The 57671-nt window shown below is 64.0% G+C and carries 51 protein-coding genes and 1 pseudogene (1 of these 52 running past the window's edge); 17 read left to right on the forward strand and 35 right to left on the reverse strand.

From position 1 onward, the window contains the following. A pseudogene (locus tag QCE83_RS06740) lies at positions 1 to 443 on the forward strand (tannase/feruloyl esterase family alpha/beta hydrolase); the annotation flags it as partial. A gap of 22 nt (positions 444 to 465) precedes the next feature. On the opposite strand, the gene QCE83_RS06745 reads toward QCE83_RS06740, so the two are convergent. Beyond that, complete coding sequence (locus QCE83_RS06745) at positions 466 to 864, reverse strand: DUF2917 domain-containing protein (protein ID WP_309808286.1); 399 nt, start codon at positions 862 to 864, stop codon at positions 466 to 468. Between the two features lie 312 nt (positions 865 to 1176). Beyond that, positions 1177 to 3174: a hypothetical protein gene (locus QCE83_RS06750; protein ID WP_309808287.1), complete on the reverse strand. Its 1998-nt coding sequence runs from the start codon at positions 3172 to 3174 to the stop codon at positions 1177 to 1179. 491 nt (positions 3175 to 3665) lie between these two features. Here QCE83_RS06750 and QCE83_RS06755 point away from each other — a divergent pair, with 491 nt between their 5' ends. The 6 genes from QCE83_RS06755 to QCE83_RS06780 all read left to right on the forward strand — a co-directional run bounded on the left by QCE83_RS06755 (position 3666) and on the right by QCE83_RS06780 (position 9036). After that, on the forward strand, positions 3666 to 4019 hold the full coding sequence (locus QCE83_RS06755) for a YciI family protein (RefSeq protein ID WP_309808288.1): 354 nt from the start codon (positions 3666 to 3668) through the stop codon (positions 4017 to 4019). A gap of 117 nt (positions 4020 to 4136) precedes the next feature. Further along, positions 4137 to 4535 (forward strand): VOC family protein, encoded by a 399-nt coding sequence (locus tag QCE83_RS06760; protein WP_309808289.1) that lies wholly within the window; start codon positions 4137 to 4139, stop codon positions 4533 to 4535. Next, positions 4532 to 5830, forward strand: coding sequence for an RNA polymerase sigma factor (locus QCE83_RS06765; protein ID WP_309808291.1), 1299 nt, complete (start codon positions 4532 to 4534; stop codon positions 5828 to 5830). The genes QCE83_RS06760 and QCE83_RS06765 overlap by 4 nt, the downstream gene beginning before the upstream one ends. Positions 5831 to 6335: 505 nt before the next feature. Then, entirely contained in the window at positions 6336 to 7196 is an 861-nt protein-coding gene (locus QCE83_RS06770) for an ABC transporter permease (protein WP_309808292.1), read from the forward strand. Between the two features lie 25 nt (positions 7197 to 7221). Next, entirely contained in the window at positions 7222 to 8241 is a 1020-nt protein-coding gene (locus QCE83_RS06775) for an ABC transporter substrate-binding protein (protein WP_309808293.1), read from the forward strand. Between the two features lie 57 nt (positions 8242 to 8298). Then, complete coding sequence (locus QCE83_RS06780) at positions 8299 to 9036, forward strand: ABC transporter ATP-binding protein (protein ID WP_309808294.1); 738 nt, start codon at positions 8299 to 8301, stop codon at positions 9034 to 9036. Between the two features lie 453 nt (positions 9037 to 9489). Here QCE83_RS06780 and QCE83_RS06785 read toward each other — a convergent pair whose 3' ends face one another. Together QCE83_RS06785 and QCE83_RS06790 are read right to left on the reverse strand one after the other, a co-directional pair. Next, positions 9490 to 10740 (reverse strand): EAL domain-containing protein, encoded by a 1251-nt coding sequence (locus tag QCE83_RS06785; RefSeq protein ID WP_309808295.1) that lies wholly within the window; start codon positions 10738 to 10740, stop codon positions 9490 to 9492. Continuing rightward, positions 10737 to 13463: an ATP-binding protein gene (locus QCE83_RS06790; protein WP_309808296.1), complete on the reverse strand. Its 2727-nt coding sequence runs from the start codon at positions 13461 to 13463 to the stop codon at positions 10737 to 10739. Before QCE83_RS06790 ends, QCE83_RS06785 begins: the two co-directional genes overlap by 4 nt. A gap of 199 nt (positions 13464 to 13662) precedes the next feature. Between QCE83_RS06790 and QCE83_RS06795 the strand changes: the two genes are divergently transcribed. The 4 genes from QCE83_RS06795 to QCE83_RS06810 all read left to right on the forward strand — a co-directional run bounded on the left by QCE83_RS06795 (position 13663) and on the right by QCE83_RS06810 (position 17235). Beyond that, entirely contained in the window at positions 13663 to 14811 is a 1149-nt protein-coding gene (locus QCE83_RS06795) for a helix-turn-helix transcriptional regulator (protein ID WP_309808298.1), read from the forward strand. 232 nt (positions 14812 to 15043) lie between these two features. Continuing rightward, positions 15044 to 15556 (forward strand): AmiS/UreI family transporter, encoded by a 513-nt coding sequence (locus tag QCE83_RS06800; RefSeq protein WP_309808299.1) that lies wholly within the window; start codon positions 15044 to 15046, stop codon positions 15554 to 15556. A 70-nt stretch (positions 15557 to 15626) separates the two neighbouring features. Then, positions 15627 to 16859, forward strand: coding sequence for a formamidase (fmdA, locus tag QCE83_RS06805; RefSeq protein ID WP_309808300.1), 1233 nt, complete (start codon positions 15627 to 15629; stop codon positions 16857 to 16859). Positions 16860 to 16920: 61 nt separating this feature from the next. Next, positions 16921 to 17235: a zinc ribbon domain-containing protein gene (locus tag QCE83_RS06810; RefSeq protein ID WP_309808302.1), complete on the forward strand. Its 315-nt coding sequence runs from the start codon at positions 16921 to 16923 to the stop codon at positions 17233 to 17235. A 44-nt stretch (positions 17236 to 17279) separates the two neighbouring features. Here the strand turns inward: QCE83_RS06810 and QCE83_RS06815 are convergent, their stop codons facing one another. Beyond that, a complete protein-coding gene (locus QCE83_RS06815; protein WP_309808303.1) occupies positions 17280 to 17603 on the reverse strand; it encodes an AMP-binding enzyme in 324 nt (107 codons plus the stop codon). Between the two features lie 50 nt (positions 17604 to 17653). On the opposite strand from QCE83_RS06815, the gene QCE83_RS06820 reads away from it, so the two are divergent. Then, positions 17654 to 18019, forward strand: a complete 366-nt coding sequence (locus QCE83_RS06820) for an SDR family oxidoreductase (RefSeq protein WP_309808304.1) — start codon at positions 17654 to 17656, stop codon at positions 18017 to 18019. Between the two features lie 88 nt (positions 18020 to 18107). On the opposite strand, the gene QCE83_RS06825 is transcribed toward QCE83_RS06820, so the two are convergent. Both QCE83_RS06825 and QCE83_RS06830 read right to left on the reverse strand, forming a co-directional pair. Beyond that, a complete protein-coding gene (locus tag QCE83_RS06825; protein WP_309808305.1) occupies positions 18108 to 19097 on the reverse strand; it encodes a D-2-hydroxyacid dehydrogenase family protein in 990 nt (329 codons plus the stop codon). 50 nt (positions 19098 to 19147) lie between these two features. Then, entirely contained in the window at positions 19148 to 20509 is a 1362-nt protein-coding gene (locus tag QCE83_RS06830; protein ID WP_404984738.1) for an MFS transporter, read from the reverse strand. Positions 20510 to 20841: 332 nt separating this feature from the next. Here QCE83_RS06830 and QCE83_RS06835 point away from each other — a divergent pair, with 332 nt between their 5' ends. Next, entirely contained in the window at positions 20842 to 21606 is a 765-nt protein-coding gene (locus QCE83_RS06835) for an alpha/beta hydrolase (protein WP_309808307.1), read from the forward strand. Positions 21607 to 21656: 50 nt separating this feature from the next. Here the strand turns inward: QCE83_RS06835 and QCE83_RS06840 are convergent, their stop codons facing one another. The 6 genes from QCE83_RS06840 to QCE83_RS06865 are packed head-to-tail and all read right to left on the reverse strand — an operon-like array spanning position 21657 to position 29821. After that, the gene (locus tag QCE83_RS06840; protein WP_309808308.1) at positions 21657 to 22592 is read right to left on the reverse strand and encodes a hydroxymethylglutaryl-CoA lyase; all 936 of its coding nucleotides are present in this window, start codon (positions 22590 to 22592) and stop codon (positions 21657 to 21659) included. A 12-nt stretch (positions 22593 to 22604) separates the two neighbouring features. Further along, positions 22605 to 23966 carry an MFS transporter gene (locus tag QCE83_RS06845; RefSeq protein ID WP_309808309.1) on the reverse strand — a complete coding sequence of 454 codons (1362 nt, stop codon included), beginning with the start codon at positions 23964 to 23966 and terminating at the stop codon, positions 22605 to 22607. Between the two features lie 55 nt (positions 23967 to 24021). Further along, positions 24022 to 24834 carry an enoyl-CoA hydratase-related protein gene (locus tag QCE83_RS06850; RefSeq protein ID WP_309808310.1) on the reverse strand — a complete coding sequence of 271 codons (813 nt, stop codon included), beginning with the start codon at positions 24832 to 24834 and terminating at the stop codon, positions 24022 to 24024. Next, complete coding sequence (locus QCE83_RS06855) at positions 24831 to 25982, reverse strand: CoA transferase (protein ID WP_309808311.1); 1152 nt, start codon at positions 25980 to 25982, stop codon at positions 24831 to 24833. Before QCE83_RS06855 ends, QCE83_RS06850 begins: the two co-directional genes overlap by 4 nt. A gap of 11 nt (positions 25983 to 25993) precedes the next feature. Then, positions 25994 to 27727 carry a hydantoinase B/oxoprolinase family protein gene (locus tag QCE83_RS06860; protein ID WP_309808312.1) on the reverse strand — a complete coding sequence of 578 codons (1734 nt, stop codon included), beginning with the start codon at positions 27725 to 27727 and terminating at the stop codon, positions 25994 to 25996. 3 nt (positions 27728 to 27730) lie between these two features. Continuing rightward, the gene (locus QCE83_RS06865; RefSeq protein ID WP_309808313.1) at positions 27731 to 29821 is read right to left on the reverse strand and encodes a hydantoinase/oxoprolinase family protein; all 2091 of its coding nucleotides are present in this window, start codon (positions 29819 to 29821) and stop codon (positions 27731 to 27733) included. Positions 29822 to 30009: 188 nt separating this feature from the next. Between QCE83_RS06865 and QCE83_RS06870 the strand changes: the two genes are divergently transcribed. Together QCE83_RS06870 and QCE83_RS06875 are read left to right on the forward strand one after the other, a co-directional pair. After that, a complete protein-coding gene (locus tag QCE83_RS06870) occupies positions 30010 to 30939 on the forward strand; it encodes a LysR family transcriptional regulator (RefSeq protein WP_309808314.1) in 930 nt (309 codons plus the stop codon). 171 nt (positions 30940 to 31110) lie between these two features. After that, positions 31111 to 32022 carry a LysR family transcriptional regulator gene (locus QCE83_RS06875; RefSeq protein ID WP_309811520.1) on the forward strand — a complete coding sequence of 304 codons (912 nt, stop codon included), beginning with the start codon at positions 31111 to 31113 and terminating at the stop codon, positions 32020 to 32022. Here the strand turns inward: QCE83_RS06875 and QCE83_RS06880 are convergent. The 13 genes from QCE83_RS06880 to QCE83_RS06940 all read right to left on the reverse strand — a co-directional run bounded on the left by QCE83_RS06880 (position 32013) and on the right by QCE83_RS06940 (position 45610). Further along, the gene (locus QCE83_RS06880) at positions 32013 to 32936 is read right to left on the reverse strand and encodes an SMP-30/gluconolactonase/LRE family protein (RefSeq protein ID WP_309808315.1); all 924 of its coding nucleotides are present in this window, start codon (positions 32934 to 32936) and stop codon (positions 32013 to 32015) included. The genes QCE83_RS06875 and QCE83_RS06880 overlap by 10 nt on opposite strands. Positions 32937 to 32951: 15 nt before the next feature. Next, positions 32952 to 33944, reverse strand: coding sequence for an ABC transporter substrate-binding protein (locus QCE83_RS06885; protein WP_309808316.1), 993 nt, complete (start codon positions 33942 to 33944; stop codon positions 32952 to 32954). An 83-nt stretch (positions 33945 to 34027) separates the two neighbouring features. Next, positions 34028 to 34870 (reverse strand): fumarylacetoacetate hydrolase family protein, encoded by an 843-nt coding sequence (locus QCE83_RS06890; RefSeq protein ID WP_309808317.1) that lies wholly within the window; start codon positions 34868 to 34870, stop codon positions 34028 to 34030. Positions 34871 to 34885: 15 nt separating this feature from the next. Further along, positions 34886 to 35641: an SDR family NAD(P)-dependent oxidoreductase gene (locus tag QCE83_RS06895; protein WP_309808318.1), complete on the reverse strand. Its 756-nt coding sequence runs from the start codon at positions 35639 to 35641 to the stop codon at positions 34886 to 34888. 48 nt (positions 35642 to 35689) lie between these two features. Further along, complete coding sequence (locus QCE83_RS06900) at positions 35690 to 36496, reverse strand: ABC transporter permease (RefSeq protein ID WP_309808319.1); 807 nt, start codon at positions 36494 to 36496, stop codon at positions 35690 to 35692. After that, positions 36477 to 37331 carry an ABC transporter ATP-binding protein gene (locus QCE83_RS06905; RefSeq protein WP_309808320.1) on the reverse strand — a complete coding sequence of 285 codons (855 nt, stop codon included), beginning with the start codon at positions 37329 to 37331 and terminating at the stop codon, positions 36477 to 36479. The genes QCE83_RS06900 and QCE83_RS06905 overlap by 20 nt, the downstream gene beginning before the upstream one ends. After that, complete coding sequence (locus QCE83_RS06910) at positions 37328 to 38353, reverse strand: ABC transporter substrate-binding protein (RefSeq protein WP_309808321.1); 1026 nt, start codon at positions 38351 to 38353, stop codon at positions 37328 to 37330. Before QCE83_RS06910 ends, QCE83_RS06905 begins: the two co-directional genes overlap by 4 nt. A gap of 102 nt (positions 38354 to 38455) precedes the next feature. Further along, positions 38456 to 39535 carry a 3-isopropylmalate dehydrogenase gene (gene leuB / locus QCE83_RS06915; RefSeq protein ID WP_309808323.1) on the reverse strand — a complete coding sequence of 360 codons (1080 nt, stop codon included), beginning with the start codon at positions 39533 to 39535 and terminating at the stop codon, positions 38456 to 38458. A 37-nt stretch (positions 39536 to 39572) separates the two neighbouring features. After that, positions 39573 to 40169 (reverse strand): 3-isopropylmalate dehydratase small subunit, encoded by a 597-nt coding sequence (gene leuD, locus QCE83_RS06920; protein WP_309808324.1) that lies wholly within the window; start codon positions 40167 to 40169, stop codon positions 39573 to 39575. Positions 40170 to 40171: 2 nt separating this feature from the next. Next, positions 40172 to 41602, reverse strand: coding sequence for a 3-isopropylmalate dehydratase large subunit (leuC, locus tag QCE83_RS06925; protein WP_309808325.1), 1431 nt, complete (start codon positions 41600 to 41602; stop codon positions 40172 to 40174). Positions 41603 to 41925: 323 nt separating this feature from the next. Next, positions 41926 to 43437: an aldehyde dehydrogenase gene (locus tag QCE83_RS06930; protein WP_309808326.1), complete on the reverse strand. Its 1512-nt coding sequence runs from the start codon at positions 43435 to 43437 to the stop codon at positions 41926 to 41928. A gap of 19 nt (positions 43438 to 43456) precedes the next feature. After that, positions 43457 to 44845, reverse strand: coding sequence for an MFS transporter (locus QCE83_RS06935; protein ID WP_309808327.1), 1389 nt, complete (start codon positions 44843 to 44845; stop codon positions 43457 to 43459). 33 nt (positions 44846 to 44878) lie between these two features. Beyond that, on the reverse strand, positions 44879 to 45610 hold the full coding sequence (locus tag QCE83_RS06940) for an enoyl-CoA hydratase/isomerase family protein (RefSeq protein WP_309808328.1): 732 nt from the start codon (positions 45608 to 45610) through the stop codon (positions 44879 to 44881). 57 nt (positions 45611 to 45667) lie between these two features. On the opposite strand from QCE83_RS06940, the gene QCE83_RS06945 reads away from it, so the two are divergent. Further along, positions 45668 to 46456 carry a GntR family transcriptional regulator gene (locus QCE83_RS06945; protein ID WP_404984741.1) on the forward strand — a complete coding sequence of 263 codons (789 nt, stop codon included), beginning with the start codon at positions 45668 to 45670 and terminating at the stop codon, positions 46454 to 46456. A gap of 5 nt (positions 46457 to 46461) precedes the next feature. On the opposite strand, the gene QCE83_RS06950 is transcribed toward QCE83_RS06945, so the two are convergent. From QCE83_RS06950 to QCE83_RS06965, 4 genes are read right to left on the reverse strand one after another with little or no spacing between them, the layout of a single operon-like run. After that, on the reverse strand, positions 46462 to 47775 hold the full coding sequence (locus QCE83_RS06950; protein WP_309808330.1) for an MFS transporter: 1314 nt from the start codon (positions 47773 to 47775) through the stop codon (positions 46462 to 46464). Next, entirely contained in the window at positions 47772 to 48290 is a 519-nt protein-coding gene (locus QCE83_RS06955) for a GAF domain-containing protein (protein ID WP_309808331.1), read from the reverse strand. Before QCE83_RS06955 ends, QCE83_RS06950 begins: the two co-directional genes overlap by 4 nt. 27 nt (positions 48291 to 48317) lie before the next feature. Further along, entirely contained in the window at positions 48318 to 49715 is a 1398-nt protein-coding gene (locus QCE83_RS06960; protein ID WP_309808332.1) for an MFS transporter, read from the reverse strand. Between the two features lie 21 nt (positions 49716 to 49736). Then, a complete protein-coding gene (locus QCE83_RS06965; protein WP_309808333.1) occupies positions 49737 to 51521 on the reverse strand; it encodes a gamma-glutamyltransferase family protein in 1785 nt (594 codons plus the stop codon). Between the two features lie 163 nt (positions 51522 to 51684). Here QCE83_RS06965 and QCE83_RS06970 point away from each other — a divergent pair, with 163 nt between their 5' ends. Next, the gene (locus tag QCE83_RS06970) at positions 51685 to 52332 is read left to right on the forward strand and encodes an FCD domain-containing protein (protein WP_309808334.1); all 648 of its coding nucleotides are present in this window, start codon (positions 51685 to 51687) and stop codon (positions 52330 to 52332) included. 63 nt (positions 52333 to 52395) lie between these two features. On the opposite strand, the gene QCE83_RS06975 is transcribed toward QCE83_RS06970, so the two are convergent. The 5 genes from QCE83_RS06975 to QCE83_RS06995 all read right to left on the reverse strand — a co-directional run. Next, on the reverse strand, positions 52396 to 52833 hold the full coding sequence (locus tag QCE83_RS06975) for an ATP-binding protein (protein ID WP_309808335.1): 438 nt from the start codon (positions 52831 to 52833) through the stop codon (positions 52396 to 52398). A 239-nt stretch (positions 52834 to 53072) separates the two neighbouring features. Continuing rightward, positions 53073 to 54281, reverse strand: a complete 1209-nt coding sequence (zigA, locus tag QCE83_RS06980; RefSeq protein ID WP_309808337.1) for a zinc metallochaperone GTPase ZigA — start codon at positions 54279 to 54281, stop codon at positions 53073 to 53075. 43 nt (positions 54282 to 54324) lie between these two features. Then, positions 54325 to 56409, reverse strand: coding sequence for a TonB-dependent receptor (locus tag QCE83_RS06985; protein ID WP_309808338.1), 2085 nt, complete (start codon positions 56407 to 56409; stop codon positions 54325 to 54327). Positions 56410 to 56629: 220 nt separating this feature from the next. Continuing rightward, on the reverse strand, positions 56630 to 57646 hold the full coding sequence (locus QCE83_RS06990; protein WP_309808340.1) for an amidohydrolase family protein: 1017 nt from the start codon (positions 57644 to 57646) through the stop codon (positions 56630 to 56632). A gap of 14 nt (positions 57647 to 57660) precedes the next feature. Next, positions 57661 to 57671, reverse strand: partial view of an MFS transporter gene (locus QCE83_RS06995; RefSeq protein WP_309808341.1) — the 3' end only. The gene runs 1297 nt beyond the window's last position; only the last 11 of its 1308 coding nucleotides appear in the window; the start codon falls outside the window, past its right edge — the gene reads right to left on this strand; it ends in the stop codon at positions 57661 to 57663.

The raw sequence follows: 57671 nt of genomic DNA on the forward strand, positions 1-57671 counted from the left end.
CCCTATAACCGCACCCGGTTACCCCTTTCTTCTCCCGGGGGGCGTCTTTCAACCGGTTTTTCCCCGTTTTCTCCGCCCACGGCGGCAAGCTGATCGCGATGCACGGCCTCTCCGACGAAGTCATCAGCCCGAACCAGACCATCGCGTTCTATCGCGACCTGATCGAGCATTACGGCCGCGATACCGTCGAATCCTTCATGCGGCTCTACATGGTCCCGGGCTTTCAGCACGGCAACGGCGTGTTCATTCCGGCATGGGACGAACTCGGCGCGCTGGACGAATGGGTGAGCAACGGCGTCGCGCCGGAGACGCTCTTCGGCAGCGACATCGCGCCGGCCACCAACGGCCGGACGCGCCCGATATGCCGTTATCCGAACTATCCGCGCTACATGGGGAAGGGCAGCATCAACAGCGCGGCGAACTTCCGTTGCGTCGAACCCTGAACAGTTCAGACGAGCACGCGCCTTATAGCGCGTTCAGCGGGCGTGTCCCGATGCGCGGCCAGATTTTCGCGAGCCAGCGCGCGGCGCGTCCGTGCATGAGGCCACGATACGAAGTCAACGATACCTCGACCGCGTGTGCGCTTTCCGTCGATAGCCAGACACGCTCGCCGCGCGACAGACGCACGACGTCGCCGGACTTGAGCCAGTAATCGTAGGGATCCTGATGACGTGTGAGCCACACCGATGCAGCGGCGACGCGCAGTTCGGCATCGCGCGACAGACGCCATGACACCGTCCGGTGCGGATGAACCTCGATGAAGACCACGATGCGCGTCCCGGACGATCCGGCCGCGCCGATGCGGCCCGACGCGACACCGTGGCCGACGCCCTGACATGCGAAATCTTGCGACAACTCTTCCATGCTGCTCTCCAGTAAGTGAGCCGGAGACGGAAGCCTTGCACGCAAAAACAAGAAGGCCCCGTCTTGCGGCGGGGCCTTCGGAACTCATTGCTGCCTTGTGTTTGCTCTTTCGTTAGCGCACACGCTGTTCCGTAGACCCGCCACGAATGGCGTTCATACGGTTTTTAATCGCAGCGGTGAGGAGCGTGAGGGCGGCGTGCATGTGTTGGAGTATCGTGTGGCGCAAGCTGACTTGTCAACCGTCGCGATGACAGCCCCAACAAAAAACCCGGAGCAGGGCAGGCCTGCGCCGGGTTCGAGACACCGCATCACTTACATGCCGGTGTAGCCCTGCGGCCGCGTGCTGTTGCTCTTCGCGACATCCGCATTGGTCGAGACGACATATTGCGGCGACTCGGTCAGCGTCAGCGTGACTGCACCGTTCGAATACGGCACGCTCGATACGTTGCCCATCGCGTCGATCAGCTGCACCGTGCCGCTGGAGCCGGCGGCATCGACATTGAGCTTGTAGCTCGTGCTGTACGTGCTGCTGAAGCTGCCGTTGGACGCCGGCCATACCGAGTTGTTATGCGTCCACAACGCGGTGATGACGCGGCCGTTGTTCAGCTGCTGGAACGAGTACGCATACACGCCGGACGGCAGGCTGTTCACCGGACCGAGCGTCGTGGTGCCGTCGAGCACGCGGGTCATCGTGGCGACTTCCATCGCGGCCGGCTTCGGGCTGATGTTGGTCGTGCCGAACTCGGCCTGCGGATGATCGAGGTCGAAGAACGTGCCGTAGCCCGCCTCGCCCGGGAAGTCCGGGCCGAAGAACACGTAGGTCTGGTCCGCGCCTTCGCCCAGCAGGATCAGGTGCGTGCGTGCAACCACGGCGCCCTGCGCGAACAGGATGTTCGGCGTCGGGTAGTTCGGGCCGTAGCTCGAACCCACGTCATAGCTGATGCCCGTTTCCGTGACGAACAGCTTCATGTTCGGCTTGTAGTCCTTCGCCATCTCCGCGCGCAGGTTACGCATTTCGTTGAGCAGCGAGTTGGCGGCGTCGGCGGGATTCGGATCCGTGTGATGACGCTCCGGCGGATGCGAGGGCGACGTGCCCGCATCGTAGTAACCGTGCGTGGCGATGCCGTCGAGATACTGCGCGAGACCGAGCGGCGCAAGGCGCTTCAGGCGGTCGGTCGTCAGCGACGGGAACGGCTCGGCCGGGCCCATCACGACCGCGTGCGGATCGCCGGCATGCAGCCCTTCGTACGTGCGCTGATACAGCGCGACGAAGTTCTTGTCGGTGTCCTTCCACTGGATGTACGGCTCCCACGTGACCTGGTAGTAGTTCGCCGACATCGTCGGGTAGTACTTCGCGCGGATCGCTTCGGTTTCCTGGCCGACGCGCGTCATGTAGTCACGGTAGTAGCCGAGATCGTTCGGGATATAGCCGTAGTCCGGATTCAGGCCGTGCATGCTGGCCCAGCCCGGCAGGCCGTCAAGACGCACGAGGCGCATGACCTTGCCCGACGTGTAGAACGGGTCGAGGTTGTTGGCGGTCGGCTTGAACGTGTAGCGGCCATTCGGCTCCATCACGTTCATCTGGCGGTCGTCGATGGTCGAGGTGATGCCGAGCGCCGACAGCATCGTGCCGTTGTCGTTGAAGCCCTGCATGCCGAAGCGATGCTGCTCCTGCTTCGCATACGTGACTGCGGGAATCACGCTCGAAACGTCCGGAATCACGCCGAAGGTCGCGATGCCGTTCGGCCGCGTGCCCGAGGTCTGCACCTGGCCGCCGCCGTTGGCGAGCGTCGCCGACACGGCGAAGTAACCGGCGAGGTTCGAGCTGCAGGTGAGGGTGGTCGTCGTGGCCGCGGCGGGCGCGGCGAAGCTGCCGCTCGCGACCGTCTTGCCGAGCGCGTCGGCGATGGTCCACTTGAGCGTATCGGCCGAGCCGGGACGCGTGGTGATCGCCACCTTGAACGTGGAATTGATCGCGAACATGCGCGAGCCGTCCGAGCCCGGTGTGTCGACAGTGATCTGGCCGCTGCCGCCCGATGCCGACGACACCGCAGGAGTTGCACACGTGAGGCGCAGATTGGCGGCCGCGTTGGCGACGGCTTGCGCGGTCACGGCGGCATCGCTCGCGACCGCGGCGTTCGCCGCTGCCGTACCCGGGGCGCCGGACGCCGCGCTGCCGGATGCACCAGCGCTTGCTGCGCCGGACGTGCCGGCTGCGCTGGTCGAAGCAGGCGAGTTGCCGTCACCGCCGCCGCCGCAGGCAGCGAGCGCCAGCGCGAGCGTCGAAAGCAGGAAAGGATTCTTGATCATCGTGTCATACGCACAGGAACCGGACGCGCAGCAGTGCGCTCCCGGCGATGCCAGCGGCATCGGGAGTTGTTGACGGAAAGGCAGGGAGAGGCACGAAGCCATCCGGCCAGGGCGGAGTCGCGCGCCGCGTTAATCGGTTCGAACGCCGACGTCCGGAAACAGGGACGCAAACGTCCGCTTCGCATGCCTGACGACAGCGAAGAAGGATGCGGACGGAAACACCGGGAATGCGCCGGGCGCTGCCAGGCGTACAGCAAGTTCGCTAGCAGAAATGTGCATAGAACACAGTGCGCGCGCGGACATTGGTAAGACATGCTTCGGATCGAATCCTACTAGGAAAGGCTCGTTACAGTGAGTAATAGCGAGTAATGACTTGTAACGTATGATCATTGGTTTAATCATCACAAGAAACGCCCGGCCCCGTCTGTCTTGCCGATGCGCGCCGGACGGTTTAAGTTGGACCCCGCTAAAAAAATTTTCAGGAGGACGTCGTGGCGTATCTGTTACTCATCGTCGAACCCGTCGAACAGCGCAGCAAGCGCACCGAGGAAGAGGGGCGGGAGGCCTATCGGCAAATGGTCGAGTTCGCCGACGGCCTCAAGGCGCGCGGCGTATTGCGGGCGGTGGAATCACTGACTTCGCACAAAGAAGCGACGCGCGTGTCGACGGCGCACGGCGATACGCGGGTGGTCGACGGGCCGTTCGCGGAAGCGAAGGAAATGATCGGCGGCTTCTTTCTGCTCGATTGCGAAACTCAGGCGGAGGCCGTCGCCATTGCCGCCGAATGTCCTGCCGCGGCGTGGTGCACGGTCGAAGTTCGTCAGACCGGGCCCTGCTACTTTTGACCGGGTGTTTTTCCCGCATTCGGTCAATTTTCTCGATAACACTCATGTCGATTCTGCCGCGCGTGGTTCGTCGTGGTGATTGAACGGCCGCGCGCTTTCAACCTGGAGACACACACGATGCACAAGCAGATTTTCGTGAACCTGCCGGTCCGCGATCTCAAACGATCGATGACGTTTTTCAAGGCGCTCGGCATGAGCTTCGACGCGGCCTTCACCAACGACGATGCCGCGTGTCTCGTGATCGGCGAAAACATCTACGCGATGCTGCTCGTGGAAAGTTTCTTCAAGACGTTCACGGAGAAGCCCATCGTCGATGCGAGCACGAGTACCGAAGTGCTGGTGTGTCTCTCATGCGAGAGCCGGGCCGAGGTGGACGAACTGGTGGCGAAGGCGCTTGCCGCGGGCGGCCGGGCGCCGCGCGAGCCGCAGGATCACGGCTTCATGTATGGCCACGGCTTCGAGGATCTCGACGGACACATCTGGGAGCTCGTGCACATGAACCCGGAAGCCGCGTGAGCGGGCCGGACAAGCGGGGCGCCGTCGCGGACGATGCGGCCCGGCGCGCCATCGATGCGGTGTGGCGCATCGAGTCGGCGAAGGTGATTGCGAGCGTGGCGCGCGTGGTGCGCGACGTCGCGCTCGCCGAGGAGCTGGCGCAGGATGCGTTCGTCGCGGCGCTGGAGCACTGGAGCGAGACGGGCGTGCCGGAGAAACCGGGGGCATGGCTCATGACGACAGCAAAGAACAAGGCGCTCGACCGGTTGCGGCAGCATGCGCTGCACGCACGCAAGCACGAGGAATACGGACACGATCTCGAGGCACACGAGGGCTACGTCACGCCCGATTTCGTCGATGCGCTCGCCGCCGCGCAAGAAGACGACATCGGCGACGATCTGCTGCGGCTCATTTTCACGGCATGTCATCCGGTGTTGTCCGTCGATGCCCGGGCGGCGTTGACCTTGCGCCTGATCGGCGGCCTGACGACCGATGAGATCGCGCGGGCGTTCCTGGTCCCGGAGCCGACGATCGCGCAGCGCATCGTGCGGGCGAAACGCACGTTGTCGGCGGCGCGGGTGCCGTTCGAGGTGCCGCAGGCGGATGCGCGCGCGGCGCGTCTCGGTTCGGTGCTGGAGGTGCTTTATCTGATCTTCAATGAAGGCTACTCGGCGACGGCCGGCGACGACTGGATGCGGCCGGCGCTGTGCGAGGACGCGCTGCGGCTCGGTCGGATCCTTGCCGGGCTGATGCCGGATGAGAGCGAGGTTCACGGGCTGGTCGCGTTGATGGAGATCCAGGCGTCGCGGACCCGGGCGCGCGTCGATGGCCAGGGCCGTCCCGTGTTGTTGCCTGACCAGGACCGCAGTCGGTGGGATCCTTTGCTGATCCGGCGCGGGCTGGCTGCGTTGGAACGCGCGGAGGCGCTGGGCGGCGCGCGGGGCGTGTATGCGTTGCAAGCGGCGCTGGCGGCATGTCATGCACGCGCACCGACAGCCGCGGACACGGACTGGGCGATGATCGTCACGCTATACGATGTGCTGTTGCAGACCGCGCCGACGCCGGTCGTCGAACTGAATCGCGCGGTGGCTGTGAGCATGGCGTACGGCGCCGCCGAAGCGCTGCCGATCGTGGATGCGTTGTGTGAAGCGCCGGCGTTGAAGCGATATCAATGGCTGCCCAGCGTGCGGGCGGATTTGCTGGCGCGGCTTGGGCGTCGGGAGGAAGCACGCCTGGAGTTCGAGCGAGCGGCGGCGTTGGCGAAGAATGCGCGAGAGCGGGCGTTCCTGTTGGAGCGTGCTCGGGAGATGGGGTGATGGGATGGAATTGAGGTCGGTTCGGACACGCATCTTCAATTTAACATAAGACAAAATATCTAACTTTTTGGTGTCAGAGCTTTTTAGTGATGCCAGGTTTGGGTTCATTAGAAATGTCTGATTCGAGCCTCGGATACAAAGCAGACGCGCCACATAAAAGCGGCTTCGACACCCTCCATAGCTGGACCTATCAGAACCTCCAGCCTGGCACTACCGGCTCGATTATTGTTTGAAGATGCTTGATCAAAGCCGCGAGTTTGCAACCGAGTGCGCCGAAAAAGCCTTAAAAAGGTGCAATCTGCCGCTGAGTTTATTTTCGGCCGACAGCGCCCTGGCGTAACTCCGAAAATCAAACCCGCTCCCTGTTTTTGTTCTTGAATGGTTTTCCTTTTGCGGGATGGCTGAGCCCCGGCGGCCCGCGTGATCCACCGGTGTGCGCGACCGACGGCATGTCGAGGCGCACGCTGCGTCCCGGACATTCGAATCTGAAACTGAGGAGACGGCAGTGAGAGCGAGAACCCTACCCGACCACGGCAAGACGATCGAGCCTTCGACGGCGCCGCGCACGCCGGAGGTCAAACAACGTCGTCGTTTGCGCCCAAGCCTGAAGTCTTATTGGTTGACCGGCGCCGTGCTGATCGTGGCGGTCGCGCTGTGGCAGGCCATATCGATGGCCGGCGTCTTCCCCGCATTCGCGCTGCCTTCGCCGGTGGCGGTCTGGCAAGCCTTCGCCGACATTCTGCGCAACGGCTACGGCGGCCAGTCGCTGATCGGCGACATCCTGATCAGCTGCTTTCGCATCATCGTGGGCTTTGTCGGCGCCGTGGCGATCGGCGTGCCCATCGGTCTGTTTATGTCCCGCAGCAAGATCGTTTTCGACATCATCGACCCGCTGCTCCAGTTCATCCGCCCCGTGCCGCCGCTCGCCTATATCCCGCTTCTGGTGGTGTGGTTCGGCATCGGCGAATTGCCGAAGGCCATTCTGATCCTCGTCGGCACCATCCCGGTCATCATCATCGGGACCATGTCGGGCGTCAAAAGCACGCCGCCGCTCCGTATCTCCGTGGCTCGCACCCTCGGCGCCACCAACGCGCAAATCTTCCGCAGGATCGTCCTGCCTTCAGCGATGCCCGAGATCTTCACCTCGATGCGCGTGGGGATCGGCGTGGCCTGGACCTGCCTCGTCGCCGCCGAACTGATCGCCGCCAGCAGCGGGCTCGGCTGGCTCGTGCAGTTCGCCGGACAGGCGCTGCAGGTGGCCGTCGTCATCGTGGGCATCATCGTGATCGGGGTGATCGGCTACGCCATGGAACTCGTGATTCGCCAACTCGAAAACTGGATCGTGCCCTGGCGCGGGCACGACTGACATCAACCATCCAAGGAGACCAGACATGAAGACGAGACGCCCGAAGCAAGCCATCACCGCTGCCCTGCTGATCGGCACCGTGCTCTACGCCGGCGTCGCCGGGGCCCAGAGCAAGCCGCAGGTCATCATCGGCTACGAGGACAACGGCGCCGACCCCTACATGGTGTCGATGGCGGAGCACCTCTTCGAACGTCACATGAATGCGGAGGTCGAGTACAAGCTCTTCAGCTCGGGACCGGCGGCCATGAGCGCGCTGGCGTCGAACAGCCTGTCGTTCATGTGCGGCCTGGGCGTACCGCCGCTCGTCACGGCGATCGCGCAGGGCTTGCCGATGACGATCGTGTACAACCAGGAACGGTACACGAACGCTGCCGGCATCGTGGTCAAGCCCGACAGCGGCATCCACGACGTCGCGGGTCTGCAGGGCAAAAAGATCGCGATCGTCGCGGGCTCGCAGGCTTCCTTCGAACTGGCGACGTTCCTCGCCGAGGCACACGTCCCCTACACGTCCGTGACCCAGATCAACATGGCGCCGCCGCAGATGCGCACCTCGTGGGTGACGGGCTCGATCGACGCCGCCATCGTCTGGGATCCCGTGTTCAGCGCGTTGCGCGCGGCCGGCGGCAAGGCGATCAAGACCGACGGCGATCTGCCGCGCGGCGCGTCCAGCTACAACGTCTGCATTGCCAACGCGGACTGGGCGAAGGCGCACCCGGATCTCGTGCGCGGCTTCGTCGCCGCGCTCGACGAGGGCTATCAGATCACGAAGAAGGACCCGGACAAGGCCATTGCCGAGATGGCTCGCCAGACCGGCGTCACGGTGGATGTCGCGAAGAGCGAGCTGGCGGGTTATGAGCTGTTTTCCGGGGCCGATCAGACTACGCCGAACGTCATGGGATCCGGCGCCGGGGTGAAGACCTCGGCGACGTATGAAACGCTCGTGAATACCGCCAAGGTGCTGAACTCGATCGGACGCATTCAGACGGTGCCGTCGAGCTTCGAGGTCAACGTTGCTCCGCAGTATTCTCAATCGCTGGCTCATTGAGGTGCTGCTTCGGGTCGCTGAAGCGCTGACAACCTGCTCGACAGACAGGAGACGGACTTGACTATCCTGATCGATTCGCTATACAAAACCTTCGGCGGAACCTCCGCCCTCGAGAACATCAATCTGCAGTTCCAGAGCGGCGAATTCGTCACCGTGCTCGGGGCCTCCGGCTGCGGCAAGACGACCTTGCTGCATCTGCTGGCAGGTCTGACATCGCCCTCTCGTGGCAGCATCCATATCGACGGCGAAATCAAGGATCGGCCCGGCGAAGATCGTGTTGTCGTGTTCCAGCAGGCGGGATTGTTCCCCTGGCTCAACGTCGAGGAAAATATCGAGTTCGGTCTCTCGCTTCACTCGGTTTCCAAGGGCGAGCGGCAGAAGGCCTCTGCTGACATCCTGCGCACCATCGGGCTTGAAAACTTCGCGCGGCACAAGCCCTATGAACTATCCGGCGGGATGCAACAGCGTGTGGCCATCGCTCGCGCACTCGTCATGAAGCCCAAGGTCCTGCTCATGGACGAGCCCTTCGGCGCGCTCGATGCGCAAACGCGCAGCGCCATGCAGACGTTTTTGACTTCGCTTTGGGATCAACTGCATTGCACGATCGTGTTCATCACGCATGATATCGATGAAGCAATCCTGCTCGGGACGCGACTCGTCGTGTTGTCGTCACGACCTGGGCGGGTCGCGCTGGATGTGCCTATCGAACTCGAGCGGCCTCGCACGCCGCAATGTGCCTTCGATCCGCATTTTCTCGAGTTGAAGAAGCAGGCTATGGGGATTCTGGCGCATTGAATTCTGGCTGAGATCTGGGTTCGGGACGACGAATGCGCTTTCGTAAATTTCCCGCTTTCGCGTCGGTCTATTAGCACTGCCCCTCCCCGGGGCGGGGGTAACTTTCTTTGCCGCTGCAAAGAAAGTCACCAAAGAAAGCAGCTTTTCTTCCCGCCCAGCGTCACCTGGCGGCACGACACAGAACCACGCTTCTGGCCCGGCACTAGCGAGTGCCCTCACAGGCCACACCGGGCTTGGATCGCGGACCCACCGTGACATCGCGCCATTCAACAAACTGGCACAGCTGCTTATAGTTCCGGCTTAGCGCTTCGCGCTGCCGCACGGTCTGCCAGGGAAGCCCTTGGGATGCCCGTGCCTTCGGGTTGTCCACGCCATCTGCCTGTCTAGGCCGGCGTGTCGCGGCATCGCAGGGTTCGCGCAGAAGTTTTCAAGAGCATCAGACTTTCAGCGCCCTTACCCTCCCGCTACATCGTCTAGCGCGTCACCCTGCCCCAGATCGCATCCTTCCCAGCGAAAAAACTGCAGATCTTCGCTGCTCGACACACCTTCCGCAATCGCAACGACACCCAGCGTATGCGCCAGCGCCACGATCGCCCGCGCCACCACCGCACGCTCGCTGTCACGCGCCACGTCCCTCACGAAGCGCGCGTGAATCTTGATGCGATCCGGTTGCAACGCCTGCAAGTCAGTCAGCGCGATACGATCAAGGCCGAGGTCCGTCAGCGTGATCGACACGCCCATCGCCTGCAATGCGCGCGCAGCCATGCGGCGCGCCGCAAGCGTCTCACTGCTGACCTGCAGATCCAGCGCACGGCCGTCAATGCCCGCCGCGCTCATGCACACAGCGAAGGCTTGCGTGAGACTGTCGTCGCGCCGCAGCGAGACGAGCGGAAGCGACACCCGTGGCGCAGGCGCCGCGTCCGCATCGCGATAGGAGCGCGCCAACGCACACGCGCGTTCAAGCATCGACGCATCGAGCGACTCCAGCAGCACGTCATCGTCGATCAGCGCCGCGATGTTCGCGGTGTCGAGCGGCCCTTCGCTCGTCATCCATTCGCACTTCAGTTCGACCGCGCGCACCACGCCCGAGTTGAGTTCGACCTGCGGCAACGCCCGCACCGTGACCGCGCCCCGGCGCAGCGCCTCCCTGAGTTCAGCGCCGATACGCTCGCGGCGCACATCATTCACCGCAGGCGGCACTTCGCGATCCGCATTGGCCTCGCGCAGCGTGCGGATCGTTTCGTAAGCGCGCAGGCCAGTCACGACGATCGAAGTCAGCTTCTGCGCGGTCAATTCGGTCTTCAGGTAATAACCGTTGATGTCGTATCGCGCAATCACATCGCGCTCCGGCGCCATGCCGGGCTGGCCGGTGCGCAGGACAATCTGCACGTCGCGATCGCGCAGCACCTCGCGGATGTGACGCACGAGCTGCAAGCCGGCGTCGTCGGCTTCCATCACGACATCGAGCAGGATCAGCGCCGTGCCCGGATGCGCCGCCAGCCACGCACGCGCTTCGGCAGCCGAATGCACGCTCGACAACTCGATGCTCCTGCCCGAGAACGCCGTATCCGCAAGCACCAGACGCGTGACTTCGTGCACCTCGGGGGCATCGTCCACCAGCAACACGCGCCACGGCGGCGCGTGCGGTCCGCCATTCGGCGGCTGGGCCGGCGGCGCGCGACGCAACCAGGTGGACGCGGTCATGGCGCATCTCCGGTCAGGCTTGGCGCGGCGCCGTCCGGGGCGCGCACGACGCGCGGCAAGGTCAGCACGAACACCGCGCCGCGTGGCGCCGCGTTGCGCACTTCAAGCGTGCCGCCGAGCGCGCGCGCCACCAGCGCATAAGCCAGATGCAAGCCGAGGCCGCTGCCGCCCGCGCCGCGCCGCGTCGTGAAGAACGGTTCGAAGATGCGCTCGTGCAATGCATCGGGAATGCCGCAGCCATCGTCCTCATGTTCGATGACGATCTCGTCGTATCTGCGCCGCGCCGAAATGACGATGTGTCCCGTCTCGCCCGGCGCGAAGGCATGCGTGAGTGAATTGACGATCAGATTGGTCAGCACCTGCGCCAGCGGTCCAGGGAACGAATCCATCACTATCCCCGCGGGGCATTCAACCCGCAGCGACACTCGCGTGCCACGCATCTTGGGTTCCAGGCTCACAACGGTCTCGCGGATATAGTCGCCGAGATCGAAATGACGCCGCGCCTCGCTCACCTGATCGACCGCAATCTGCTTGAAGCTCTGCACGAGGCGCGCCGCACGATCCGCGTTCGACAGCATGAGGCGCGTGGATTGACCCGCATCGCGCAGGAAGGCATCGAGCGCGTCGGCAGTCAGTTCCTGGCGTGCAAGACTCGCGCCGACGCTCTCCGTCCGGTCACGCAGATATGACGCCGCGCTCACCACGATGCCGACCGGCGTATTGATCTCATGCGCGACGCCCGCCACCAGACCGCCGAGCGACGCCATCTTCTCCGATTCGACCAGATGCTTGCGCGTGGCCTCGAGGTTGTGCAGCGACTGCAGCAGATCGGCCTGCGCAAGCTCGCGACTTTCCTGCGACAGCACGATCCACCACGCACCGAAGGCGAGCAAGGGCAGCGTGGCCGCATACGTGTGCAGCAGCACGCCTTCAATCTGCGCGCGAGCGATTTCGCCGGCAATATCGATCAGGCGGAACGAGAGCAGGAAGACCGCGCCGGTCGCCGTCGCCGCGATCACGAACAGTCCGAAGAAGCGGCCGATACGTCGCCCGAAATGCGGCGCGAGCGTGCCGGGTCCGGGTGCGTCGACGGCCAACGTGGGCGCGACGCCCGCAGCCGGATGCTTGCAGCGGTCGCGGCAATGCGTGTCGAGCCCGCAGCACAGCGAGCAGATCGAGCCCTGGTTGAACGGACACCACGCCATGTCGGCGGCTTCGTAGTCACGCTCGCAGATACAGCAGCGCACGAGTTCGATGCGCGGCACGTCGGCATAGCGGACATCGGCGCGTGCGATGTAGTAGCGTCCACCCGTCGCGTAGGCTATGACGATGGCGCTCGCAAACGCCAGCAACAGTGCGATGAAGGCGGAATACGCGCGCGCGACATCGCCGAACAGGCCGGCGAACGCGCAGGTCGACACCACCGAGGCAATCAGCATCGAGCCGCAGCCCACCGGGTTCACCTGATACAAGTGCGCGCGCTTGAACTCGATGCGCCGCGGACTGATCCCGAGCGGCTTGAGTACGACGAGATCGGCGACCAGTGCGCCGAGCCACGCGATCACGAGATTCGAATACACGCTCAGAACGGTTTCGAGCGTCTTGAAGATGCCGAGCAACGTGAGCAGCAGCGCGATCATCACGTTGAAGACCAGCCACACCACGCGTCCCGGATGATAGTGCGTGAGCCGCGCGAACACGTTCGACCACGCCAGCGAGCCCGCATAGGCATTGGTCACGTTGATCTTCACCTGCGAGATCACGACGAACACCACGGCGACAGCCAGCGCAAGCGCGGGACTGTCGAACACATGCCGGTACGCGGTCACGTACAGATGCACGGGCACGACGGCATCGACGGGCGACACACCGTCCTGCAACGCCAGCACGGCGAGCAGACTGCCCGCTAACAGCTTGAGTCCGCCGACCACGATCCATCCGGGGCCGGCCGCCAGCATCGCGGACCACCACGACAGGCGGTTCTTCGCCGTGCGATCGGGCAGGAAGCGCAGGTAATCGACCTGCTCGCCGATCTGCCCCATCAGCGAAAACAGCACGCCCGCCGCCGAGCCGAACAGCAGCAAATCGATGCCCGCACCATTCGACGCCGCATTCACGCCCGGAAACGCAGCCCATCGATGCAGCACGCCCGGGTCCTGCACCAGCACGAAAACGAAAGGTGCGACGAGCAGCACGGCCCAGAGCGGCTGCGTCCAGCGTTGCAGCTGATTGATGAGCGTGACGCCGAAGAACACCAGCGGAATGATCAACAAGGATGACAGCAGATAGCCGATCACGATGTTCATGCCCACCGCGAGTTCGAGCGCCTGCGCCAGGATCGCGGCTTCGAGCGCGAAAAAGATGAAGGTGAACGATGCGTAGATCAGCGACGTGATGGTCGAGCCCACGTAACCGAAGCCCGCGCCGCGCGTGAGCAGGTCGATGTCGACATTGGCTTCGCTCGAATAGAAGGCAATGGGTACGCTCACCAGGAAGATCAGCGCACAGACCACGAGAATGGCGGGAAACGCGTTGTGAAAGCCGAAGCTGAGCGTGATGCTCGCACCGATGGCTTCGAGCGCGAGAAACGAAATGCCGCCCAGCGCGGTGTTGGCGAGCAGCGCGGGCGACCACTTGCGATACGAACTTGCGGCATAGCGCAACGCGTAATCTTCCAGTGTTTCGTTCGCCACCCAGGATTGATAGTCGCGTTTGATTCGCATGACGGTTCGCCGGCCGATCAGGCCCGCGCCTGACGCGGTCGATTATTCGCTTAAAGAAGCCCTGCTGCAACCCGGCCGCCACGCACCTGCCGGGTTTGTTCCGATTGACCTTGCAGGCAAGACTGCCAAGACTGACGAAGCTCGAACCGAGCCTTGCTCCGAGGCTCCCGCAACCTTCCCTCTGCGCAACGGAGTCGCCATGACGCCGCTGATGCCCAGCGTCGTTGCACCGGTTGCAAGCAACGATCTCATCTATCACGTTCACGCCGCCGGCGACTCCGAAGAGGCCTGGTCGGGCGTGCTGGCGCGCATCAGGACGCACTTTCGGGTGCGCTGGGCCGCGCTCGCGCAACACAGCTTCGCCACGCGCGAAGCCCGCGCGCTGTATGCCGCGCCGCCCGACCCGCGCCTGTGCAAGGCATTGGCCGATCATTCAGCGAACAATCCCTGGTTTCTTTCAAGCGATGCGTATCGCGAAGGCCGCGTGCTGTCCGGTGACGAACTGCTTTCCAATCGCGATCTCGTCAAGACGGATTTCTATCGCGGCATGCTGCTGCCACACGGTCTGTATCACCGCCTGTGCGGCGTGATCGCGCGGCGCAATGCGCTGGTCTATTACCTCGATCTGCATCGCGGACCCGAGGAGCCGCGCTTCGGCACGCGCGAGCGCCATGCCTTCGCGGCGCTGCTGCCGCATCTGACGCTGGCGCTGCGCATCCGCTGGCGGCAGCGCGAAACCGAGGACATGAATCGTGCGCTGACGAACATGGTCAATGCACAGGCGCGCGCGGCCATGCTGGTCGACGAACACGCGCAGCTCGTGTTCGGCAGTGACGGCGCGAAGCGCGCGTGCGAGGGCGCGGCCGGCTTGCGCATCGAGCATGGACGGCTGGTCGCCGCGGTCAGCGCGGACGACCGCGCGTTGCAGGACGCGATCGTGAGCGCCACCCGCGCCCGCCCGTTCGCCGACGCGCAGACCTCGCATGTGCTGTCGCTGTCCGCGCCCGGATGCGCGGCGCCGGCGGTGGTCGCGATTCGCGGCGCAGGCCCGGTGTTCCGCGCCGAACTCGGCGAGACGCGCCACCTGGCCATCGTGACGGCGCTCAATGCATGTGCCGAAGACGACCACACGGACTGCGCTTTCGTGCGTCAGTTCGGGCTGAGTCCTGCACAGGCACGCATGAACGCGTTGATCGTGACGGGACACTCCATCGCGAACGCCGCGCTCGCGCTGCATATTTCCGAAAACACCGCCCGCAGTCATCTCAAGCAGATCTTCCAGAAAACCGACACCCACAGTCAGATGGAACTCGTGCATCTTCACGGGCGCGTCTGCCTGGCTTCGTAGTCTCCTTTCTTCAGCGGACTCATTCAGCACACTCACCCAGATGGGTGAGCGTGCCCGACCCCGCCTGACCCGTTTGGGCGAATCAAAATCCCCATCGCGGGGGATTCGCGCCACGCGCCCTCTTTCTACCATTTGGCATGCCGGACCAACGGCCATGCGAGCGGGTCCGCTTCAATCCACTTGCATCCGATCGCATCCCCCCTGCCCGCATTGCCTTGTCAAGGAGATTGCCATGCTGGGTTTATGTCTGCTCTACGTAGGCGCAGTGCTCTTTCTGAACGGCCTCTGGCTGCTGGGACGCATCGGGGACCGCGAGATCTGGGTCATCAACGTCTTCGCGGGCGGCATCACCCTGCTTGCCTCGCTCAAGCTCGCGTTCGGCGCAGGGGCCGATGCCGCATCGATCAAGGCCGCCGCGCTGACGCTGCTCTTCACCTTCACGTACTTCTGGGTGGCCATCAACCGGTACAACGGCGCGGATGGACGCGGGCTCGGCTGGTTCAGCCTGTTCGTCGCGCTCACGATCATTCCGGTGGGGATCGATTCGATCACGCACGCGAACTCGACGTGGTCCGTATGGTTCGCGCTGTGCTGGTTCGGCTGGGCGTTCCTGTGGCTGCTCTTCTTCGTGCTGCTCGCCCTGCAGCGGCCGATCGTCAAGCTGACCGGCGCGGTCACCGTCATCGCCGGGATCGTCACGGGCTGGCTGCCCGGTTATCTGCTGCTCAACGGCACGTTGAGCTAGCCGTGCTGTTGCAACCGCTGTCCATGCGCCGGTGCATGCGCCGGTCCGATCGAACCAGGAGACATGTGTCATGGCTGAAACGCTCATCAAGGTCGACCTCAAACAGTCAGCATTCGACAACGAGCAGGTTCACAACCGCTGGCATCCCGACATTCCCATGGCCGCATGGGTCAAGCCCGGCGACGACTTCATCCTCGAAACCTACGACTGGACCGGCGGCTTCATCCAGAACAACGATTCCGCCGACGACGTGCGCGATATCGACCTCTCCATCGTGCACTTCCTGTCCGGGCCGGTCGGCGTGCACGGCGCCGCACCCGGCGACCTGCTGGTGGTCGACCTGCTCGACATCGGCACCAAGCAGGACAGTCAGTGGGGCTTCAACGGCTTCTTCTCGAAGAAGAACGGCGGCGGCTTCCTGACCGAACACTTCCCGCTTGCGCAGAAATCGATCTGGGATTTTCATGGCCTGTTCACGAGTTCGCGCCATGTGCCCAATGTTTCGTTCGCCGGCTTGATTCATCCCGGGCTGATCGGCTGCCTGCCTGATCCGAAGTTGCTCGCGGAATGGAACAAGCGCGAAGTGGACTTCATCAAGACGCAGCCGGATCGCGTGCCGCCGCTGGCGAATCCGCCGTTCGCGGCGACCGCGCACATGGGCAAGCTCAGCGGCAACGGCCGCGAAAAGGCGGCGGCCGAAGGCGCGCGCACGGTGCCGCCGCGCGAACATGGCGGCAATTGCGACATCAAGGACCTGTCGCGCGGCTCGAAGATCTTTTTCCCGGTGTATGTGGATGGCGCGGGCCTGTCGGTCGGCGATCTCCACTTCAGTCAGGGAGACGGCGAGATCACCTTCTGCGGCGCGATCGAAATGGCCGGCTGGGTGCACATGCGCGTGAGCGTCATCAAGGACGGCATGGCGAAGTACGGGATCAAGAATCCGATCTTCAAGCCCAGCCCGATCACGCCACGCTATGACGATTACCTCATCTTCGAAGGCATCTCCGTCGACGAAGCCGGCAAGCAGCATTACCTCGATGTGCATATCGCCTACCGGCAGGCTTGTCTGAACGCGATCGAATATCTGACCAAGTTCGGCTACACGCGCGCGCAGGCGTATTCGATTCTCGGCACTGCGCCGGTTCAGGGGCATATCAGCGGCGTGGTCGACATTCCGAATGCGTGCGCCACGCTATGGCTGCCGACACAGATCTTCGACTTCGATATCCGTCCGAACGCCGATGGTCCGACGAAGCATGTCAAGGGCGGTGTCGACCTGCCGCTGTCGCAGGACAAGGCCTGAAGCTCAATCCGTCGATGAGCGCGATGCATGCGTCGTATGCATCGCGCAGGAGTTCGATCCCATGCCCCTCTATCAATACCTGTGTGCCTCATGCGGGCCGGTCGATGCCATGCGCAGGATCGCGGATCGCGATGCGCCGCATCCTTGTCCGCGCTGTGGCGCCGCCATGAGCCGCGACGTGGCCGGCGGTGTCATGCTGTCGCTGATGCCGCAGGCGCGCCGCGATGCCTTCGCCACCAACGAACGCAGCCAGCATGCGCCGAAGAGTTCGGCCACGGCAGGGCATCGGCACGGTCCGAATTGCGGCTGTGGCAAGTCGAACGGAAGCGGCGTGAAGGGACGGCCAGCGGGCCGGCCCTGGATGATCAGTCATTGATCCATGGTCCGGATCCAGGACCGCATCCGCACGACTGTGGCACTTCACGCATATTCGACGCCTGCCGCGCGCTCGCGAAGCGCCTTGCGGTTGACCTTGCCGGATTGCGAGCACGGCAGCTCACTGACGAATTCGATCAGCCGCGGATACCCGAACTGCGAATGCATCGAGCGTACGAATTCGCGGATGCTGTCCGCGACCGGCTCCCGTGCTTCGAACCCCGCGGCGAGCACGATATACGCCTTCACGCGCGCGCCGCGTTCCGGATCGGACACGCCGATCACGCCCGCTGCCGCCACCGCCGGATGCTGGCCGCACGCCTCTTCCACTTCGAACAGGCTGATCCGATAACCGGACGCCTTGATCACATCGTCCTTGCGGCCGACGTACCAGAAGAAGCCGACGCGGTGGTGGTCTGATGTCGGGCAATTCGGCGCTCTTCCCGAAGGCAGCCTATGCGGCAGTGGGCCCGATCAACGCCGCAATCGTCGCGTTGGCGAAGGCATTTTCGGATCGCGGGATCGCAGACGGCGTGCAAGTGAACAGCGTTCTTCCCGGGCCCGTCATGACGGGTCGCCGGCGTTCTTATCTGGAGCACTGGGCACCGCTGCAAGGTCTGAGCGTAGAGCAGGCGCTCGCTCAATTCCCCGTTGCGGCGGGTATTGCGCGTTATGGCACGCCCGAAGAACTGGCGGAACTGATGGCCTTTCTTGTCTCGCCTGCTGCCAAGTGGATGACCGGGAGCGCATTGCGGATGGATGGCGGCGAGGTCAAGTCAGTCTGAACGGAGGGAACGTCGCTTCAGACCGGCTGCTGTCGCTCTGACGGTGCGACTCCCGGGACGCCGCGTCTGAGCTGACCGTACAAGCCATTCACCCCGCGCGCTGCGAAACATAACTGATCTCCCGTTTCTCAGGCGTCAGCACACGCACGGGCGATCCCTCGATCCAGGCTCGAATGTTTTGCACCGATTCACCATAGTAAATGCGGTAAGACTCGTCGGTCACATAGCCGATATGCGACGTTGCAACGACGTTATCCAGGGATCGCAACGGATGCGCCGCGGGCAACGGCTCCTGATCGAAGACATCGAGCGCGGCGCCCGCAATCCGCCGCTCGCGTAGCGCTTCGATCAGCGCCTCTTCGTTGACAATCGGTCCGCGTGCAGTGTTCACGAGCAGCGCGTGACGGGGCATCATCGCCAGTTCCTTGGCGCCGATCAGATTGCGTGTCCGGTCCGACAGCCGAACATGGATGGAGAGGATATCGCTGGAGGTGAGCAGTTCCTCCCTTGGCACGAAGAGCGCGCCATGCCGGGCGGCCGACTCCTGCGTCATGTTCTGGCTCCAGGCAATCGTACGCATCCCGAAAGCCTGGGCCACTCTTGCAGTGGCGGCGCCGGTATAGCCCAGTCCGAGCAACCCGATGGTCTTGCCATGGAGATCGCCGCCGACCGAGACCTGCCAGCCGCCCTGCCTGAACGATGTGACTTCCTTCGGAATGTGCCGCGTCGCTGCAAGAATAAGAGCCCAGGCGAGTTCCGCGGCAGCCGTGGGTGACGATCCCGTCCCGCATACCGTGATGCCGAGTTCGTGAGCCGCTTCGATATCGATGGCGGCGTTCCAAGGCCCTGTGCTTGCCAAGAGCTTCAGATTCGGCAGCCGGGACAGCAGACTTCGTGTAAGACGCGTGCGCTCGCGCATCACACAGAGAATATCGAACGGAAGCAGACGTTCGACCAGTTCATCGTCGTCCAACGTGCGGGTGAAGACGGTGATGTCGGCGTGTTCGCGCACGCCGTCCCAGTCTCCATGGCGAAGCGCGGTGTTCTGGAAGTCGTCGAGAATGGCAATGTTGTGCATGGTCTGTCCGTCCGTCCGTCCGTCTGTCTGTCTGTCTGTTTCCAGGCGCATCAACTCGCGCTTGCTTGCCCGTGAGATGCGGCATGACGTCTGAAGCCGACGAGCATGACGAGAATGCCCGCTGCAAGAATGGCCGTCATCAGATAAAGGCCGCTGTTGAGCGTACCCGTCTTCGTCTTGAGCCAGCCGATCACGAAAGGACTGCAAAAGCCGCTCAGCAAGCCGATGCAATTCACGAAAGCAATGCTCGTCGCGGCCGCCGGCGATCCGTGCAGATAGTCCGCTGCAAGCGACCAGATCAGCACGTTGGTGGCGAAGATACCGACGCAGGCCACCGTCAACAACCCGACGGTCAACACCGGCGAGTTGCCGGGATGTGACACCAGCAGCAAGGCGGCCCCTCCGATGACGCCGGCAATCGCGGCATGCCAGCGGCGCTCGAGCATCCGGTCCGAGCTTCGGCTGATCGTGACCATGCCGATCGCACCCATGCCGTAGGGAATGACGGAAAGCCATCCGAGCACGGAAAGATTCGTGATGCCCGAGTCCTTCAGGACGGTGGGAAGCCAGAACGTCACCGAATAGGTTCCGCAGACAAAGGCGAAGTCGATGAACGCGAGCATGTACACCTTGGGATCCGCGAGTGCATCGCGCAGCTTTGCATGTCCTTGTCGCCCTGCCCTGCGCTTGCGCTCGGTCTCGACTTCGAAGCCTTTCCGAAGCACGTCCTTCTCCGCTTCAGTGAGCCACCTGGCTTTATCGATGTTGTCGTCCAGAAGGAACAAGGTGATCAGACCCAGCACCACCGCCGGCAAGGCCTCCACGATATAGAGCCATTGCCAGCCGGCGAGATCGGCCACGTGTGCGAGACGTGTCATTGCCCAGCCGGACACCGGACCGCCGACGAGACCTGCCACCGGAAATCCCACCATGAAGCACGCGATGATGACGCCGCGTCTCTTCTCAGGAAACCACGAACTCAAGTAGAAGATCACGCCAGGAAAGAAGCCCGCTTCAAAAACGCCGAGAAGCAGACGAACGATATAGAACTGGCTGACATTCGTCACGAACGCGGAGCACGCCCCGACAATGCCCCAGCAGATCATGATCCGGGCGATCGTTTTCCTGGCGCCCATGCGTCTCAGCAGCATGGCGCTCGGCACTTCCAGCAAGCAGTATGAGAGAAAGAAGATCCCTGCGCCCAGACCGTACACGCTGTCGCTGAAACCGAGCGCATCCTGCATCTGCAGCTTCGCAAAGCCTACATTGATGCGATCCAGAAAGGCGACGACATAGCACACGAAAAGCAAAGGCACGATGCGAAGCGTGACGCGCAGGTATAGCGCTCGCTCATACAGGCTTGCTGCGGAGTCGGGAGATAAAGGACTGGCTGACGCCGGATCGGATTCCAGAACGGACGGGTTCACTCGCTGTCTCCATGTTGTGTCGGCCAGGCGCTCGAATCACGCCGCTGCCTGTCACCATGCTTCATCGAAAGCGACCTCGCGACGCCCACACGTAGTTTGCAGCCGCCCTGGCAGTCTAAGAAACAACCATGAACGAGGATAATGAAAAGTACAGATCAGGTGAGACGCCGCGGTTATATCGGTGATAACCAGTACGCATCATCATGCAAATGCGCAGTCGAGACGGCTTGCATCCCTGCTTCATCTCTGCAACGATTCGACGTGCGTCCGGTGTCCTTCATCGCAGCGGGCGAACTATCGACTCTCAGGATACCGACTTGAAAACCAGCACACCAAGCGACTCGTCCGGTGCTTCAAACCCGATCAACTTCGTCCTGATTCATGGCGCGTGGCACGGCGGCTGGGTCTGGCGTACCGTCGCGGACGATCTGAACGCGCGCGGCCATCGCGTCATGACGCCGACCATGACCGGCCTCGGCGAGCGCCGTCATTTGATTGCATCTGCAACTTCTCTTGACGTGAATATCGACGACATCATCAATGTCATCGAAGCAGAAGAACTGAGCGGTGTCGTGCTGGTCGGGCACAGTTATGGCGGACTCGTCGCGTCCGGCGTCGCGGATCGCGTGCCGCGTGCACTGCGTTCGCTCATCTTTCTCGACAGTCTGCTCGTCGAGAACGGACAGGCGGCGTTCGATGTCTTGCCTGCGAGCGTCGTCGAGGAGCGCATGGAGTCGGTGAGGACCAGCGGACAGTCGCTCGGCATGCCGGTCAACGGACTGAAGGGCACGGGTATCCCGGACGATCATCCGTGCTCCGCCTGGGTACGCCGGCGGCTCACACCGCATCCGCTCGCGACCTATACCACGCCGCTGCGGCTCGATCATCCGCTTGGCAACGGACTGCCCTGCACTTACGTGCATTGTGCGAATCCGTCTTACGACACGCTGGCGCCCGTGCGCGAACGGATGCGTTCACTACCCGGCTGGCAGTGGGAAAGCATCGACACCGGCCACGATGCCATGGTGCTCGCGCCCAAGCTTCTGGCCGATCTGCTCGAACGGCTCGCAGCGGCGATGTAGCGGCGATGTAGCGGCGAAAGTGGTCAGGACGGCCGAGGCCGTCCGTCAACTCATGCCGCGACGGCCTCCCGCTGCACGAAGGTCGCCGGCAGTCCGGCACGGGCGATCGCACCGGTGAAGGGCTCGCCCGGCAACCAGCCTGCGACCGTTTCGCGGATGGCAAGCAACCTGCCGATATCGATGCCCGTGGCAATGCCCTGCGCTTCGAGCATGAACACCGTGTCCTCGGTGTTGATGTTGCCGGTTGCATTGGGCGCGAACGGACAGCCGCCGAGCCCCCCGAGAGACGCATCGAAGGCGCGCACGCCTGCATCGAAGGCGGCCATGACGTTGGCCAGGCCCAGACCGCGCGTATCGTGGAAGTGGCAGGCAACCGGCACCGGTCCGGCTAGCGCCAGCACCTCAAGCATGAGGTTTCGCACTTGCGCGGGATTGGCATAACCCACGGTATCGGCAATGGTGATCTCCTGCGCGCCCGCTTCGATCAACCTCTGCACCAGCCCGAGCACGATGCTTTCCTCGACCTCGCCCGCAATCGTGCAGCCGAAGGCCGTCGCAACGCCCGCCCCCAGCATGACTTCGTGGCCGAGTTCGTCGCGGGCCGCGGCGATGCGCACGAAGTCTTCCACCGACTCGTCCGTGCTGCGCCGCACGTTCTTGAGGTTGTGCGCGTTGCTCGCGGACAGGACGTAATGCACCCTGCGCATGCCTACCTCGAATGCACGCTGGGCGCCCTTGAGATTCGGCACCAGCGCCGCGGCGTGAAGTCCATCGATGGCAAGCGCGCCCGTCGCGACCTCCGCAGCATCGGCAAACTGCGGCACGACTTTGGGAGGCACGAAAGACGTCACTTCGATATCCGTCACGCCCGCCTCCACCAGACGCGCGCACCAGGCGAGCTTCTGTTCGCTGCTGAGCATGGTGCTCACCATCTGCAAGCCGTCGCGCAAGCCCACTTCGCGAATGTTCACTTCCCGTTGGTTCATGTTTCCTCCTGTTCAGATGGCCGCGTCCGCGACGGCGTCGTTGCCGTCTTCCGCATGCCCGGCGGCGGGCGCAGCGGCCGTCGTCGACGGCGCCAGCACAACCGCGGCAATGGCGCCCAGCACCATCAGCAGCGCAATCGCGCCAAGACCGCCCGCCATGCTGTTGGTCACGGTCTTGATCGAGCCGATGATCATCGGGCTGACGAAACCACCCAGCAAGCCGATGCAGTTGATCATCGCCACCCCGCCCGCCGCGCCGCTGCCGCGGATGTAGTCGGTCGAGATCGCCCAGATCAGCGGATTCGGGGCGAGAATGCCCGCCGTCGCGACGGACAACGCCGCCAGCGACAGCGCCAGGTTGCCCGTCGTGAAGGCTGTCACCACCAGGCCGGCCGCGCCGCACACCATCGCGAAGGCGCAATGCCAGCGACGTTCCATGGTGCGATCCGAGTGACGGTTCAATGTGATCAGCGCGATCCAGCTCACGAAATACGGGATCGCCGAATAGCAACCGATCTGCAATGCACCCGATACGCCCGCGCTCTTGATGAGCGTCGGCAGCCAGAAGCCGATCGCGAACACGCCCGCGATCTGCGTGAACCATACGAAGCCCATCACGTAGACGCGGAAATCCTTGAGCGCGCGGCCGAACGTGTGCTCCGCGTGCTGGGTCGAGACGCTCGAACTCTTGCGGATGTCCTCGGTCACGAGCGCCTTCTCGCTCTCGGTGAGCCACTTGGCCTGCTGCGGACCGTCATCGAGGAAGAAGAACGCGATCACGCCCAGCACGGTTGCGGGCAGACCTTGCACGATGAACATCCATTGCCAGCCATGCAGGCCGAACCAGCCGTTGAAATAGGTCATCAGCGCGCCCGACAACGGTCCGCCGAACAGACCCGCGATGCCCGTCGCGCAGGTGAAGATGGCGATGACCTTGGCGCGCCGTTCGACGGGATACCAGCGCGTCAGATAGAAGATCACGCCGGGATACAGCCCCGCTTCCGCGAGCCCGAGAAAGAAGCGCACCGTGTAGAGATGCGAAGGCAGCGTCACGAACGCCGTGGCCGCCGCTATCAGGCCCCACAGGATCATGATGCGCGAGAACGTGCGCTTCACGCCGATCCGCGCGAGCAGCAGATTGCTCGGCACTTCCATCAGCACGTATCCGAGAAAGAAGATCCCCGCGCCCACGCTGTAGGTGAGATCGCTGAAGCCGACATCGTGCTTCATGTCGAGCTGCGCAATGCCGATGTTGATGCGGTCGAGAAACGCGAAGACGTAGCACAGGAACAGGAACGGGATGAGCCTGCGCGTGATCTTGCTGTAAGTGGCTTCGGCCTGTGGCCTGCCGAAGCTGCCGATGTCGGGTGTCATGTCTGTCTCCTCCGGTGAGACCGGGTCTGGAATAGGGCCGCGATGATGTTCTGTTTTAACGGCCCTTGAATTGCGGTGAGCGTTTCTCGTTATAGGCGCTGATCCCTTCGAGACGATCCTCGGTCGGAATCAGCCGGTTGTACGCTTCGATCTCGAGATACAACCCGGTGCGCAGGTCGCCCTGCATGCCGAGATCGATCGCCTTTCTGGCCTGCGCAACCGACAGCGGCGCACTGGTGCAGATGTCGCGCGCCGCGTCGATGGCGTCGGCGAGCACGCGCCCCGGCTCGCACAGCCGGTTCACCACGCCCCAGGCAAGCGCTTCCTCGGCGGTGAACTTCGCGCCGCGCAGAATCAGCTCTTTCGCGCGCCGTATGCCGATCGCGCGCGGCAATTGCTGCGTGCCGCCGCCGCCCGGCATGATGCCGCGCTTGACTTCAGTGAAGCCGAACAGCGCATGGCTGGCTGCATAGGCGAAGTCGCACGCGAGCAGCAATTCCAGACCGCCCGCGACCGCCGCGCCGTTCGCCGCGCAGATGATCGGCAGCGGGCAATAGGTGAGCGCACGGTTCATGCGCTCGAAGAGATAGTGCTGCACGCCGAATTGCTCGTCGGTCATGCCCTCGCGCTGTTTCAGGTCGGCGCCGCCGCAGAACGCGCGCTCGCCGGCGCCCGTCAGGATCACGCAGCGGTAGAGCGCCGGGGCCGCTTCCAGTGCGCCGAACACACGGATGATTTCCTCGCCCATCGTCGTGCTGATCGCATTCGATACTTCCGGACGATTCAGTTTGACGATGAGGATCTGTTCGTCGATTTCTTCGAGCGTCAGCGTCTCGAGCGCGCCCACTTCTTTCGATGCAAGTTTCAAGATGTCTCCAGTGGCGCTTTAGCCAGCAGATGATTGTGTTCGCCGAGCCGGGGCGTGACGCCCGTACGTGCGGGCCGCGCGCCGCCGAACGAGATCGGTACGCCGACCACCGTTGCCGCGCCGTCGTCGGTGGTGCGCAACAGGTCGAGCGCCTTGGTCTGCTCGTGCGCGACGACCTGATCGATGGTCTGGATCGGCCCGCACGGAATACCGGCCTCGTCGAGCGCATCGAGCCAATGCGCCGTACCCTGCTTGCGGAACTCGATGTGCAGCAGATCGATCAGTTCGATCCGGTTGCTGACGCGCGCGCCGTTGGTCACGAAGCGTGCGTCGTCGGCCAGCGCGGGGACCGACAGCACCTTGCACAGGCGCTGGAACAGGCGGTCATTGCCCGCGGCGACCATGATGGTGCCGTCCGCGCAATCGAAGGCCTGGTGCGGCACGATCGCCGCCGTCCCCGATCCCCAGCGCCCCGGCAGGACGCCGGAGGCCAGGTAGTCGGCGATCTGGATCCCGGCCCAGCTGATCGCGGTTTCATACAGCGAGACCGAGACCACCTCGCCCGTTCCCGTGGCCTGCCGCCGGAACAACGCGGCGAGCACGCCGATGGCCGCCCACAGTCCCGTGCCCATATCGTTCACCGAGACCGGAATGCGCGACAGCGGCTCGCCAGGCTGTCCGAGGAAGCTCATCAAGCCGGACAGCGCCTGGACGAGCGGATCGTAGCCGGGCTTGTCGCGCAATGGCCCTGTCGTACCGAACGCACCGAGGTTGCAATACACGAGCGACGGCTTCATGCGCAGCATGTCATCGGCGCCGAGACCGTATTTCTCCGTGCCACCGGCTTTCAGGTTCTGCAGCACGACATCGGCGCGGCGCTGGATCAGCTCGCGCAACGCCCGCGCTTCCTCGGGATTCGACAGCGCCATCGCGATGCTCTGCTTGCCGTGATTCACCGCATGAAACAGCGCGGCGGCGCCGTCGACGAAAGGCGGCCCCCAGTCGCGCGCGTAATCGCCCTGACCGGCGCTTTCGATCTTGATGACGTCCGCACCCAGCGCGCCAAGGATCATGCCCGCATACGGCGCGGCAAGGCTGTGACCGATCTCGATCACGCACACGCCCGCGAGCGGCAGGGATGGATTCATGATGTCGTTGCTCATTCGACGGTCGCTTCAAGCGGCGTGTCGGCGGATTCGTCGGTGCAGCCGTAGAGCCGCGCAGCCGCTTCCGCACTGATGTAGTCATCGGCGATATCGGCGTCGATGCGGGCGCGCTCGCGTTCCCGCGGATCGCCATAGCCGCCGCTGCCCGCGGGCTGCACTGTCACGCGATCGCCGCGATACACGACCGTCTGTCCGCCCTTCGCCGCCACCGGGTGCTCGCTGCCGTCCGCACGCTCGACGATGCATTGAAACCGCGTACCGGGCTGGCCGCCGAAATGGCCTTCGGGCGCCGAGCGTCCGCGTTCGCCGGAGACGGTGAAGGTGGCCTCGTCATACTCGACGCGATACACGCGCCGCGACGTCAGTCCGCCGCGCCGGCGGCCCGCGCCGCCGCTGTCGGTGACGAGCGACCATTGCTCGACCAGCAGCGGCGAGGTCGCCTCGATCATCTCGACCGACTGGCTGCCCGCGTTGCCCACGTAGACGCGCACGCCGCTCACGCCATCCTTGCCGGCACGCGCCCCCATGCCGCCCGCATGCACGTCGTGCATGGTGACGAATTCCTGGCCCGTGCGGGCGATGCGCGCGGCATCGGTATCGCGGCCGCTGAAGATGCCCGCGCACGACGCACAGTTGCTCTGTCCGGTGATGCGTTCCGGCACCGCTGGCGCGAGCGCCTTGAGCAGCAGGTCGATCACACGCGGCGAGGTTTCCGTGTTGCCCGATACCACCGAGGCCGGATAGCGGCAATTCAGCACGCTGCCCTCGGGCGCGATGATCGTGACCGGCCGGTAGCAGCCCTGGTTGATCGGAATGCCGGGATCGGTCAGCGCCTTGACGGTGAACCACGTGCTGTTGCACGTCACCGACAGCGGACAGTTGATGCCGCCCCGCACTTGCGCCCCGGTGCCGGTGTAGTCGAACGTGATCTGATCGCCCGCCTTGGTGATCTTCACCTTGAGCAGCGGACGCTCCTGCTTCCAGCCGGGCGCCTCGATCGGATCCAGGTACTCTTGCGCCTCATAGATGCCGTCCGGAATGCGCTCGATCTCCGCGCGTATCAGCTTCTCCGAATGATCGAGACTCTGGCTCATCACGTCGCGCAACGCAGCGGCGCCGTACTTCGCCACCAGCTCGCCGATCCGCCGATCGCCCACGAAGGTCCCCGCGTACTGCGCCTGGATATCCAGCCGCAATTCGTGCGCATTGCGGCTGTTGCGCGTGAGCAGATTGAGCATGTCCTGCACCGGCTCGTCGTTCCGGTAGAGGAACACCGGCGGGATACGGATGCCCTCGGCGAACACGTCCCACGTCGTGACCGTGTAGCTGCCCGGCGACTGTCCGCCGATATCCGTCCAGTGGCCGCGCGTCATCACGAACGCGACGATCTCGCCGGCCGCGAACACCGGCCGCGTGAACTGCACGTCCGGCTGATGATTGCCGCCGCCCACGTAGGCGTCGTTGCTGACGATGACGTCGCCGGGACGCAGGTTCTCGCGTCCCACCGCGTCCACCGATACGCGCGTCGAGATGACGGCGGAGCCGAGCATCGTCGGGATGTCGTTGCCTTGAGCGACCAGTTGCATGTCGGCGTCGAAGATGGCCGCCGACGAATCGCCGCTCGCGTGCATGAGCGGGCTGCCGGCCGTGCGCATCATCGCGATCTTCATTTCGCGCGCAACGGCGAAGAGACTGCTGCGGATGATTTCGTAAGTAACGATGTCCATGGTTCAGGCTGCCAGTGCGTGAGTTGCGTGAGGGGCGTGAGGGGCGTTCGGTTCGAGGAGTTCGATGACGAGGTTGAGGTCGGGATCGACGCGGGCGACATGCGAGGCCTTGAGCACGGCACAACTGCTGTGCTCTTCGATGACCGCCGGCCCTTCGATCGTCGCGCCGACCGGAATCGTCGTGCGCGCGAACACCGGCAAGGTGCGCGGCCCGCCGTCGAGATACACCGTCCGTGTGCCCGTGGGCTGCGGGACTTCGCCTTCGGCCCGGTTGGCGACGCCGCCGCGCCAGCCCGTCGTCGTGACCAGTTGCAGCCGCACGTTGGCGATGACCACCGGCTTGTCCTTGCTGATGAAGTTCCACTGCCGTTGATGCGCATCCTCGAAAGCGCGCGCGAGCGATGCGCGGATGCCCGGCGCCGCGCCCTGCACTTCGACGGTGATGACATCGGGCTGGCCGGCATAGCGGCAGTCGGCCAGGCGCACCACTTTCACGTCGTGCGCTTCCACGCCGTGACGTTGCAGTTCGTCCATGCCGCGCGCGGTCAGTTCGTCGAGCGCGGCATGGACGGCAGCGTCGTCGATCATCGCGAGGTCGCTTTCCAGCGGGCTCTGATAGTCGTATTGCTGATCGGCGACCGTCATGCCGAAGGCGCTGAAGAGGCCTGGCAGCGGTGGAATCACCACGCGCCGGATGCCCATCTCGTCGGCCAGGTCGACCGCGTGAACCGGACCGGCGCCGCCATAGCAGATGTAGGAGAACTCGCGGGGATCGTAGCCGCGCTCGACCGTCATGATGCGGATGGCCTGCGCCATCAGCGCGTTGGCGACCGAACGCACCACTTGCGCCGCTTCCGGAACGGACACACCCAGCGGCCGGGCGATCACCTCCTCGACGACTTTCCATGCCGCCTGTGGGTCGAGCCTGAACTCGCCGCCCAGGAAATTGTCGGGGTCGATATAGCCGAGCACCAGATTGCAGTCCGTGACCGTGGGACGCGTGCCGCCGCGCCCATAGCAGGCCGGGCCGGGATCGGCGCCGGCGCTCTCCGGCCCGATGCGCACGCCCCCGCCTGCATCGATCCATACGATCGAACCGCCGCCCGCCCCGACCGAATCGATGTCGATGCTCGGCGAGCGCACCGTGTAGGTGTGAAGCAGGCTCTTGTTGCGCAACTCCGGCCGGAATTCACGGATCAGCGATACATCGAAGGTCGTGCCGCCCATGTCGCCGAGAATCGCGTTCTTCAGCGCGCTTTTCTCGCAGTTGCGGATCGCCGCGGACACGCCGCCCGCCGGACCCGATTCGAGCAGCACGATGGGTTTGTCCACGACCATCGCCGGGCTCGCGAGACCGCCGTTCGACTGCATGAACAGGAACTTGCCCGCGAAGCCATGCTGCGCCAGCGCGCTGATGAGCCGCTCGATATAGCGGCCGCATACGGGTCCGAGCATCGCGTTGATGACCGTGGAGCTGGTCCGCTCATATTCCATCGCCTCCGGATTGACCTCGTGCGATGCGCAGATGAAATGCTCCGGCAGCAGACGGCGCAGCGTGTCCACCGCTTCGCGCTCATGCTGCGGATTCACATGCGCGTGCAGGAAGCACACGGCGACGGCTTCGATATCCGACCCGCGAATCCGTGCGGCGAGCGCTTCGAGTTGCGCGTGATCGAGCGGCGTCTCGACCCGCCCGTCATGGCGCAGCCGTTCACTCACTTCGAGCCGCCAGCGGCGCTCGACCAGCGGCCGCGGATTGTCGAACAGCAGGTCGTAGAGATCGGCGCGATCATGCCGCGATACGCGCCTGAGTTCGAGGATGTCGCGAAAGCCTTGCGTGGTGATGAGTGCCGTCTTCGCACCGGTGCCCTCGACGACCATGTTGGTCGCCATGGTGGTGCCATGACCCAGGAAGGCCACCTCGGCGCTGTCGGCGCCCGACAGCTGCAGGATCTTGTCAAAGCCTTCAATCGTGCCGATGACGCGATCCCTGGGCGTCGTGGGCACCTTGGTCGACCAGATGCGTCCCGTCTCGTCGTCCACCATGACGACGTCCGTGAACGTGCCGCCGACGTCGATACCGATTCTTTTCAATTTTGCCTCTCTCCGGGTGATGGGATGTTCTTCTGATCTGCTTGCTCATGGCGCCTGTGTTTTGGCATGATCGAGCGCGCCGCCAGCAGCGCGTGCGCTGAAGAACAGTGACAGGCCCAGTGTAGAGAGGCATCGGTGCGGCCAGATAATGAAACCTTCGGATCAGGTGAGACGTTGGAGTTATATCGGTGATAACCAGTATCGACGCGATATTGAGGCGCCTGCGCGGCAATCATGTCGCGCTGTTGATTGCGCTCGACGACCATGGCTCGCTGCGCAAGGCGGCGCACCAGGTATCGTTGTCGCAACCCGCGACAACCAAGTCCTTGCGAGAAATCGAAGCCATGTTCGGCGCCGAGCTGTTCTCGCGCTCGCCGCGCGGCATCGTGCCGAACGAACTGGGGCGCTGCGTGATTCGTCACGCGCGCGCGGTTCGGTCCGAGATCGGCGCGCTGCGCGACGAACTCGCCGCCATCCTGCGCGGCGGCGGCGGCACGCTGGCGATCGGCGCGGTGATGGGCTCGATGCCCGAGTGGCTCACGCCCATCCTGCGATCCATGCGCGAGGTCCAGCCGGACATTTCCGTCGAAGTGTGGGAGGACAACAGTGCGCGCTTGTTGTCGATGCTCGACCAGCGCTTGCTCGATGTCGTCATCGGACGGCCGAGCATCAGCGTGCATCCCGACGCTTACGATTTCATTCCGCTCGAAATCGAAGAAGTGTGCTTTGTGGTCGACGGCGCAGATGCGCTGGCGCGCGCGAAGAAAGTGAAGCTGGCCGAACTCGGCGATAACCCATGGATCGTGCCGCAAGCCGCCTTGCCGATGCGCTCGCTCCTCGAGCAACTGTTCGACGACGCGGGCGTGCCGTTTCCCCGCTATGCGATCGAGACGTCGTCGACGTTCGCCACGCTGTCGTTGTTGCGTTCGGGACCCGGGACCATCGCGCTCATGCCGCTCAAGGTCGCACAGTACTTCGAAGAACACGGCATGATGGCGGTGCTGCCGATCAAGGTCGAGCGGCGCGGCGCACCCTATGGCATCGCCACGCGACGCGGAGCGACGCTCACGCAGCCGGTGCAGCGGTTCATCGAATTGTGCATGGCGAAGAAGGCCTAGCCGCTTGTGTGCGCATGCGGGAAAGTCCATGCGTCGATCCGTCTCTCGAAGGGTCGGCCTCCGGATGCCATGGCCCGGAGATGACCGCCAATTGACTTGCAGCTGACTCCGTGGCTATGCTCGCCTCATATGTAAGCATCGCGACAAGAGATCGCGTCCATGGAGACTGAGTTGCGCTTCGACCTACAATCGCTGAAGCTTTTCGTCGCCGTCTGCGAGCACGGCAGCATTGCGCGGGCAGCGGAATTCGAGAACATTGCGGCTTCGGCGCTCAGCAAACGCATGTCCCAGCTCGAGGACATCCTCAAGACCGCTTTGTTCGTACGCAGCAACAAGGGCCTGGAACTGACAGTCGCAGCCGCCGCGCTGCTGCAACATGCCCGCACGCTTCTGCTCGACATCCAGCAGATGGAAAGCGAGCTGCTCGATCATGCCGAAGGCGTGCGCGGGCAGATCCGGCTCCATGCCAGCCTCTCGACCATCGTCCAATACATCGCGAAAGATATCCGCGATTTTCTGGACCAGCATCCGGGGCTGCGCATCGACCTGCAGGAGAGTCTGAGTCCTGCTGTCGTGCGGGCCGTGTCCGAGAACACGGCTGATATCGGCGTGTTCGGCGGCACCACGGTCACGGCCGGACTGAACGTTTATCCCTATCGCAGCGACCGCCTGGTCGTCATCATGCCGCCCGATCATCCGTTGAGCCGCGCCGGCCGCGTCAAGTTTCGCGAGGTGGCCCAGTACCCGTTCGTCGGTCCCCAGGAAGGGAGCTATCTGAATTCCCTGGTGTTGCGCGCAGCGGCCGATCTCGATCATCCGCTCAAGCTGTCCATTCGCGTCAACGGCTTCGAGCCGGTCCGCAGCATGGTTGAAGCGCACCTGGGCGTGGGCCTCGTGCCCGACCATCACGCGGAACGCTACGTCAGCTCGGCGCCGCTGGTGGCAGTCAGTCTGGACGAACCCTGGGCCGAGCGGAACTGGAAGATCTGTGTGCGCGAGGCCGAATCGCTTCCCGCACCCGTACAGCTCTTTCTGACGCACCTCCGCGCGAGTGCGCAGCAGCAGGCCGGCAATCATGAATAGGCGAGCTTCAACCCGGCTTGCGGCCATGAGAGCGCACCGAGGCGCCCGGTTCCGGACATCGTGACATAGGCGGTCTTCATGTCGGCGCCTCCGAAGCAGATGTTCGTCACCATCCCGTCCGGCACCCTCACCTGCCGCAACACCTCGCCGGACGGCGCGACCACGGTGATGCAGCCCGTGACGAGCGTCGCCACGCAGATGTTTCCTTCCGCATCCACCGCCAGGCTGTCGAAACGCTGATAGCCGGGCAGTCCGCACACCAGGCGCCCGCCGTGCGGGGAGGGATAAGGATGCTTGCGTGCCCTGCCCGGTTCCTCCAGATCGAAGGCCCACAAGCGCGCTGTTTCGGTTTCCGCGACATAAACGACGCGGTCGTCCGGCGAAAGTCCCACGCCATTCGCGGTCGTCAGCGGATAGGCGACTTCGACGATCGCCGAGCCGTCGGCACGGCCATAGTACAAACCGGCATGATCGCGATCGCGTAGCCGGTTCTTGCCAAAGTCCGTGAAGTAGAAGCCGCCTGAGTGATCGAACACGATGTCATTGGGTCCGCACAGCGGGTGCTCGCCACAGCGGTCGTAGAGGGTGGTCAGCGAGCCGGTACGCGGGTCGAAGCGTTCGATCCGGCCGCTCGTGTAGCTCGGATGAACGCCGGGACGGGTGCGATTGAGACCGGCAACGGTGCGGAACAGGAATCCTCCGTTGTTGCAGACGTAGAAGATGCCATCCGGTCCGATAGCCAGACCATTCGGCCCGCCGCCCGTGTGCGCGAGCACGCTCACCGTACCGTCCGCCGATACGCGGCTGATGGTCTCGCGCTCGATCTCGACCAGCACGACCGATCCGTCGGACATGGCCACCGGTCCTTCCGGAAACAGCAGGCCTTCCGCCAGGATGCGGATTTCGCTTTCCATGCTCGTCTTCTCCGTTCAGCGCTTGTCGGCGTTCTCGACGAAACGATTGTCGTAGGTCGCCTTGAGGTCGATCGGCGCATGGCCGAGATCCGGATCGAAGGCAGTCAGTACATCGTGAACCGTACGCGCCGCAGCGTCCGTCATCAGGCCGTCCCGCGAGATGCAGCTTTGCATGTTGGCATAGGCACGCGCGAACACATCCTTCTCGGCGAGCGCATATTGCGGCGGAACCGCGGCGGCGACCTGCTCGGGCGTCGCATGCGCCATCCAGCGCTCGGTTTCGACGATGGCGTTCGTGACCGCCTGGACCGTGTCCGGATTCTTGTCGATGAACGCCTGTGTGGTGTAGATCGCGGCTTCCGGATAGTCGCCGCCCAGGGTGGCGCGCGTGCCGGCCGGGTCCCGCATCACGGCAAGCGGAAACAGATCGCCGCTGTCCTGCAGCACTGTTGCGACCGGATCGTTGCTCATCAGGGCATCGATCTGTCCGCTGCGCGCTGCGGCAATGGCGCCGGCCGACGAGCCCACGCCGATGATGGACACGTCGCCTGGCTTGACTCCTGACTTGCTCAGCAGGTAGTTCACGCCCATGTGGAAACTCGAACCGGGCGAACTCACGCCGATGCGCATGCCCTTGAGATCAGCATACGATTTGACCTTGCCGTGGCTTGCGCGCGTCGTGCCAAACACCCAGCCGGGGCATGAGGCCAGCGTGACGAACGACACCAGCTTCTGTCCTTTGGCCGCCATGGTGATCGTATTGGAGTACGCCCCCGCAACGATGTCGGCGCTTCCCCCCATCAAGGCCTGCAAAGCCTTGGCGCCGCCACTGAAGACGCCGATCTCCACATCGAGGCCAGCCTGCTTGAAGTATCCCCGGCTGTCCGCAATCACGAACGGCAGATAAGGAAAGCCGACACCGGCCGCAGCCAGATGCAGCCTGGGCTTCTCCGGAACGGGCGCCTGACTGGCGGCCGGCGCATTCGAGACGAATGCCCAAGCGGTCATTGCGACGAGAACCTGGCGACGAAACGCTGACACAGCGGCTTTCTCCCTTGAATGCCTGTTGCGCAAGCACGGCCTGAAGCATCTCAGCCCTGCACGACGTTCTGACGCTGCTGGCCGAGCCCTTCGATGCCGAGCGTCACGACATCGCCTGTCTTCAGATACACCGGCGGCTTCTGCCCCATACCGACGCCGGGCGGTGTTCCTGTCGAGATGATGTCGCCGGGTTGCAGCGACATGAACTGCGACAGGTACGACACGAGATAGCGCACGCCATACACCATCGTGGCCGTACTGCCGGTCTGATAGCGATGACCATTGACCTCCAGCCACATCGGCAAGGATTGCGGGTCGGGTATCTCGTCCGCGGTGACGAGCCATGGACCGGTCGGGCCGAAGGTATCCGCGGATTTGCCCTTGGTCCATTGCCCTTGCCGTTCCGCCTGGAACGCGCGCTCGGACACATCGTTGATGACGCAGTAGCCCGCGACATGACTCATCGCATCCGCTTCATCGACATACTTGGCGGTCTTGCCGATCACCACGCCCAACTCGACTTCCCAGTCAGTCTTCGACGAGTTGCGCGGAATCTCGATCGTGTCGTTCGGACCAACAATCGCGCTGGTCGCCTTCATGAAGATGATGGGCTCCGGCGGGACCGTCGCGCCGGTTTCGGCGGCATGATCGGAGTAATTCAAACCGATGCAGATGAACTTGCCCGTGCCGCTCACGCAGGCGCCCAGCCGCGGCGTCCCCGTCACGCGCGGCAGCGACGCGATATCCAATGCCCTCAACCGCGACAGGCTATCGGGCAGCAGAACCTCGCCGGCGATATCGCCGACATGCCCCGACAAGTCCCTGACATGCCCCTCGGCATCGAGGAGGCCCGGCTTCTCCTGGCCTGGCAAACCATAGCGCAACAGCTTCATGGATCAATGCTCGCTTCAATAGGTGGCGCGTCCGCCCGAGAGGTCGAAGACGGCGCCGGTGGTGAACGAGTTCTCTTCGCTGACGAGCCACGCGATCATGGCGGCAGCTTCATTGAGTTCGAGGAACCGGCCGCGCGGGATCTTTCCCAGCATGTATTCGATATGCTCCGGCGCCTGCTCCATCGCGCCGGGCGTGCGCGCGACGGCGGGCGTGACGCAGTTGACCGCGATGTCATGACGCGCCAGTTCCTTTCCCAGCGACTTGGTCATCGCGATGACCGCTGCCTTGGCGGAGCTATAGGCCGCGGCATTCGGATTCCCTTCCTTGCCCGCGACGGAAGCAAGATTGACGATGCGCCCATAGTTCTGGCGGATCATCTCCGGCACGACGGCGCGGCAGCAATGAAACGTCCCGTTGACGTCGATATCCATCACCTGTTTCCAGACATCGACCGGATAGTCGATCAACGGCGCGTTCGGGCCGACAATCGCCGCGTTATTGACGAGGATATCGATGCGCCCCGTGCGTTCGATCGTGCCCGCGACAGCCGCCTGAACGTTGGCATGGTCGGCGATATCCACCCGTTCGAAATGGACATCGTGCTCCGCCAGTTGCGCGCGTGCCTGCTCGATGCCTGCCGGATTGACATCCCATATCACCAGCCTCGCGCCTGATTCAAGCAGCCTGCGGCCTACTTCGAGACCGATGCCTTGCGCGCCGCCCGTCACGACCGCCACGCGGTTCGTCAGATTGATTTGATTCGTCTGCAATTGAGTTCCTCGAGGTTGAAGCGCCTGGTTGTCAGGTATGGACCTGGCTCAAGCATTCGCGGCAACGGTCTGCCCGGCGACAGGACGCCAGCGCAGCAGATAGGCTTCGATCATCGATACCGCTGTATCAAGGACCAGCGCGAAGACCGTCAGCACCAGAATGCCCGCGATGACCGAGTTGATATCGAAGACGCCTTCGGCCAGCAGGATCAGATAGCCGACGCCTTTCTCGGAACCCAGGTATTCGCCCACCACGCTGCCGACAAACGCGATGCCGATCGCGTTATGCAAGCTCGAAAACACCCAGCTCGTCGCGGAAGGCAGGTACACGTGCCGCATCAGCTGGCGCGGGTTCGCGCCCAGCATCCGGGTGTTGGACAACACGGTCGGACTCACCTCGCGGACACCCTGGAACACATTGAAGAACACGACGAAGAACACCAGCGTCACGCCCAGCGCCACCTTCGACCAGATCCCGAGCCCGAACCAGAGCGCGAAAATCGGCGCGAAGATCAATCGCGGCATCGAGTTCATGGCCTTGATGAACGGATCGCAGACCACGGCGAGAAACGGGCTGAGCGCGAGCCACAGGCCGCACCCCAGACCCAGAATCGTCCCGATGGCAAACGCCAGCAAGGTCTCGAGCAGGGTCGTGTACAAGTGACGAAACACCGAACCCGTCACGAACCACTCGACGATCCGCCGCGCCACGCCCACCGGCTCGCCGAAGAAGAATGACGACAGCCACTTCTGCTCGGTCCCGAGCCACCACACGAACAGGAAGCCGAAGAGGATCGCGAGCCGCGTCACGAGGACGGTGATGCGATTGTTGGGATCAAACTCGATTGCGCGCATAGCTTTTCAGGACCTCGCCTCGAAGCACATCCCAGATCTGGGTGTGCAATTGAAGGAACCGCTGCGTCATCCGGATCTCCGACATTTCCCGCGGCCGCTCGAGGTCGATCTCGAACTCGGCAATCGGCCGCGTACCCGGTCCCGCCGACAGCACGATGACCCGATCCGATAGCGAGATGGCTTCCTCCAGATCGTGCGTCACGAACATGACGGACTTGCGGTCGTTCGACCACAGGCGCAACAGCTCGTTTTCCATCAGATGGCGGGTCTGGATATCGAGTGCGCTGAACGGCTCGTCCATCAGGATGATGCGGGGATCGAGCGCCAGCGCTTGCGCGAGACCTGCGCGCTTGCGCATTCCGCCGGACAGCTGGTGCGGGTATTTCTTCCCGTGCCCATGCAGCCCCACGCGTTCGAGCCAGCCCCGTGCAACCTCCAGGGCTTTGTCGCGCGGCATGCCGCGAAAAATCAGGCCCATGGCGATGTTGTCTTCGGCCGTCTTCCAGGGCATGAGCGCGTCGACCTGGAACAGATAGGCCGCTTGCGTGTTCAGGCCGTGCGTGAGCTTCTTGCCGAACACGCTCAGACTGCCCGACGAGGGTCGGGTAAGGCCGGCGGCGACGTTCAGCAAGGTGGACTTGCCGCACCCCGTAGGACCGACGATAGAGACAAACTCGCCATCGCCGATCGTCAGGTTGCTTCCGGAAACCGCGGTGTAGGTCTGCGCCTTTTTTCCGTTGCCGGCGAAGGTACAGGTGATGTTGTCGAAGCGCAGCGCTTCACGCACCTCGGTGCGTTCGCTTTGCCGCGCAATGTCATATGCCGCGGTGCTCATGGCTGGACCTCCGCCGCCTTCCTCACGAACCGGTTGTCGTAGGTCGTGGCGAGATCGATCTTGGCCGCTGCCACCGCCGGGTCGAAGGCAGCCAGCACCTGATGCACGGTCTCGGCGCCCTTCGGCGTGATCTCGCCGTTTTGCGCGATGCAGCGGCGGCTGTTCGTGAAAGCCTCGGCATACAGCGTCTTGTTGTCGCCCAGATATTGCGGCGGCACATTCTCCGCCACTTGCTGCGGCGTAGCCTTGGCGATCCACTTCTCCGCGCGCACGATGGCATTGGCGACGGCTTGCACGGTCTTCGGATTCTTGTCGATGAAATCCTTGGTCGCGAAGACGCTCGACTCCGGATAGTCCGAGCCGAACACCTTCACGTTGCCGTCGGCCGTGCGCATGTTCTCGAGCGGTCTCATGCTGCCGTCTTTCGTCAGGATCGTCGCGCTCGGATCGTTGACGATCAGCGCGTCGATCTGTCCCGCCTGCATGGCCGCGACCGCGCCGGCCGCCTGCCCGACGCCGATGATGGAGACGTCGGATGGCTGCAGCCCGGCCTTGTGCAGGATGTAGTTCACGGCCATATGCGTGCTGGAACCCGGCGCGCTCACGCCAATGCGCATGCCCTTCAGGTCCTTGGGCGACTTGACATCCGCTCCATGTTTCTGCGAGACGCCGAAGATCCAGCCGGGGCAGATCACTTGCGCCGCCACCACGACCAAGTGCTGGCCCTTCGTCGCCATGGTGATCGTATTCGAATACGCTCCGGCCACCATGTCGGAGCTGCCCCCGAGCAAGGCTTCGAGCGTCTTCGAGCCTCCGGAGAACGCTGCGATCGTGACGTCCAGGCCTTCGTCCTTGAAGTACCCGCGCTGCTTGGCGACCAGCATGGGGAGATAGGTAATGCCCGTGGACGCTGCGGCAATGTGCAGTTCCGGTTTCTCCGGCACGTCCCGGGCCAACGCCATGGGCGATGCACATGCGATGTCCAGCGCTGCGAACAATGCCACTGCAAGCTTCAGCTTCATGGTTGTCTCCTCCCTTTCCGGGATGTGGGTGCGAAAGACTGCGTGGGAAGGGCCGGCATCCCGGGCGCGCCACGCGCAAACGATGCCGGCCGCCTCGCGGCGCTATCCGCCCTGCACGACGTCTTTTCGCAATGCTTCGACGACCGCGTCTCCCATGTCCCGGGTGCCGACGCTTCGCGTGCCTTCCTGTTGCAGGTCGGCGGTGCGATAGCCCGCCGACAGCACCGCGCGCACTGCCTTTTCGACGCGAGCAGCAGCGTCTTCCATCTCGAAGCTTTCGCGCAGCATCATCGCGAGCGAGAGAATGGCCGCCAGCGGATTGGCCACATCCTTGCCGGCGATATCCGGCGCCGAACCGTGTACCGGCTCGTACAGTCCCTTGCGGCCATGGCCCAGCGACGCCGAAGGCAGCATGCCGATCGACCCGGTCAACATGGCCGCGGCGTCCGACAGGATGTCGCCGAACAGATTGCCGGTGACGATCACATCGAACTGCTTGGGCCGGCGCATCAGCATCATGGCCGCGGCGTCCACGAACAGATGGCTCAGTTCGACATCCGGATAGTCGCGCCCGACGCGCGTGACCGTTTCGCGCCACAGCTGGCTTGCCTCCAGCACGTTGGCCTTGTCGACCGAGCAGAGCTTATGATGACGACGGCGCGCCGCTCCGAAGGCCGCATGCGCCACGCGCTCCACTTCCGACTCCGAATAGCGCATCGTATTGAAACCCACCCGCTCTCCGGCAGCGTTCGTTTCGAAACCGCGCGGTTCACCGAAGTAGGCGTCGCCATTCAGTTCACGCACGATCACGATATCCAGTCCGTCCACCACCTCCGGCCGCAGGGTCGATGCCCCGATCAGCTCCGGAAACATGTAGGCCGGGCGGAAGTTCGCGTACAAGGTGAGCGCTTCACGCAGTTGCAGCAGGCCGGTTCCAGGGCGGCGTTCACGCGGAATGCCGGCCTCGTCGGCCACCCCTACCGCGCCGAACAGGATGGCATCGGCCTTGCGCGCCACGTCGAGTGTCGCGTCCGGAAGCGGCACGCCATGCGCCTGAATGCCGGCCTCGCCAATCGGCGCTTCCTGAAGCTCCGCGTGCGGCGCCACGACGTGCAGCACCTTGAGCGCCTGTGCGACAACTTCGGGACCGATACCGTCGCCGGGCATCACTGCAATCTTCATCTGAACTCCTCCAGAGTCATGTTATAGAGTCGCGCCTTCAGAACGGGGCGGCACGGTTGCGCTCGAAAGCATCGATGCGGTCTTGATGGGAAAGCGTGAAATCGATCTCGTCCATCCCCCGCAGCAGGCACGCCTTGGCGAAGGGTTCCAGGTCGAATGCATGCGAGGCGCCATCGGGCAAGGTCACGGTCTGTGCGGACACATCGACGGAAATCCGGCGCGCGTTCTCGCTGGACAGGCTCTCGAGAAGAGGAAGGACGATCTGCTCCGGCAGCACGATGGGAAGCAGGCCGTTCTTCAGGCAGTTGATGAAGAAGATATCGCCGAAGCTCGGCGCGATGACCGCACGAATGCCGTAGTCATACAAGGCCCAGACAGCATGTTCGCGCGACGAGCCGCAACCGAAGTTGTGATTTGCGACGAGGATGCGCGCTTCGCGAAACGAGCTCCGATTCAAAACGAACTCGGGTCTTTCCACGCCATCCGGGCCGAAGCGCAGTTCACGAAACAGGAACTGACCGAAATCGTCGGAACGCGGCTTCTGCAGGAAGCGTGCGGGCAGGATCTGGTCGGTATCGCAATTGATGGCGACGATCGGCGCGGCCGTGGCGTCGAGATGAATCAGGCTTTCCATCGTCATGCTCCCAGAAGGCGCCGCACATCGACCAGACTGCCCGTGACCGCCGCAGCGGCCGCCATGGCCGGACTCATCAGATGCGTGCGTACGCCCGGTCCCTGACGGCCCACGAAATTCCGGTTCGACGTCGAAGCGCAGCGCTGTCCCGGCGCGGCAATGTCGCCATTGGTCGCCAGGCACATCGAGCAGCCGGGGAAGCGCCACTGGAAGCCGGCTTCCTTGAACAAGCGGTCCAGCCCTTCCGCCTCGGCCTGCGCCCGCACCTCATGCGAACCCGGCACCACCCAGGCCTCGACGCCGGACGCGACGTGCCGGCCGCGCGCCACCTCCGCCGCGCTGCGCAGGTCCTCGATGCGCCCGTTCGTGCACGATCCGATGAAGACCCGGTCGATGGCCACGCCCTCCAGCGCGGCGTGCGGCGGCAAGCCCATGTAGTCGAGCGCCTTCGACATGGCCGCGCGTGCATCCGGATCGGACTGCTGCGCGGGATCGGGGGCGCGTCCGTCGATGCCGCATGCATATTCAGGCGTGGTGCCCCACGTCACCATGGGGGCGATGTCGGCAACGTCGAGATGCACTTCCCGGTCGAAGATTGCGTCGGCATCGGTGACCAGCGTTTGCCAGTGCTGCATCGCGCGATCCCACTGCTCGCCCGTCGGCGCGTAGGGACGTCCGGCGAGGTACGCATAAGTGGTCTCATCCGGCGCGATCATGCCCGCGCGTCCGCCGGCTTCGATGGTCATGTTGCAGAGCGTCAAGCGGCCTTCCATCGACAGCCCGGCGATCGCCGACCCCGTGTACTCGATGACGTGGCCCGCGGCGCCCGCCACGCCGATTCTCGCGATGACGGCGAGAATCAGGTCCTTGGCGGATACGCCCGGACCCGGCGTGCCATCCAGCGTGACCCGCATATTGCCCGACTTGCGCTGCCAGAGGCATTGGGTCGCGAGCACATGAGCGACCTCCGTCGCGCCGATTCCGAACGCGAGCGCGCCCAGCGCTCCATGTGTCGACGTGTGGCTGTCGGCGCACACGACCGTCATGCCCGGCAGGCTCAACCCCTGCTCGGGCCCGACCACGTGGACGATGCCGCGCCGCGTGTCGTCCATGTCGAAGAGAGTAATGCGGGATTCGCCTGCGTCGCGCTGCAAGGCCTGGATCATGGCGCGGCGTTCCGGATCGGCTACCGCCGACATGTCGTTCGCGACGCTGGAAACGTAGTGGTCCGCGGTGCCGAAGATGCGCTCGGGCGAGCGTGGCTTGAGCCCGCGCTGACGCAAGAGGTCGAAGGACTGCGCGGTGACGTCGTGGATGAAATGCCGGTCGATGAACAACAGGTCCTGCCCGTCGTCGCGCGACATGACGCGGTGACGGTCCCAGATCTTGTCGTAGAGCGTGCGCGGGCCATCCGCTGCCTGATCGGGATGCATGGGCTTGTCTCACTCCGTCAATGCGCCATTCGCGAAGGCATGCCTTCGTGTGGCGAGTCAATGTTGTGACAGCATCATGCGCCAGGCGAACCGCGTTGTGCCTGCTTTTTCGGAAGGGCACCATCGTCAAGCGCGATGCTGAAAACAGGGCTGCGGAGATGGCCGATGACACCGCCCTGCTCTTTCAACGCATGACCTCGAGATGACCCACTGCCAACGCAACGGTCAGCTCCTCCAACAATGGTGCGAAGCGCATAGACGCTTTCATACGCGACGCCTGCCATCGTCCAGTTGAAGTGTGCGCCCCGCAGTGCGTGGGAAGATCAGTTGAGGCGCTTCAACTCGCCGTCGTCCGCATACCAGTCCACGGTCTTGCCGCTCGTGTTCACTGTAACGGCGCGCGGCTCGCTGAACTGGTCGAAGGACTCGATGCCCGTCTCGCGCCCGACGCCGCTGTTCTTGAAGCCACCCCAGGGCGACGCCGGATCGAGCCGGTGATGGTCGTTGACCCACACCATGCCGAACTCCAGTTTCGACGCCACGCGATGCGCCCTCGCGACGTCCTGCGTCCACACGGATGCCGCGAGGCCGAACTGCGTGGCGTTGGCGATGCGAAGTGCATCGGCTTCATCGTCGAACGGCATCACGACGGTGACCGGTCCGAAGACCTCTTCCTGGCCGATCTCCGATTCGGGCGTCACGTCGTAGATCACCGTGGGCTCGATGTAGAAGCCCGTCTTGAGATCCTGCGGCACGCCGCCTCCCGTCAGAAGCTGCGCGCCCGACTCCTTCGCCCGTTCCAGCATGGCGAGAATGCGTTGACGCGAGCGCTCCGAAATCACCGGGCCGAGCTGGGTCTTCGTATCGATCGGATCGCCGACCCGGATGCGTGAAGCCTTCGCGCGGAAGCGTTCGAGAAACTCCGCATACATCGATTTCTGCACGAGAATCCGCGCGCCGCACACGCACGTCTGCCCTGCGCCGATGAAGGCCGCGAAGGCCGCGCCATTCACTGCACGCTCCATGTCGAAGTCGTCGAACAGGATCACTGCGCCCTTGCCGCCCAGTTCGAGCGTCGTCAGCGCGAAATTCCGCGCGGCCGCTTCGCCGATCGAACGTCCCACTTCCGTGCCGCCCGTGAACACGACCTTGCGAATCAGCGGGTGGCTTGCGAGTGCTGCGCCCGCCTCGCGCCCTTCCCCATTGATCACATTGACGACGCCCTTCGGCACGCCCGCCTCATCCAGCAGGCGCACCAGACGCACCGTCGTCAGCGGGGTCTGCTCGGATGCCTTGATGACGACGCTGTTGCCCGTTGCGAGCGCGGGGGCAAGACTCTTCGACAGGATCATCAGCGGATGATTGAAGGACGTCATCAACGCGACGACGCCAAGCGGCACACGCTGCGTATAGCAGAGATACGGGCCTTCGATCGGAATCACATCGCTGCGGCGCGTGAGCGCCAGCGCCGCGAAATAGCGATAGAACTGCGGCAAGCGCGAAATCTGCGCACGCGTCTCGGAGATCGGCCGGCCGTTGTTGAGCGTCTCCAGCTTGTAGAACTGCTCGAGGTCAGCTTCGAACAGATCGGCGAAGCGATTCAGGATGCGCGCGCGTTGCTGAATCGGCATGTCTCGCCATGCGCCTGAATCGAAGGCGCGGTGACCGGCTTGCACGGCGCGATCCACATCGCCGGCCGTCGCGGCAGCCAACGCGCCGATCACGCCTCCCGTGGCAGGATTGACGATATCCATCGTGCGGCCGGTTTCAGCGTCGGTCCAGGCGCCGTCGATGAAAAGCTGCGCGTCGAGATGATTGGGGTTCACTGCGTCCATGTGATTTCCTTGCTTGCGGTTATTTCGAAGGCGATGCATGCGCGTGGCGAGCATCGTGGGTATCGGGAGCATCGGGCTGGAGGTCTTCGAGGCGTTCGCCAGTCGGCTCCACGCCGAGCCACGCCACCACGACAATCTGGATGGCGAGCAGGCCGATCATCATGGCCAGGACGCCGACGATGCCGTGCTGCGCGAACAACGCCACCACGATGAACGGCGTGACGATGGTCGCGCCGCGTCCGAGCGTGTTGCAGATGCCGGAGGCGCGCAGCCGCACGGGCGTCGGAAAGAGCTCCGGCACATAGACGGCGAATAGCAGCGCGACGAGCACGTAGATCGGAATGGTGAGCAGCAAGCCGATGATGGGCAGCAGCATCGGGCTGGAAACGAACGGATAGATCGCGCCGAACACGATGGCCGCGAACGAAGCGCCGATGATGGTCGGCTTGCGTCCCCACGCGTCCGCCGTCAGCGCGCCGATGCCGCTGCCGATGGGCGCGCCGAGCGACATCACGAGGGCAAAGCCGAAAGACTTCGCGATGCTCATGCCCTGATGCACGAAGAAAGTCGGCAGCCAGGTGACGAAGCCATACAACAGCGTATTGATGACGACGAGCGTCACGCAGCCGACGATCATGCGCGGCAGCATCGTGCCGGTGAAGAGCGAGCCGAACGACATCGGCGCCGCGTTCGATGCTTTCGCAACGGCCGGCTGCGGCAAGGGTTCGCCGCCGCGCGCCTCCGTCACTTCGGCTTCGATGCGCGTCATGATCGCTTCGGCTTCATCGTTGCGTCCGACCGACTCGAGCCAGCGCGGCGACTCCGGCAGCGATTTACGCGCGTACCAGACACCGAGCGCGCCAAGACCGCCGACCACGAACATCGCGCGCCAGCCCAGGAGCGGTATCAGCAACAAGCCAATCAGGCCCGCAACCGGCAGCCCCGACACGACGAACACGGCCATCAGTCCTTGCAGCTTCCCGCGTTTGGCCGGCGGCACGAACTCGGTCAGCGTCGAGTAGCCGACGACGTTCTCGGCACCGAGACCGAGACCCATCACGAAGCGGCACGCGATCAGCACGCTCATGTTCGGCGCGAGCGCCGCGCCGAGCGATGCGACGCCAAAGATCGCGAGATTCGCCTGATACGTGAAGCGCCGCCCGAAACGATCGCCGAGAAAGCCGGTGCCGAGCGAGCCGAGCATCATGCCGAGAAAGGTCAGCGACACGAACAGCGCGTTCTGCGCGAGTGTTGAAAAGCCCGTTTGCAGCGTCGCGCCGAGCACGGTCGATGCGACATAGATATCGAAGCCGTCGAAGAACATGCCGATGCCGATCAGCCACATGATGCGGCGATGAAACGGCGACATCGGCAATCGATCCAGTCTCGGGCCTGCGTTGACGTACATGGTTGTCTCCTCCTTGTCGTCTTGTCGTTCCGCTCAGCGGGCCTGCATCAGCCGCAGGGAACTGACGGTCAGCATGTCGGTGGCGGCGCGGAAGTTGTCCTCGACGCGGCTTTCCTGCGCCGCCTGGAAAAACGCCTTGCAGTGGCGCGCGCCGGTGTCATCCAGCGCGAGGATGCGCCGGGTCAATGCGTCGGCCTGCGCCTGCAGCGCGTCGCGCTCGCAAACGCGTGTGATGAGGCCTGCCTGCAAGGCTTCGACCGGCGTGATGGCATCACCGAACAGCACCATGGGAAACAGCACTTTGGGCAAGGCGTAGTCGCCTGCGTAGGCCATGATCGCGGCGGGCGGCAAGCCCTTGCGCATTTCCGGAAAGGCAAGCGTCGCGTCCGATGCCACCAGCGTGAAGTCGCACAGCATCGCGAGACCCAGGCCGAAGCCCATGGCATCGCCCTGAACTTGCGCAATCGAGATGAGCGAGGTATTGCGCACGAGCCGCTTCATCTCGATGAGCCGCGCAACTTCATTGCGGATGGACACCGCGTCCGTCCCTGCCCGCTCGCGTCCGACGCAGAACGCATCGCCCGTCGCGCGAATGTGCAGCACGCGCGCAGTCGGCTCCAGCGCTTCCGCACGCAATGCGGCGGACATCGCATCGAACATCGCGGCCGAGATTTCGTTGCCGGCTTCCGGACGGTTCAGCGTGAAACTCAATACGCCGTCTGATCTGTCGATCAAGACAGGTTGCGGCAGTGCATCCCGATCCATGACGTCTCCTTGTGTATAATCTGTATACAGCGTATTCAAAAAGCTATCGAGGTGTCAATGGCAGCCGCAAAAACCGCTCGCAAACAAGGGGCAAGCAAAGGAGCAACCCAAGGGGCAATCCGTGCCGCGAAAAGCACGCCGACATTGGAGGACATCGCCGAGCGCTACCACGCACGACTGCGCGCGGTGGAAGCTTCGGGCGATTCGTTGAGCGAAGGCGTCGTCGTTCCGGCGTTGCGCGAAGCCATTGTGGAAGGCGTGCTGGCGCCGGGAAGCCGGCTTTCGGAAGTGCAGGTCGCGAAACAGCTGGATGTCAGCCGCACGCCCATGCGCGAGGCATTCGCGCAGCTGGAGCGCGAAGGTCTGGTGAACATCGTGCCGCGTGTCGGCGCATACGTCCGTGCCGTGACTGTGCGTGATGTCGAGGAAATCTACACGGTGCGCGCCGCGCTCGAATGTCTGGCCGTACAGCTTGCGTCGGAGCGAATCACGCCGCTCGGTACGGCGCAACTGGACGATGTCATCTCAGCCATGCAGGCGAGCGTCGATGCCGACGACCCCTCGGCTTACGTCGATGCGCTCGACCGCTATTACGCGATCGTCATGACCATCGCCGATAACCGCACTCTGCAGGACAACCACGCCGGACTGATCGGACCGGTGCGGCGCCTGCGTCGCATAGCCATGGCGCGTGGCGGACGCATGCGGGCATCGTTCGACATGGCGGCGAAGATCCGCGACGCCATCGTGGCGCGCTCGCCCGATGTCCAGGACCTCATGCGCGAGCAATTGCGCGGCGCTTGCGATGCCGCACTCGACGTATTGCGGAGCGCCGAGGCTGAATAGGCGTATCAGCGTTTCGCGGCTTGCACGAAATCGGGCGATCGCGCCTCGATCAACCGTTCGCGCTGATCCGGCGGGGACAAGTCGGCGGGGTCCTGCGCGCTGGTGTCGTATAGCCGGTCGGGAATGAACAGCGTGCACACGCCGCTCAGGAAGAACACGGCGCCCACCAGCAGGAAGCCCATGCCGAACGAGAATTGTGTCGCGACATAACCGATCAGCACCGGCGCCGCGCCCGAGCAGAAGCGCCCGACGTTATACGAGCCGCCGACCGCCGTGCCGCGTATCCGCGTGGCGAAGCTCTCCGACATGAACGCGCCCATCGTGCCGAGCGGCACGCCGTACAGGAAGCCGAAGAACAGCATCAGGACCATGATGTTCTCGCGCGTGTGCAGAAAGATGATGACGGGCAGAAACAGCGCCGCGCCGATGCAGCCGATCACATACATGCCCCGCCGGCTCCAGACATCGCCGAGCCAGCCCGCGAAAATCTTGCCGATGAAGGCCACCACATAGGTGCCGATCATGTAGCCCGCCATCGAACTGAAGCGCACGTGAAGTTCCTTCTCCAGATACGTCGGCAGCCAGTTGTTGAGGCCGTAGAAGCCCGACAGCGCGAACACGGAAGCCAGTGCCCAAAGGACGAACATCTTGCGTGCTTCGCGATCCGAGAAGATCAGGGTGTAGCGGTTCTCGCGCCAGGCGCGGCGCTCACGCGCGGCCCGTTGCAGCGATACGCTCGCGCGCCAGCCCGGCGGCTCGGGCACGAACCAGTGAATTGCCAGGGCGAGCAGAACGGGGATCGTCGCGACATAGAACAACATGCGCCAGCCGTAGTGAGGCAGGATCCAGTTGCTCAACGCGATGACGACGATATACCCTGCCGACACCCCCGTTTGCAGCATGCCGAGTATCAACGAGCGGCGCTCGGTCGGCACATACTCCGCCACGAGCGTGCTCACCAGCACCATGCAGCCGATGCCCAGCGAACTGACGAAGCGCACCGCGGCGAACTGCCAGAAGCTGTGCGTGAACCCGAGCAGGCCCGCGCCGAGCGAGAACAGCGCAAGCGCCCACACCACCACGCGCACGCGGCCGAGCGTGTCGCTGGCCCAGCCGCCGAGTATGCCGCCCACGGCCATGCCGACCAGCGTCAGGCTCCCCAGCGCGCCCGCCTCGACGTTGCTCAGGCCGAACTCGCTCTTGATCCGTGTGAGCGTGAGGCCATACATCATCACGTCTGCGCCATCCACCAGCAGCGCGAGATAACCGAGCGCAAAAACAATCAGCCAGCGGCGGCGGTCAGGCGCGGCGCCGTTCATGCGCGCGGCTCCTCTTGCGCGCAGCGCGCCGCGTGCGCGATCAGCGCGGGCGCGAGGAACGCGCCGAGCAGCAGGCCCACGTCTTCGTGATCGCTCGTGTACCAGTGTTCGACGTGGGTAAGGTTCATCGTGCCGACGCACACGCCGTCATAGGCAATCGGTATGTTGAGGATCGAGCCCAGGCCCATGTCGGCCATCACCGAATGATCGTCGAAGGCGTTGCGGATGTCCTGCGCGGTTTCGCCGCGAAAAGGTCTCAATTCATGAAGCACCCGCGTCGCCCACGCGGTGCCCTGCTTCTTCTTGCGGCCGCCGGCCGGATAGACGTCGGGCATGTTGGTATGCAGGCGTTGCACTTCGTGACGGCTTGCGTCGTAGGCCATGATCGTGAGCAGACGGAAGCCGATGGTCTCGGCAGCGACTGCCTCAACGGTCTTGAACAACGTGAGCGGTTGAGCGGGCTCGCGCATGGCGAGCGCGAGGCGTTGCAGATCAGGTGACTGAACAGAGCGCATGAAAGTGAGGTCTTTTGAAGGAACTTGCTAGCTGCGCGCGAGACTTTCGCGTGCCTCGTTGTCGACGTCGCCGTTGACTTCGATGTCTTCGAGCGAGCGGTTGCGCGTTTCGATGCCCAGGAAAAAGACCACGCACGCGCCCGCGAGCAGCACAGCCGTGGTCATCGCGAACACGCCGAAGAAGCCGAATGCGGGATACACGATGCCGACCAGAATCGGCGCGCTGACCGATCCGATGCGCCCGAAGGACGACGACGAACCCGTGCCGGTGGTCCGGACGGACGTCGGGAAGATCTCGGGCGTGTAGGCGTAGACGCCCGCGAACGCGCCGTTCATGAAGAACGACAGCGCGATGCCCGCCGCGATGATCTGCGGCCCGGTATGCGACAGCGACAGCATGATGGCCGCGATGCCGCCAAGCGTCATATAGGACGCGACGACGCCCTTGCGGCCGATCTTTTCGTTGAGCCACGCCGCCGAGAAATAGCCTGGAATCTGCGCACCGTAGATGGCGATGGAGAAGCCGAAGCTCTTCGTCATCGTGAGTCCTTCCTTGACCAGCAGGCTGGGAATCCACGAGAAGAACGAGTAGTACGCGAAGGCCACCGCGAACCACATGAGCCAGCTGACGGCGGTGGTGCCCGCAAGCCGCTTCGACCACAGCGACTTCACATTGAGCCAGGCGCTGCCGCTGCTCTTCGCGGCGGACGGGATGGCACTGACCGACGAGAGCGGTGCGAGCGCGATGCCGCGCCGCGCATACCAGGCTTCGATTTCATCGACGACGCTAGCGGCTTCGGCGGTGCGTCCCTGGCTTTCCATCCAGCGCGGCGATTCGGGCAGCGTGCGGCGCCACCACAGCAGCATCACCACGGGCAGCGCGGTGATGACGGCGAGATAACGCCAGCCGTCCGGAAAGTTGCGCACGACGGTATAGCCGAGAATCGACGAACTCAAATAGCCGAACGACATGAAGCCGACCAGCGCGCCGCAGAACATGCCGCGATAGCGGCGCGGCACGAACTCCGCGAGAAACGGCGCGATCACCACGGTCTCCGCGCCCGAGCCGAAGCCCGCGACGATGCGCAGCGCGAAGAACGTATGCCAGTCCTGCGCGGTTGCGCTCGCGAGCGATGCCACGCAATAAATGGCGAGCGCGCTCATCATGATGCGGCGGCGGCCGATCACGTCCGCGAGCACGCCCGACAAAAACGCGCCGAAGAAATAGCCGATATAGGTACTGCTCGCGACCAGTCCGGTCTGCGCACTGGTCAGGTTCCACAGCTTGCTGACGACGGGAAGCAGGAACGCGAGCGACGACGAATCGAGGCCGTCGAACAGATACCCCATGCCGCCGATGATCAGGAGCTTGCGGTGAAAGCCGGATAAAGGCAGCCGTTCGAGGCGGGCGGCGACAGCAGACATGATGTGGGTTCCCGTTGAAGGTCAGCGCCCGATGGCGTAAGCCTGCATCTGACGCGGCGTGGCCGCGCCGCGCATGAGCCCGTTGCGGATGCCGACCGCGCACACGCGTCCGAGCGACCATGGCTCCGCCACCGTGAGATCGTGGCCGCGCGCCCGCAGCGCGTCGAGCGTCGCTTGCGGGAAACTGGCTTCGGCCGACATCTTGCCCAACTGGATCTCGCGCGGATAAAACGAGCCGGGAAAATGCGCGGTCTGGAACGACGGCGCATCGACGGCGGCCTGAAGGTTCATCGCGAAGTGCGCGTGTCGCAGGAACAGTTGCAGCGACCATTGATCCTGCTGATCGCCGCCCGGCGTGCCGAGCGCGGCGTAAGGCTTGCCATCGCGCGTGACGAGCGTCGGCGAGAGCGTCGTGCGTGGTCTGCGTCCCGGCCCGAGCGATGACGGCAAGCCCTCTTCCATCCAGAACATCTGGCCGCGCGTGGTGATGTTGAAGCCCAGCCCCGGCACCGCCGGCGATGCCTGCAGCCAGCCGCCCGACGGCGTGGCCGACACCATGTTGCCCCAGCGGTCCACAACATCCAGATGCACCGTGTCGCCGCGCAACTCGGGCAACGGCGCGAAGGTCGGTTCGCCCTGACCGAAGCCGCCCGGCTGCTGACGGCCCGCGTTGGCGAGAATCTTCGCGGCACGCACCTCGCTGTCGAGCAAAGGGCCGGGACGGAACTCGAACGATGCGCGCTGCGGATCGATCTGGCCGCGGCGTGCGTCGTTGTAGGCGTCGCTCAGCAGCGTGTCGATGGGGACGTCCGCGAAGTTCGGATCACCGTAGAACACGTCGCGATCGGCGAAGGCAAGCTTCGCGCATTCGATCACCGTATGCACGAAGTCCGGACCGAGCGGATCCATGCCCGCGAGATCGAAGCCCTTCAGCAGCGCGAGCTGTTGCAGGAACATCGGGCCTTGTCCCCATGGCCCGGTCTTGTGCACCGTGAAGCCGGCATAGTCGTACGAGACGGCGTCTTCGTAGGTCGCTTCCCAGCGCGCGAGATCGGACGCATCGAGCAGGCCGCGATTGCGCTGGCCCGAGGTATCGAGCACATCGGTCGAACGGAAATACTGGTCGATCGTGTCCGCGACAAAGCCGCGATAGAACGCGGTCCGCGCGCGCTCGCACTGTTCGGCGCGGTCACGCTGCGTGCCGGCTTCGCGCAGGATGCGCTTGTAGGTGTCCGCGATGGCCGGGTTCGCGAACAGATGATTCGGCCTGGGCGCTTCACCGTCGCGCAGCCATTGTTCGGCGGACGTATGCCATTCGCTCTTGAAGAAGTCCTGGATCGCGAGGATCGACGACGCCATGCGCGGAAGCACCGGATAACCGTTCTCCGCATAGCCGATCGCATAGCTCAGTACGTCTTCGAGCGGCAACTGGCCGTAGTCGCGCAGCATCGTCATCCAGCCGCCGAACGCACCCGGTACGACCGCCGGCAACAGGCCGGTGCCGGGCATCACGCTGAGACCCTGTTCTCTCATGCGCGCGATGGTCATGGCGGCGGGCGTCACGCCCTGACCGCACAGCACGCGCACGCGGTCCTCTTTTGCGCTGTAGAAGATGGCCGGCAACTCGCCGCCCGGTCCGTTCAGGTGAGGCTCGACGATCTGCAGCACGAAGCCGGCGGCAGCGGCGGCATCGAAGGCATTGCCGCCTTTTTCCAGCACCGCCATCGCGGAGGCGCTCGCGAGCCAGTGCGTCGATGCGGCCATGCCGAAGGTGCCGATGAGTTCAGGTCGTGTCGTGAAGGCCATTTGCGGGTTCCGTCGCGTGAACCAATCAGTATTGGTTCGTTTTGACGGGTAATTTCTGTGACGATATTTAGCGTACTTCACCATTAAAAACCTTGCAATTGGCGCCCTGCCCGAGGTTCGTGATACGCTTGAACCAATAATCAATGGTTCATCTGGATCGATCATGGAAAAGCCCGCACTCGACATGCTGCTCGACTACATTGCGCAAAGCGGCCTGAAGGATGGCGATGTGTTGCCGCCCGAGCGCAAGCTCGCTGAAGCGCTTGCGCTCAGCCGGCGCGATCTGCGTGCTGCGCTGGCATCGTTGGAAGCGGCCGGGCGGGTGTGGCGCGGGGTCGGGCGAGGCACGTATCTCGGCGCGCGTCCCCTCAGATTCACGGCGTCGCTACGCAGCTTGCGCGCGGGCGCAAGTCCCGCGGATATCGCCGAAATGAGGCTTGTGCTCGAGCCCGCTTTCGTCGAACTGGCTGCGCGCAAGGCGAGTCCTGAGGATCTCGCGGAGCTGGAGAAGTGCGCGCGCCGCAATGCAATGGCGAACGATGACGAGGAGTGGCAGCAATGGGATCATCGATTCCATTTGCTGATCGCGCAGGCCACGCGCAATCCTTCGATCATCGCGCTGATGGATGTGGTGAACAGCATGCGCATGAAGCCGAACCTGCGTGAAAAGACCGCGGATCAGGAGACGCGCAGGCATTTCGCTTTGCAGCATCAAGCAATCGTCAGCGCGATGATGGAACGCGACGGCGTGACCGCAGGGTCACGCATGCGGGAGCACCTTCTGAATGTGCAGTGGAGAATGCCGCTATGACTGATGAATCTCTGCGCCGCTCATGAGATCAGGCGGGCATTCTTCAACACCGAGCGAGAACAGCTATTCACGTGAGCGTTCAAACCGCACCGTCACGACTAGCCCCGCAGGCTTCACATTGAGCAGTTCGATGTCCGCCCGCAAACGCGCCGCGATAGTGCTCACGATCGACAAGCCAAGGCCCGATCCGTCGGCATCGTTTCCAGGCACGCGGTAAAACGGATCGAAGACGCGTCGCTGGTCGTCATCCCGTATGCCGGGCCCGGTGTCTTCCACGCGTATCCATGCATGACCTGCGTCAGCGCCCATCGAAAGATCCACGCGCCCGTCTTCGGGCGTGTAGCGGATCGCGTTGTCGACGATGTTGCGCACCAGCACCAGCATGTCGGAATACGGCGCGTTCACGGTCACTTCCGCATCGCTCGACACGCCGATATCGATCCGCCGCGCTTCCGCCAGCGGCATCAGTTCCTCCAGCGCGTTGCGATACACCTCCTGCATGCACAAGGCCATCGATCACGCGCTGGAAGAACTCCGCGCCAAAGCCCCCGAACAGGCGAAATGCAAGCAGGCGCTGACGGATCTGCTGGCCGTCATCGACAAGCTCAACGCCTGACGCAGGAGGCATGACGCGAGGCGATGCATGCCCTGCCTTCGCCCGCTCGAGGATGCATCGCGTATCAAACGCCGGCCCGCTTCCTGCCGTGTGTCTGCTGCACGACGTAACCGCGCCGCGTGCTTCACGCTGCCTCGGATTCACCGCCCCAGGCCGGAAACGGATCCGCAAACCGAAGCCACGCCGCCGGTCCTTGCGCCATTTCCGCATCCGTCAGCAAGCACGCATCCAGCCGCTGCCGCAACCCGGCCTCGTCCATGTCCATGCCGATCAGGACCATCTCCTGCCGCGCATCGCCGACTTCCGGATGCCACTCCTTTTCGATCGACTGGAGCGTATCCGGATCGGCAGGCCAGTGCTCCTTCGGCACCGCAGCCCACCACAACCCCGCCGCGCCGTGACGGCATACCGCGCCCGCCTGCGACCACGACCCGGCATACGTCGGCCGGCTGGCGAGCCAGAAGAAGCCTTTCGACCGCACGACGCCCGGCCATTCGCCATTGATGAGCGCCCAGAACCGCTGCGGATGCATCGGCCGGCGGGCGCGCCAGGCGAAGCTGCGGATGCCGTATTCCTCTGTTTCCGGCGTGTGCTCTCCGCGCATCTCCCTGAGCCATCCGGGCGCATCGGCGGCTTCCTCGAAATCGAACAGCTTCGTGTCCAGCACGCGGTCGAGCGGCACGCAGCCGAACGTCGACACTTCAATTCGCGCACGCGGATTCAGCCCGCGCAGAATCGCCTTCAGGCGTTCGCAACTTTCGTCGTCGATTAGATCGATCTTGTTGAGCACGATGACGTCGCAGAACTCCACTTGCTCGATCAGCAGATCGACCACCGTGCGGTGATCCTCTTCGCCCAGCGATTCGCCACGCGCATGCAGGCTCTCCTGCGAACTGTAGTCGCGCAGGAAGTTGAAGCCATCGATCACGGTGACCATGGTGTCGAGACGCGCGACGTGGGACAGGCTCTGGCCGCTTTCATCGGCGAAGGTGAAGGTCTCCGCGACCGGCAGCGGCTCGGAGATACCCGTCGATTCGATCACGAGCTGATCGAAGCGCCCTTCCTTCGCGAGCCGGTTCACCTCCAGCAGCAGGTCCTCGCGCAACGTGCAGCAGATGCAGCCGTTGCTCATCTCGACCAGCTTTTCATCGGTACGCGACAGCTGCGCGCCGCCGTTGCGGACCAGCGCGGCATCGATGTTCACCTCGCTCATGTCGTTGACGATGACCGTAACGCGCCGCCCTTCCCGGTTGTTCAGGATGTGGTTGAGCAGCGTCGTCTTGCCCGCGCCGAGGAAGCCCGAAAGAACGGTGACCGGAAGTCTTGAGTCCATGCTGGTTCCTTTGATGGATGGGGCGCGGTGCGTATCAGAACGATCAGAACGTCGTGCGCACGCCGACCATGACGCTGCGTCCGCCCTCCGGCGCGATATCGCGCACGACCGAACTGGCGTAACGGATGTCCTGGTTCGTCAGGTTGTCGCCGCGCACATAGGCGAGCCAGTGCGTGCTGCCGACGTGGAACTTGTAGGTGAGGATCACGCCCAGCCTGGTGTAGCTGGCCGTCGGCAGATCGTCTTCCGGCACACGATGCTGCGCCCACGCATGCTGCATCTCGGCGCGCGCGCCGAAGGGGCCGTAGCCATAGTCCAGCGCGACGGTCACGCGCAGCGGCGAGATGCGCGGCAGCGGCGAACCGGTGTCCATGTTGCGGGCGTGCGTGTAGTCGCCGACCAGCGAGAAATCGACCGTGTGCGCGCCGTGCTCGAAGACGCGCCACTTGCTGTCCCACTCGATGCCGTAGAACTCCGCGCGGACGCCGCGATACACCGCTTCGTTGAGGGCGTCGTCGGTGCCGGGCGCGACGACCTGGTCGTCGTCATCGACGAGACGGCCCGTGTTGTACTCGGTGAGGTAGTTCCGGAAGCGGCTGTAAAAGACGCCGATGCTGCCCTTGTTCGGACCGCTCGCGAAACGCAGCGACAGGTCCGCCGAAACCGCCTTCTCCTTCTGCGCGTCCGGATTGCCGATCAGATACTGTCCGGTCGCATCATGCGGGCCGTTGGCGAAGAGTTCGTAGAGCGCGGGCGCGCGTTCCGTATACGCGACATCGCCCGCGACGGACCATACGGGCGTCAGCTTGTAGAGCGCGCCGAGCGAGGCGCTCACGGTGTTGAAATCGCGCGTGGTCGCGCTCGCGAACTTGTCGTTGCCGGCCGCGGTCGGATCCTGGCTCACATGTTCGTAGCGCGCGCCGGCGCTCAGCGTGAGGCGGTCGGTGACCTTCCATTCCTCGAGGCCGAACAGCGCGACGTTGGTGGTCTGCGTGGTCGGCACGAGCGCTTCGTCGCCGAGCGCGGAGAAGGTGTTCTGGCTGACCTGCACGCCGATCGACCCTTCCAGCGGCCCGATCTTCTTGTGCCGCGCTTCAAGGCGCGCCTCGTAGCCGTGGTTGCGGAACGTCGTGCCGGTCTCGCCGTTGTCGATTTCCTTGTGCTCGTAGTCGGTGTAGCCGAAGTCGAGCTTCAGTTGCGAGAACGGTCCCTGAAGATTGCGCACTTCGGACGCAAACGCGACGTGATCCTGATGCATGCGCAGCCGCACATCGTCCTCGGCGACGGAGCCATAGTTCGCTTCGTAGCCGTTGTAGGACAGGCCCGCGTAGCCATCGGCCCAGGTGTACGACGTGCCCACGGCCCCGCCATGCCAGCGGCCATCGCTGTTCGGGATGCTGCCGTAGGCCTGATCGGCGTCGGGGCCGTCGAGCGCGCGCTGGCGGTCCGAATGCGCGAAGCCCGGAATGCGCTCCTTGCTGGTTTCGCGGTCGAAGGCATCGACGTGGAAATTGAATTGCCCATTGCCGCCTTCGACCATCGCTTCGCCTGCGCGGGCGTTGTTGGCGCCGCCGTAACTGGCATCGACCGCGCCGTCCACGCCCTTGATCGGCTCTCGCGGAATGCGGTTGTCGATCGTATTCACCACCCCGCCAATCGCATTGCCGCCGTACAGCAGCGCCGCCGGCCCGCGCACGATCTCGACCCGCTCGATGGTCAGCGGCTCCTGCGGCACCGCGTGGTCATAGGAGAGCGACGAGGCGTCCCACGCCGCCACGCCGTTCTGCAGAAGGCGGATGCGGTCGCCATCCATGCCGCGGATGATCGGGCGGCCGACCATCGGCCCGTAGGTCGTCGTGGAGACGCCCGGCAGACCGTTGAGCGTCTCGCCGAGCGAGTTGGTCTGCCTGCGCGTCAGTTCATCGCCGTAGAGGGCGGTCGCGGGCGCGATGAGATCCGTATCGCCCAGCGGATTGGCGGTGACGAACACCGGCGCAAGCGCGCCGCCCGGCACCGACGGCGCCGCCGTCGCTGCGTCCTGGGCTTGCGCGGCGAGTGCGAAGCACGCCAACGACAGCGGGGACAGGCGCAGAGCACGTTGCGACAGGCGTTTCAGGTCTTTTTTCACGGTGGTTTTTGGCTTTGATTTCGTTTTGATGCCGCTCGCGCAAGTCGCGCAACAATATATCGTTGCTCATTGCGGGCAGGAATTTGACGTCGAACGGGAGCACGCCATGACGTCGCGGTCGCAATGATATATTGTTGCATTTCAGGCGTAAAGATCTGTCTTTCATTTCGAAACATGCTGCCGATGGCCAACCGGGGCATCGCGTCGGCCATGCAGGAGGTCAGTCGAGTCGATACACGCGGCTCACGGTGCCGCGAAACAGCGCCTCGCGTTCCTGCGAACTTGCCTGAGCAGTCAGGCGCTTGAATGCGTTCCAGCCGTTGCTGAAGGGATACGAACCTTTGTCGACCGGAAAATTGCTCTCGAACATGCAGCGATCCGCGCCGAACACATCGATGCAGGTGTGCATCCACGGCTTCCAGGTTTCCGCCAGTTCGACGGATGAAGGCGGCCGCGCGCCCTTTTCGAAATCGAAGCCGTTGATCCGCATGCCCAGGCCGCCCAGCTTCACATGCACGTTGGGCAATTGCGCCAGTTCGCGCATGGAACGCGACCACCGGTCGAACACTTCCTTGCGCTGGTCGGCGTAACTCGCAATCCGCACGACGCCGCCGCAATGATTGACGATGAACGGCGTGCGAGGAAAGGCCTTCGCCAGATCGAACAGTTCGGGCAATTGCGTGAAGAACAGCCAGGCGTCGCAGGACAGGCCGAGCGCATCGAGTTGCGCCACGCCCGCCCGATATGCCGCATCGAGCATCAGGCCTTGCGGTGCAGCCGATATCGGATTCACGAGCGTCGGGTCCGCATCCCAGGTCACCAGATGCCGCACGCCGCGTAGACGGCCCTCGCCTGCCTGCAATGCGGCTTCGAGCACGTCCCGCACCGCGCTGCCGCGCCTTAGATCCGCATACCCGACGATCCCCTTCGCCATCTGCCGCTTGCCTTCCTGCAACGGCGCAGTGGCCCTGACCACGTAGTCGATTTCGCCGACCGGACGCATCGCCTCGGGACCGTCCTTTCGATACCGCGTCAGCGCCTGCATGTACACCGACGCCGTGATGTTGTGCCCTGACCCGATGTCCTCGAGGTAGTCGTCGAGCAGATAGGTCCATCCGGCGCGCTCATAGAAATGATGATGCGCGTCGATGATCGGCATGTCCGGTTCGAGCGCCGCCTCGGTGCCCGTGGCGAGCCACGAAGCGCGTACGGGAAGGTAGTTGCCAGTCGTGCTCATGATGCGCGCGTTCCTCACCGTTCCG

The organism is Caballeronia sp. LZ034LL, from assembly GCF_031451215.1.
Lineage (GTDB): Bacteria > Pseudomonadota > Gammaproteobacteria > Burkholderiales > Burkholderiaceae > Caballeronia.

Excerpts from the sequence above, each read along its gene's own strand:
- QCE83_RS06745 (WP_309808286.1), bottom strand. The coding sequence starts at position 864 with ATGGAAGAGTTGTCGCAAGATTTCGCATGTCAGGGCGTCGGCCACGGT.
- QCE83_RS06750 (WP_309808287.1), bottom strand. The coding sequence starts at position 3,174 with ATGATCAAGAATCCTTTCCTGCTTTCGACGCTCGCGCTGGCGCTCGCT.
- QCE83_RS06760 (WP_309808289.1), top strand. The coding sequence starts at position 4,137 with ATGCACAAGCAGATTTTCGTGAACCTGCCGGTCCGCGATCTCAAACGA.
- QCE83_RS06775 (WP_309808293.1), top strand. The coding sequence starts at position 7,222 with ATGAAGACGAGACGCCCGAAGCAAGCCATCACCGCTGCCCTGCTGATC.
- QCE83_RS06785 (WP_309808295.1), bottom strand. The coding sequence starts at position 10,740 with ATGACCGCGTCCACCTGGTTGCGTCGCGCGCCGCCGGCCCAGCCGCCG.
- QCE83_RS06790 (WP_309808296.1), bottom strand. The coding sequence starts at position 13,463 with ATGCGAATCAAACGCGACTATCAATCCTGGGTGGCGAACGAAACACTG.
- QCE83_RS06795 (WP_309808298.1), top strand. The coding sequence starts at position 13,663 with ATGACGCCGCTGATGCCCAGCGTCGTTGCACCGGTTGCAAGCAACGAT.
- QCE83_RS06800 (WP_309808299.1), top strand. The coding sequence starts at position 15,044 with ATGCTGGGTTTATGTCTGCTCTACGTAGGCGCAGTGCTCTTTCTGAAC.
- fmdA (WP_309808300.1), top strand. The coding sequence starts at position 15,627 with ATGGCTGAAACGCTCATCAAGGTCGACCTCAAACAGTCAGCATTCGAC.
- QCE83_RS06810 (WP_309808302.1), top strand. The coding sequence starts at position 16,921 with ATGCCCCTCTATCAATACCTGTGTGCCTCATGCGGGCCGGTCGATGCC.
- QCE83_RS06820 (WP_309808304.1), top strand. The coding sequence starts at position 17,654 with ATGTCGGGCAATTCGGCGCTCTTCCCGAAGGCAGCCTATGCGGCAGTG.
- QCE83_RS06825 (WP_309808305.1), bottom strand. The coding sequence starts at position 19,097 with ATGCACAACATTGCCATTCTCGACGACTTCCAGAACACCGCGCTTCGC.
- QCE83_RS06840 (WP_309808308.1), bottom strand. The coding sequence starts at position 22,592 with ATGAACCAACGGGAAGTGAACATTCGCGAAGTGGGCTTGCGCGACGGC.
- QCE83_RS06845 (WP_309808309.1), bottom strand. The coding sequence starts at position 23,966 with ATGACACCCGACATCGGCAGCTTCGGCAGGCCACAGGCCGAAGCCACT.
- QCE83_RS06855 (WP_309808311.1), bottom strand. The coding sequence starts at position 25,982 with ATGAATCCATCCCTGCCGCTCGCGGGCGTGTGCGTGATCGAGATCGGT.
- QCE83_RS06860 (WP_309808312.1), bottom strand. The coding sequence starts at position 27,727 with ATGGACATCGTTACTTACGAAATCATCCGCAGCAGTCTCTTCGCCGTT.
- QCE83_RS06880 (WP_309808315.1), bottom strand. The coding sequence starts at position 32,936 with ATGGAAAGCGAAATCCGCATCCTGGCGGAAGGCCTGCTGTTTCCGGAA.
- QCE83_RS06885 (WP_309808316.1), bottom strand. The coding sequence starts at position 33,944 with ATGACCGCTTGGGCATTCGTCTCGAATGCGCCGGCCGCCAGTCAGGCG.
- QCE83_RS06890 (WP_309808317.1), bottom strand. The coding sequence starts at position 34,870 with ATGAAGCTGTTGCGCTATGGTTTGCCAGGCCAGGAGAAGCCGGGCCTC.
- QCE83_RS06900 (WP_309808319.1), bottom strand. The coding sequence starts at position 36,496 with ATGCGCGCAATCGAGTTTGATCCCAACAATCGCATCACCGTCCTCGTG.
- QCE83_RS06905 (WP_309808320.1), bottom strand. The coding sequence starts at position 37,331 with ATGAGCACCGCGGCATATGACATTGCGCGGCAAAGCGAACGCACCGAG.
- QCE83_RS06910 (WP_309808321.1), bottom strand. The coding sequence starts at position 38,353 with ATGAAGCTGAAGCTTGCAGTGGCATTGTTCGCAGCGCTGGACATCGCA.
- leuB (WP_309808323.1), bottom strand. The coding sequence starts at position 39,535 with ATGAAGATTGCAGTGATGCCCGGCGACGGTATCGGTCCCGAAGTTGTC.
- leuD (WP_309808324.1), bottom strand. The coding sequence starts at position 40,169 with ATGGAAAGCCTGATTCATCTCGACGCCACGGCCGCGCCGATCGTCGCC.
- leuC (WP_309808325.1), bottom strand. The coding sequence starts at position 41,602 with ATGCATCCCGATCAGGCAGCGGATGGCCCGCGCACGCTCTACGACAAG.
- QCE83_RS06930 (WP_309808326.1), bottom strand. The coding sequence starts at position 43,437 with ATGGACGCAGTGAACCCCAATCATCTCGACGCGCAGCTTTTCATCGAC.
- QCE83_RS06935 (WP_309808327.1), bottom strand. The coding sequence starts at position 44,845 with ATGTACGTCAACGCAGGCCCGAGACTGGATCGATTGCCGATGTCGCCG.
- QCE83_RS06940 (WP_309808328.1), bottom strand. The coding sequence starts at position 45,610 with ATGGATCGGGATGCACTGCCGCAACCTGTCTTGATCGACAGATCAGAC.
- QCE83_RS06945 (WP_404984741.1), top strand. The coding sequence starts at position 45,668 with ATGGCAGCCGCAAAAACCGCTCGCAAACAAGGGGCAAGCAAAGGAGCA.
- QCE83_RS06950 (WP_309808330.1), bottom strand. The coding sequence starts at position 47,775 with ATGAACGGCGCCGCGCCTGACCGCCGCCGCTGGCTGATTGTTTTTGCG.
- QCE83_RS06955 (WP_309808331.1), bottom strand. The coding sequence starts at position 48,290 with ATGCGCTCTGTTCAGTCACCTGATCTGCAACGCCTCGCGCTCGCCATG.
- QCE83_RS06960 (WP_309808332.1), bottom strand. The coding sequence starts at position 49,715 with ATGTCTGCTGTCGCCGCCCGCCTCGAACGGCTGCCTTTATCCGGCTTT.
- QCE83_RS06965 (WP_309808333.1), bottom strand. The coding sequence starts at position 51,521 with ATGGCCTTCACGACACGACCTGAACTCATCGGCACCTTCGGCATGGCC.
- QCE83_RS06970 (WP_309808334.1), top strand. The coding sequence starts at position 51,685 with ATGGAAAAGCCCGCACTCGACATGCTGCTCGACTACATTGCGCAAAGC.
- QCE83_RS06975 (WP_309808335.1), bottom strand. The coding sequence starts at position 52,833 with ATGCAGGAGGTGTATCGCAACGCGCTGGAGGAACTGATGCCGCTGGCG.
- zigA (WP_309808337.1), bottom strand. The coding sequence starts at position 54,281 with ATGGACTCAAGACTTCCGGTCACCGTTCTTTCGGGCTTCCTCGGCGCG.
- QCE83_RS06990 (WP_309808340.1), bottom strand. The coding sequence starts at position 57,646 with ATGAGCACGACTGGCAACTACCTTCCCGTACGCGCTTCGTGGCTCGCC.